Here is a 56,550-nt window from a genome sequence, read left to right as displayed (position 1 = left end):
GGCTGGACGACAGAACGGGTTTGCGAGGCCACAGGCATGTGATCGCGGCCGGACTGTTAAAATAACTGCCTGCCAGCGTGCCGTCCCGACGTGCTGGCGCTTCATCGTATCGGGGCCATGTAGAGGACTACCATGTATAAAAACCTCGCGGCCCCAAGCCTTTTGACGTTTGTGGCGGCCAGTTTTATCCCCCCATCTTTCCTGCGTTGCTACTCCCTGGGGAGTGCGGCATGAGCTACCAGGTCAAGGAAATTTTTTACACCCTGCAGGGCGAAGGCTCCAATGCGGGCCGGCCTGCCGTGTTCTGCCGTTTTGCCGGTTGCAACCTGTGGTCCGGCCGAGAGCAGGACCGGGCCACTGCCGTCTGCCAGTTTTGCGATACCGATTTTGTCGGTACTGACGGCACCCTGGGCGGCAAGTTCCGCGATGCAGGGGCGCTGGCCGATCGGATCGAGGCGCAATGGCCAGCCGGCGACAAGGCCCATCGATTTGTCGTGATGACGGGCGGCGAGCCCCTGCTGCAGGTCGATACCGCATTGATTGCGGCGCTGCATGCGCGCGGCTTCCAGATTGCGGTTGAAACCAACGGCAGCATTGCCGCGCCGGCAGGCATCGACTGGATATGTGTCAGCCCCAAAGCCGGCGCGCCCTGGGTGCAGCGCGAAGGCCAGGAGCTCAAGGTGGTCTGGCCGCAGCCTTCGCTGGACCTGGCTGAACTCGAAGCCGCCAACTTCACGCACCGTTATTTGCAGCCCATGGACAACGTGCTGCGCGCCGACAACACCGAGCGCTGCATTGCCCTGTGCATGCAGCGGCCGGCGTGGCGGTTAAGCCTGCAGACCCACAAAATCACCGGAATCCGATGAAATCCGATTCCCGGGCGCAGGGTGTTGTTGCTCGGTGCTCGGAATCCTCATGGACCTTCGTGTCCATTCCGGTTCCTGTGCTCCGTGCGCCTAACCCTGCATCCCGGTAAACGAATTTCAAGAGGCAACAACCTCTTAACGGCAGAAAATCATGAACTACGAAATCAGTCAGAAGTTTTTCTTCGACGCGGCGCACACCCTCAAACGCAAGATAGAGGCCGACAGCAGCCGCCGCATCCACGGCCACACCTACAACGCCGAAGTTACCTTGTCGGGCCAGCCTGATCCGCACACCGGCATGGTGGTGGACCTGGGCCTTGTGCGGCAGGCGGTAGAACAATTGCGTCCCCGGCTGGACCACCACTTGCTGGACGATATCAAGGGCCTGGGGCCTGCCACGCTGGAGAACCTGTGTGCCTTTATCTGGCGCGAACTGGCACCCGGCCTGCCCGGGCTTGCGGTGGTGCGTGTCTGGCGCGAGTCGATAGGGGACAGCTGCACGCTGCGTGCCGCACCCCGGTGAGAAAAAACCGTGCATAGTCCTCATTCAGCCCTGCATATGCCATTGGCGCCGCGCTGCGTTAACCTAGCGTCATGAAAGCGTATAGAGCGTCCCTGCTGTATTTTGCCGAGCCCGCCAACGGCGAGTCTGGGCAGGCGGTGTTTGAGGAAGATGGCCTGCTGGTGGTGGGGCCTGACGAGCAGGGCAGCCAACGGGTGCAGGCCCTTGGCAGCTACCAGAAGCTGTCTGCAGGCTATGCGGGTGTGGACACCGAACACCTGCCGGGCCGCATCATCGCCCCCGGTTTTGTGGACATGCACATCCATTACCCGCAGCTGGACGTGATCGGCTCGCCCGCCGAGGGTTTGCTGCCGTGGCTCGAGAATTACACCTTTCCGCATGAAAAACGCTTCTCGGCCCCCGAATACAGCGCGCAGGTAGCTACGTTTTTCATAGCGGAGCTGCTGCGCAACGGCGTCACCACGGCGCTGGCCTTTGCCACCTCGCACCCGGAGTCGGTCAACGCGCTGCTGGGCGAGGCGCAAAAAAACCAGCTGCGCCTGATTGGCGGCAAGGTGCTGATGGACCAGAACTCACCCGACGGCGTGCGCGACCAGACGGAGCAAAGCCTGGTCGATACCGAAGCACTGATCAACCAGTGGCACGGCGTGGACCGCCTGGGCTACGCCATCACGCCGCGTTTTGTCCCCAGCTGCAGCGCAGCCCAGTTGCAGGGTGCAGGTGAGCTGGCAGCCAAATACCCTGACGTGTGGATACAGTCCCACGTGGCGGAAAACAAGGACGAAATTGCCTGGGCGCGCCGGCTGTACCCCCAGGCCCGCAGTTACCTCAGTGTGTACGAGCAGTTCGGCCTGCTGCGGCCCAGGGCTGTCTACGCACACTGCATACACATCAACGACGAAGACCGTGCGTTGATGCTTGGCACCGGCGCGGCCGCGGCCGTCTGCCCCACCAGCAACCTGTTTTTGGGCAGCGGTTTTTTTGATTACGCTGGCGCCGACGAGGTTGGGTTTTTGTATGGGCAGGCCAGCGATGTGGGCGGCGGCACCAGTTTTAGCCCCTTTCACACCATGCTGGCCGCCTACTACGTCGGCAGGGAAGGGCAGACCAAACCCGGCCTGTCGCTCAAACCGCAGCAACTCTGGTGGCAACACACGGCGGGCGCTGCCAGGGCGCTGGGCCTGGCGGGTGTGGTCGGCAACCTGCAACCCGGCTGTGAGGCCGACTTTGTCGTGCTCAACCCCAAGGCCACGCCGCTGCTGGCGCGCAAGACCGCGCAGGCCGGCAGCCTGGACGAACTGCTGTTTGCCCTGATCGTGCTGGGGGACGACCGCGTGATCGAAAAAACCGTGATTTCACAGGCTTTGGCCACCTGAAAACCGGTTTTTAAAGGAAAAAGTGGCCCTGACCGCCGTCCTGCCTGCGCAGCCAGCTATGAAAATCGTAGCGATTTGAAATGCACAGAACGGGCCAGGCGATACCTGGCCGGGCCATCCGGCTTGCCTACAATCATGGCAAAGCGAGGAATTCCCCCAATGAGCATCAAAAGCGACAAATGGATACGCCGCATGGCGGAGACCACAGGCATGATCGAGCCCTTCGAGCCGGGGCAGATCCGCGAGGTTGACGGCAAAAAAATCATCAGCTATGGCACCAGCAGCTACGGTTACGACATCCGCTGCGCGCCCGAGTTCAAGGTCTTCACCAACATCCACAGCACAGTGGTGGACCCGAAGAATTTTGACGAGAAGAGTTTTGTCGACTTCCACGGCGACAGCTGCATCATCCCGCCCAACAGCTTTGCGCTGGCCCGCACCGTCGAGTACTTCCGCATCCCGCGCAACGTGCTGACCATCTGCCTGGGAAAAAGCACTTACGCCCGCTGTGGCATCATCGTCAACGTCACGCCTTTCGAGCCCGAATGGGAAGGTTATGTGACGCTGGAGTTCTCCAACACCACACCGCTGCCCGCCAGGATTTATGCGGGTGAGGGCTGTGCCCAGGTGTTGTTCTTTGAGAGCGACAAGGATGACGTCTGCGAAGTCAGCTACAAGGACCGCGGCGGGAAATACCAGGGCCAGGTTGGGGTGACCTTGCCGAAGGCTTGAGGCCGTCGGCCCTTCCTCGGTAACACATTTCAGCGGTGCAGCCCCTGATTTTTGTTGAAGGAATACCCTTGCCGGATCACATGTAAGCACATGCTACATTGGCCCCTCTTAAAAGAGGGAGACTCAATGTCCATTCGTATTTTTTCTTTGGCTTTTGCCTGCCTTGCCGTCACCGGATGTGCCTCGATTACCAATGACACAACGGCCCCGGTCCGCTTTGAAGCATTCGATGCTGCGGGTGTGGAAGTCAAGGATGCGGATTGCAAACTTGAGAACGACTACGGTGTGCAAACTGTCAAAACACCGGCCACCTTCAATGTGCGGCGCTCATCAAAAGATCTTCAAATTACCTGTGTCAAGGCCGGTGAGGCCGATGGCAGGGGCGTGGCAATTTCGCGGGCCAACGGCGGTATGGCGGGCAACATCCTTTTTGGCGGAGGCATTGGCGCCATCATCGACCACAACAAAGGCACTGCGTATACCTATCCCCAGTGGATACAGATCGTGATGGGAAAGCTGCTCACGTTTGATCGCAAGGTTGATGTTGAGGGTAAGCCCAATCGCGGCGAAGAGATCGTTGCACCTGTAGCCAGCAAGTAGTTTCCCAAATTTCGGCGAAGGCATGCGTCCATCCGTTGCGTCTTTTTCGTCGCGACGGGTATTCATTCATTTCGATACAAGCTATTCAACAGAGTTGACGCTTGCCTCAGTGACTAGATAGGTGTGCGGCAGGCATTGCCTTCGCGTCAATTCCGGTCTGTTCTGAATTGCTGTGTAGTTGCCACCCGCGCCGCAGCCAGATCCCAACCCGCCCAGCCGCAGCTTTTAAACAGCACCGGTCCGGCGGGTTTTTTAATGTCTTGCCGCACCACATCGGCCAGTGTTGCAAAGCGGCTGACATCCAGCCCGGCCTGCAACAGGTCACCGGCTTCGTGCAGGGCATCGACTGTATCCACAAACACCGTACCCTGCGCCGCAAAGTGCTGGCACAGCCCGGGGCTTAGCTCCACCATTTGCGGCGTGAAGGCTCCCACGGCGCTTATGAATGCATCCTTGCGCGGCAGGGCGTCCAGCACCACGCCGCTGGCGGGGGTGCAGGTCACGGTGAGCGAGCAGTCGGCGATTGCCGCATTGGCGTCCTGCACAACGCGGGCCTGCACGCCCAGCGATTGCGCGTGCAGTGCCAGTGCCTGCGCGCTTGCGGCGCCGCGTGAGGCGATCACCACTTCCCTGGTGTTCAGCACTTCAGCGAAGGCTTCCAGGTGTGCCTTGCCTTGCACACCGGCACCGACGACAAGGAGCGGCCCTTGCGTATCGGGTGCCAGCCGCTGTGCTGCAAATGCCGATACCGCCGCTGTGCGGCGCGCCGTGACCGTCGGCCCATCCAGCACCAGCCGGCGCTGGCCGGTGGCGACGTCAAACACCACCACATCGCCCTGGATGGCCGGTCTGCCTGTACCTGCATTGGCGGGCGTGAAGGTAATCAGCTTGGTGATGGCGACGCGGCTGTCCAGGGCGGGCATCACAAACAGGCTGCCGCCGCCGGGCAGGGCCTGCACCAGTCGCGGCGGAACTTCGACGGAGCCGTCCTTGAGAAGCCGGGCAATTTCATCGACCAGCGCGCGCCAGGGCAGGCGGGCAGCGGTTTGGTCGGCGTTGAGCAGTTGGGTCATGGCGATGTGAGGGTGATGGGCTTTTATCCTACATGCTGAAGCGGAATGCACCGAATGGCCTTCAAATGCGGCGCTCCTAATATCGGGTCACTAGCCAAAACGCATGAACGAGGAGCCGGATCATGTTGTCAGACCACCTGAAAAAAATCGACCGTACAAGTAGCCGGAACCTGTTCCTGATTGCCAGCGTCCTGGTGATTGTGTGCCAGCTGGTGGCGATGGCGCTGGTGGCCGGCAGCCAGGTGCAGAGGGCGGAGCTGCGTGAATCGCGGTTGACGGCCCAGAACATTGCCATGGCGAAATGTTTGGAGGCCAGTGTGCGTTTTGATCGCCAGGCCTGCATGCTTCAGCAGCCAGATACGGACAAGCCATCCGCAGTCGCCGCAAGCCTGGCGATGGACAAGCCCGCAGGCTTGAGCCACGCCGCCTTGCCTGCGGCCACGCAGGGTTTTATGGCCGTTGCTTTTGGTGCAAATTAAGGCCTGCCGCCCGCTCTTCAACTGATTTGCCCGGCACCGTGCGCGATGTCATGCGGCGTGGTCAAGGCACATTCAATCGCGATTTTAAGCCCGCGCACCATCTCATCCAGGGACATGCAAGGCGAGCCCTGCTCAGGCAGATAAGGGACATGGACAAACCCGCCGCGCGTGCGGCCTGCGCCGCGTTGTTTTGCCAGCGCGTGCATCAGGCCATAAAAGACATGGTTGCAGACAAAGGTGCCGGCAGTTTGTGAGACCTCGGCCGCAATGCCCGCTTGCTGCAAGGCCTGCAGCATGGCCTTGATCGGCAGGGTGCTGAAGTAGGCAGCCGGCCCGTTCAGGACAACCGGCGTATCCACAGGTTGTTCACCTGTGTTGTCGGCAATCCGGGCATCGTTGACATTGATGGCGATTCGCTCCAGCGACATGGCGCTGCGCCCGCCTGCCTGGCCGACACAAATCACCAGCGCTGGTTTGTGCTGTTGCAGCAAACCAGCCAGCGCTTGCAGCGAACCGGCAAACGCCGTGGGCAACTGTACGGCCACCAGCGTGTGGCCTGCAAGCACCTCGCCTGCCAGCGCCTGCACGGCCAGCCAGCTGGGGTTCAGGCTGGCACCTCCAAAGGCGTCAAAACCCGTGAGCAGTACGCAGGGGCGCGCAGGCGCTGCTGAGGCTGAGGCTGTGCGGCGAGTCATGCCGTTTTGTGCTGCGGCGTTTTACTGGCTGACCATGGCCCCGGTCTTGCTGTCGAATTTGACGGTGCGTACCCGGCCGTTCTGGCCCGGAAACCCGTCAAACACGGCGCGCACAAGATAAGGCACCAGGTCCGGCAAGTCTTCGTTGTCGCCTTCGTAAACCGCCCTGGACTCAAACACGGCGTGTGGTTTACCGGGCGTGCTGCCCTGCGAGTCCAGCAGTCGCAGCCTGAGGTTGCTGACCTGCAGGGTGCGTGTGACTTCACGGTCACCGACATAACGCGAGCCAAACGGGTCAGGCGCCCAGAAACCTGGGAATACATTGCCGGCGGCGTCACGGTACGGCGGCCGGTAGACGTAGTAGTCCTGGTAGACGGCTTCGCGGTACTTCCTGTCGCGGGTGGTGCTGCCGGTCACGATATCCACCTGGAAGCGGCCTACTTGTCCTTTTGCTGCGCGTTTGAGCCCGATTTTTTCGAGCTGAACCTGGACGTAGCCTTCGTAAGCCTGTTGCTCCAGGTCATTGAGATTGTCTGCCGGCCTGATAAAGCTGAAGGTCGCGCCGGCCGCGTCTGCAGGCCACTGGTTGAAGCTGGTGACCTTGGCGGTGATCGGGCTGGCGCAGGCGGCCAGCAGCGCCGTGGCTAACAGAATCATGCCGAGCCTGCCCCAGCTTTTCAGGGCATTGATACCGGGGAGGCCTTGCAGGCGAAACAGTTGTTTCATGTCGGATGGATACATATGGCCTAATTTTGTTCCGTAATTGTGTTTTCCGCCAATGCCGTCTCAAGTAAAGTCTGCATGTACACCGGCAGTTCAGGCGGTCGGGTCCATCCGGCCCCGGCGAGACGGGGCGGACGGTCTTTTTCAGACAGGGGCGATCATGAAATGGGAAGGCAATCGGGAATCCGACAATGTCGAAGACCGGCGAGATGACGGCGGCGGGGGTGGCGGTTTTGGCGGCGGCGGGTTGCTGGGTGGGCGCAGCATAGGCATTGGCACCATCGTCGTGGCCTTGCTGGGCGGCTGGGTGTTTGGCATCAACCCGCTGACCATATTGAGCTTGCTCAGCGGCGGTTCGCCCCCCGCTCAGGTGCAGCAACAACAGGGGCCGGCGCACCGTCCACCTGCGGATGACCGCATGGCGAAGTTTGTCTCCACCGTGCTGGCCGATACCGAAGATGTCTGGAAGGACATTTTTGCCAAAGCCGGCGGCACCTACAAGGATCCGCGCCTGGTGCTTTTCCGGGGCGCGACGCAAACAGCCTGCGGCCAGGGCCAGTCGGCGATGGGGCCGTTTTATTGCCCGGCCGACCAGAAGGTCTACATCGACCTCGGGTTTTATGAAACGCTGACCAAACAACTGGGCGCGCCCGGCGAATTTGCGCAGGCCTATGTGATTGCGCATGAGGTGGGTCACCACGTGCAAAACCTGCTGGGTATCAGCGGCAAGATGGACCAGATGCGCGGCCGCGTCAGCAAGGTCGAATACAACGCCCTGAGCGTCAAGCTGGAGCTGCAGGCCGACTGTTTTGCCGGTGTGTGGGCCTACCACGCCAACAATGCCCGTCACATCCTGGAGGGCGGCGATATTGCGTCTGCCATGAACGCCGCGGCCAAAATCGGCGACGACGCGCTGCAGCGCTCCAGCGGCGGCGCGGTGGTGCCCGAGAGCTTTACCCACGGCACCAGCGCCCAGCGCCAGCGCTGGTTCAACACCGGCATCACCACGGGCAGTGTCAAGGCCTGTGACACCTTCAGTGCCCGTAATTTGTAATGAAATCGGGCCATGGCCCTTTGTTTATGCGCGCAGCAAGCTATTAAATTGGTAGCGAACAGGTTTTTTCTGCTGGCTGCGGCTGGCGCCTGAAATAGCCCTTGGGCGGCAATGGACCGCCAAAACCGGCCAACCGGCCCAAAGTGCGACAATAGAGGGCTGAGGAAGCTCTGCAAAACCCCCGCGCCTGCGCTTGTGAGCGTGCGGACCCGGGCGGTCTGTGGTGTTACCTTTTTGCCAATAGCGGTGCTATTGGCTGCAAAACGCGCCTTGGCAACCCCATTCCCCGATCCGCGCGCTACAACCCGACAGAGTTATCCGCCAGAGTTACGCAGAGCTTCCTTATGACATCCTCTTTTTCCAATCTTTCGCTGGCAGAACCGCTGGCCCGCGCCGTGGCCGAAATGGGCTACGAAACCATGACACCCATCCAGGAACAGGCCATCCCGGTCGTCCTGCAGGGCAAGGACGTCATGGGCGCCGCACAGACCGGCACCGGCAAGACGGCTGCGTTCGCGCTGCCGCTGCTGCAACGCATGATGAAGCACGAAAACGCTTCGACCTCGCCCGCGCGCCACCCGGTGCGTGCGCTGGTGCTGTTGCCGACGCGCGAACTGGCTGTCCAGGTCGCCGAGCAGGTCAAGCTCTATGCCAAATACACCAACCTGAACAGCGCTGTCGTTTTCGGCGGCATGGACATGAAGCCGCAAACGGCAGAGCTGAAAAAAGGCGTTGAGGTGCTGGTCGCCACGCCGGGACGCCTGCTGGACCACATCGAGGCCAAAAACGCGGTGCTCAACCAGGTCGAGTACGTGGTGCTGGACGAAGCCGACCGCATGCTGGACATCGGCTTTTTGCCCGACCTGCAGCGCATCCTGAGCTATTTGCCCAAGCAGCGCATCACCTTGCTGTTTTCGGCGACTTTTTCGCCAGAAATCAAGAAACTGGCGTCCAGCTACCTGCAGGACCCGGTGACGATTGAAGTGGCGCGCTCCAATGCCACCGCCTCGACCGTCGAGCAGCATTTCTACAGTGTGGGCGCCGACGACAAACGCCGTGCGCTGCACCAGATCCTCAAGGCCCGCGGCATGAAGCAGGCCTTTGTCTTCGTCAATAGCAAGCTCGGCTGCGCGCGGCTGGCCCGTTCTCTGGAGCGTGAGGGCCTGAAAACCGCCGCCCTGCACGGCGACAAAAGCCAGGACGAGCGCCTGAAGGCCCTGGATGCCTTCAAAAAAGGCGAGGTTGACCTGCTGGTCTGTACCGACGTGGCGGCACGCGGCCTGGACATCAAGGATGTGCCGGCGGTGTTCAATTTTGACGTGCCTTTCAACGCCGAAGACTATGTGCACCGCATTGGCCGTACGGGCCGCGCCGGGGCTTCTGGCCTGGCCGTGAGTTTTGTCGCCAGCAGCGACCAGCGCCTGGTAGCCGACATTGAAAAGCTGATCAAGACCAAGATCGAGCTGGAACCCATGGAGTTTGACGAAGACCGTCCGCGCATCAGCGAGCAGGGCCGCATCAACGACGGCCGCCGCATGTACCGCGGCGGTGCCGATGGCGAAGAGGGCGGTGGCCGCTCAGCCGAATCGCGCGAACCCCGGGAGCGCCGTGAACCACGCGAACGCCGCGAATACACGCCGCACCGCCAGAGCGCCGCGCCGCGTGATCCGTTCTTTGACCAGCCTTATGAGGCTACCGCCGCAGCGCAAGCGCAACCCGCGTGGGATGCCGCAGCCAAGGCCACGCCCGCACGCAGCGGTGTGTCGGCCAACATCAAGCCGAAGAAAAAAGTCGCTGCGCTGTTCAAGACGGCCCCAGTCACCGACACCACCAGCGCCTGAAGTGGTGCCGATGCGGCGTCAAGAAGCCCGCGGTCGGAGCACGCCTACGGGTTTTAGCGGGATTGCGCTGATGGCTCGGGCAGCGCAGCGCCTTAACATGGGCACATGGTCAGCCATTTCGCCCGCATCCCTGTCCCTTCGGTCCTGAAAAAACTGTTTCGCCCGATGATCCGGGCAGTCCGCCTGTGGCTTGGTGCGGACGGCCTGCGCATGAGTGCGGCCATGTCGTTTTACGGCATCCTCAGTCTGGCGCCGCTGCTGATCCTGCTGGTGGCCGTGCTCGGCTGGTGGCTGGACCGCAACTACATAGAGACCAGCCTGATCCAGCAGATCCGTGACGTCATAGGCGTGCAGGGCGCCCAGGTGGTGCAACAGGCGCTGGCCAGCGCACAAAAACCTGCCGATGGCCTGGTGGCGTCAATCATTGCCGCCGGTTTTCTGCTGACCGGTGCCACGGGTGTGTTTGCCGAGCTGCAGGATGCCTTCGAGCGGCTCTGGCGCCGCGACTCGGGTGTGGCGCCCGAGCAGAAGTGGTGGTACAGCGCCTCCCTGCGGCTGCGCGGCATAGGCTACATCCTGGCGTTCGGGTTCCTGCTGCTGGTGTCGTTGGCGATCTCGACCTTCCTCGGCCTGGTTTCCGGGTGGGCCGGCAGTTATTTCCCGTTTGAGAAGATTGCCGTGCTCATCAACGAGCTGGTGTCTTTTTGTTTTTGTAGTGCACTTTTTGTCGCGCTGATGCGCATGAGCGCCGGACCCAAGCCGTCCTTGCGTTACCTGGTCATGGGTGCGTCGATGGGCGCCATGCTGTTTGCTGTCGGCAAACAAATCATGGCGGTGTACCTGTCGACGGCCGCGGTGGTTTCTGCTTATGGCGCAGCCGGTTCGCTGGTGGTGATTCTGATGTGGATTTATTTTTCATCTGCCGTGTTGCTGTTTTCAGCGAGCTGCGCGCGCGTGCTGTCCGAGGATGCTCAGGCCCGGGCAGTTGCTGCGGGCAACAGCAAGCTTCATACTGACGCACCTGTGGCCGATCAGTCCTGAAATATTGCTATTGATTTGATAGCTGGTTGCGCTCATTCTTTCTATGCTACAAGCCAAAAGCATGGGTGAAATTCGCTTCAAACAGGCCTGGAAGCGCATTTTTGCTGCTGGTCGTGCCTGTGCCTGCCAGACCATTCAAACGCAGGCGCCGCTAGCCAGGTTTTTTGGCTTGCTCGCATTTCACGGATATCAATTCAAAGCCGGGGCCTTTTTCTTGCGCACCTGCAAGCCGTGCCGCTGTCAGGCAGCCGCCCCAGACACAGCCGCTGTCCAGCGGCAAGGTATTGCCCAGCATGGGGTTTGGGGCTGCCACTGTTTCCACGCCCAGCGTGGACCAGTGGCCAAATGCCACACGCGTACCGGCTGTGGCCCGGCCCGGCACATCAAACCATGGAAGGTAACCTTGTGGGGCCGCCGCCACGTTGCCCGTGGTGGCGAACTCCATCACGCCTTCAGGTGTGCAAAAGCGCATGCGGGTCAGGGCGTTGACAATCACGCGCAGCCGGTCTGCGCCCTGCAGCGCATCGCTCCAGCGGTCGGGTGTGTTGCCGTACATGGCTTGCAGAAAGCCCTTGAGGTCCGGGCCGCGCAGGGCATTTTCAACCTCCGCCGCAAGGGCCATGGTTTGTGCAGCCGTCCAGCCGGGCAGCACGCCGGCATGCACCATCAGCCAGCCGTGTTCATGGATCGCCATTTGCCGGTGCCGCAGCCAGTCGAGCAGGGCGGCGCCATCAGCGGCTGCCATGACCTCCTGCGCGCTGTCGTGGCGGCCCGGCTTGCGCACCCCTTGCGACATGGCCAGCAGGTGCAGGTCGTGGTTGCCGAGCAGGCAGCGTGCCGAGTCACCCAGCGCCGCCAGGTGGCGCAGCACCGCCAGTGATTCCGGGCCGCGGTTGACCAGGTCACCCAGCAGGTAAAGGGTATCGCGGCTCGGTGAGAAATCTATTTTTTCAAGCAGGCGCAACAGGGGCCGGTGGCAGCCCTGCAGGTCGCCGATCATGTACATTGGCATGTGTTCATTCTGCCCGGTCGTTCATGGATTTCCTGCTCATTGCGTTTTTAACCCTGCTTAACGGCGTTTTCGCCCTGTCGGAAATGGCGCTCGCGTCCAGCCGAAAGGCGCGGCTCACAGCCATGGCCGAGTCGGGTGACAAAGGTGCGCAGTCGGCGCTGGGCCTGCTGGACAACCCCACGCAGTTTTTATCATCCGTGCAGGTGGGCATCACCTCCATTGGCATGCTGAACGGCATTATTGGCGAAGCCGCTTTCAGCAGCGGGCTGGCGGACTGGTTCCAGGGGTTTGGCGTCACGCCGCGCGCGGCCGAAATCTCCGCCACCGCACTGGTGGTGACGGTCATCACCTTCATCACCATCGTGTTTGGCGAACTGGTGCCCAAACGCATAGGGCAGCTTTACCCCGAAACGGTGGCGCGGCTGGTGTCGCGCCCCATGATGTGGGTGGCCAGCATTGCCAAGCCCTTTGTCAAGCTGCTTTCCCTCAGCACGCAGGGCGTGCTCAAACTGCTGCGCATAGACAACGCGGCCGGACGCGCAGTGACGGAAGAAGAAATTGCCGCCAGCCTGGAAGAAGGCGTTGACGCCGGCCTGATTGAAGAACACGAACACCAGATGGTGCAAAACGTGTTTTTGCTTGACGACCGTTTGTTGACATCGCTGATGCTGCCGCGCTCCGACATTGAATGGCTGGATGCGTCCGACACGCTGGCCGAGGCCATTGACAAGGCGGGTGCCACCGGCCACTCGTGGTACCCGGTGTGCCGGGGCAGCCTGGACGATGTGGTGGGTGTGGTCAATGTAGCCAAGATCCTGGCCTTGCGCAGGCAGATTCAGCCATCGGTGGGGGACATGCCTGCACCTAGCATCAGCGACCGGATCGGTGCGTATGCCGTGCCTGCTGTGTTTGTGCCCGAAACCCTCACCGGCATGGAGTTGCTGGAGCAGTTCCGGGCCAAATCCACGCGCATTGTTTTTGTGGTCGATGAGTACGGCGTGGTCCAGGGTATGATGACCCCCATGGACATGCTGGAGGCCATCACGGGCGAGCTGCAGCCAGGCGCGCAGGTCGATGCCTGGGCCACCCTGCGCGACGACGGCAGCTGGCTGATTGACGGCGTGATGCCGGTGTCCGAACTCAAGGCCAGGCTGGATATCCGGGATCTTCCGGATGAAGACAAGGGACGCTACAACACCGTGGCGGGCCTGCTTCAAAGCGTCTCGGGCCGCCTGCTCAAGACCGGCGAGCACGTCGAGTGCGCGGGCTGGAACTTCGAGGTGGTTGACCTGGACGGCAAACGCATCGACAAGATTCTGGTGAGCCGCCTGGCGGAATCCGAAGCAGCGTAAAACCCGGTGCATTATTTTCGGCGCCCTGCCGGAAAACACTTTCCAAATTTCGCCGCTTTATCCTGAACGAATCAACACGCTGGAAAGCTGTTGTGGACGCGGCCGGTACCAGGGCGTGAACTGCGGGCCTGTCGCAGGCATGCCATGCTGTGCGACTGGTTAATCGTCAAAATGCAACTAAATGTTTTTTTGACCCGCAAGTCAAGGCCGGCTGGTGACCGGTTTTGCGGCCGGAGCAACCGTGACCAGCACTTCATTGCCGCCAAAGTTTGTCGACTGCATCTGGACGTTGGCCACGCGTTCGCCCTTGGTGAAGGTCAGCAGGCTGAGTTTTGAAAACGAGCTGGAGGTCAGCGTCCATCCGGCGCCGGGCATGCCGTCGCGAAAGTAGGTGAACACGGCCTGCGGTTCACCTGAAATGGCCAGGTTCAGCCGGCCTGTCCAGGTGTTTCCCGTACCCATGACCAGCGTGTCCTGCTGCTTGATGACCGTACCGGGCGGGAGTGGTACATCTCCCGACAGTTGCTTGGCCGTGGCCTCGGTGACCGTGCTGTCGCTGCCCATGCTTGAGCCGCCCATGGAACTGCAGGCAAGCGTTGCCAGGGTGGTGGACAGGATAAGCAGGTATTTGATGAAGGTCATGGTTTGGACCGGTAAAGAGGGTGCAACTGTGAGCCCGGCGTACTGCCGGCCGCGCGCTGGGGCGTCTCGATTGTCGCCGTAAAGCGGCATAAAACGGCACAGACCGGGAACTGCGCGCCCCGCAGCATCAAGCCCTTGTCGCGAGTTTGCACTAGGTAATCGTAAATAGTTGTAACTTTGAACGGACCTGTTTAAACTCGGCAAAAAATTCAAGAGGGTCAATGATTAATTCACTCGTGCTGACGCCAGCCGTAACGGCGGTTGTTGGTGTTGCATTCGGTGTCCTCCTCTACCGCAGCCTGGAGGCTCGTGCTGCAAAAAAGAAGAGGCGCCTTCCCGTGCAATGGCAACTGCAGGCCAGGCCCCTGTTTACGGATGTGGAGCACACCGTCTGGCACTGGCTCAAGGGTGCTTTTTACGACCACTACGTGCTGGTCAAGATCCCCGTTATCCGGTTTTTGTCGCCGCGCAGTGCGGCTGAAGGCCCGCATTCGCACGAGCTGCTCAAGGGCGTTTATTGCAGCTTCACGGTTTGCGCCGCCGACGGCACGGTTATCGGCTGCATCGACGTGCCCGGTCCCAGCGGGTTACGGGCCAGCAATCGCGACCTGAAGCAAAAGCTTTTTGACGGTTGCGGCATTGCCTATGCGGTGGTTAGCGCGGCGGCGCTGCCCGCAAGGGAAGTGGTGCGCGATGTGTTCCTGGGGGAGTTCGAGCTGCCGGACGAGTCTGAAAGCGAGTCGGTCGCGCACCCCTACGCACTGGCGGGCAATGCCGGCGACCCGGATGCCGATAGCCCCGAGACCGTGCCCGATACCCTCAGGGAGATTGGTGAAACGGCTTCCCCGGCCTCCGGCGAGATCGACATGCTTGCGGTCGCTGCTGCGCGAAACAACCTCAAGGCCAAACTCGAGCAAAGCCGCAAGACACGCATCGCCAACATCGAGAGCCTGAGTGCCAGCCTTGGCATCGTGGATGACCTGGGAGAGCACAACATCGAGGTGCAGTGGGATGACTCCTTCATCATGGGGGAAGACGTGGACCATCCCAAAGACGGCAAGTCCTAGTTCCGGGTGCTGGACGTAAAAGCCCTGGTGCCTGCGAACCGGGGCTTTTTTTATTGGCGGCGACCAGCTCGCGCCCCTTGCGTGGGGCAGTGCAAAACGCAGCGCCAGAGCGCAATACCCGTACGGGATCAAGGCCAACACATTGCGGCGGCAAATATCTCCTTGTTATGATTCCGCCCGTGAAGCGTTTGTGTCTCATCCTTTTGATACTGTTGCTGCCCATACAAATGAGTTGGGCGGCAATACACATTTGTGATGATGATCTGGGCCAGACCGCCTTTGTGCAGGCGGTGCAACAGTCACCGCACGACCACGAGCAGGTCTCCGAAAAGGCCGGCAGCCCGGGTGAAAAAACGCATGCTGCCGATGCCTGCTGCTTCACGGGGCACGGCTGCCATGGCCTGCACAGCCTGATGGCCAGCGAGTCCTCGCAAGCCAAGCTGCCGGACAGTTCTCATGCCCTGAACGGTTTCAACCGATTGTCAAATTGCGGCGCCATCAGTGCGCGGCACGAACGGCCCCAGTGGCCTGCCGCCTGAACGGCGGCCGCTCAACACCTTCCACTTTTTTGCGTTTTGCGGTTCGCCGAATGGTCCTTTTTGACTTTCGGAGAACTAAATGCTTTCGTCTTTTTTACGCCCGAAATGGGCTGTCAGTCTGGGCCTGGCTGCGCTTGCGGTTTCCGCGCATGGCCAGACCTCATCTTCGCTTCGCAACGCCGTTGAAGCCGCCTGGGCGCTAAGCCCGCAGGCGCAGGCCCTGGGCAATCGCCAGGCGGAATTTGTTGCCCGCACGCAAGCGGCGTCCTCGCTGTTCGCCGGCCCGCCCAGTGTTTCCCTTGCATACCGTAGCGATCGTCCCGTACGCAATGACGGGCTGCGCGAGTCCGAAGCGGCGCTGGCCTTTCCTGTCTGGGCGCCCGGAGTCCGCAGCGCCACTTCCGCTTCGACCCAGGCAGACCGGGAGGCGTTCGAGCAGGACCTTGTGCTGGCAAAACTCAGGACCGCGGCCGATGTGAGGGAGCTTGCCGCCCAAGCTGCGCTGGCGCGCAACGAGGTGCTGGTCGCCAAACGCAAACAGCAGGAGGCGGCGTTGCTGGCCGCCGACGTGGAGCGCCGCGTCAAGGCCGGCGAGATGGCACGTGTTGACCTTTTACAGGCACAGGCGTTTCAACGGCAGGCCGCCGCCGCCGAGTCCCAGGCCACCAGTGCACTGGCCAGGGTGTCAGGGCTTTGGCGAGCATTGACGGGGCTGGACGACCTGGCTGAACTTGATGAGGTCATGGGGGCTGTTCGCGAGAGTCCCGCCATCATGGCGGCTGAGAGCAAGCTGCGTGCGGCGCAGGCCAAACTGGCCCTGACCGAGACCGACCGCCGCGATCCGCTGGAGGTCGGTGTCGGCGTGACACGGGAGCGTCCGGCGTTTGGCTCACCAAGCGATACCTCCTTGCGGGTGACCTTGCGCGTGCCCTTTGGCACCCATGGCCGCAACGCCCCAAAGCTGGCTGCAGCCCGGGCCGAACTTGACGCTGCGCAAGCCGAAGCTTTGGCCGTCGCGCGCAGCGTCAGGTCCGCTCAGGAAACTGCCGGCATCGAGCTTGAAGCTGCAAGGCGTTCAGAAGCGCTCGCCGCCGAAAGGGAGCGCCTGAGCACCGAAGCGCAAGGCCTGATTGGCAAATCGTACCGCCTGGGCGAAAGCGATCTGCCCGCAAGGTTGAGGGCCGACAGCGAACGCTTTGATGCGGAACTCGCGCATGCACGCGCCCGTGTGGAAACACGCCGCGCCATCTCACAACATAACCAGGCCTTTGGAATACTCCCATGAAGCGCTTCCCCATCCTATTTTTCCGTTTTTTAGCCGGCCTGGGCCTTGCCGTCGCAGCGGGCACCGGTATCGCATCCGAGGGCCATGACCACGGCGAAGGCGCTGCAGCCGCAGCAGAAACTGCCAGCCCCCGCATCTCGGCACATTCCGACCTGTTTGAGTTGCTGGGCATCGTCAGCAAGGGGCAGATGCTTGTTTACCTTGACCGATACGCCAGCAATGAGCCGGTGACTGGCGCAAGGATCGAGTTTGAGACGGGTGAGGCCAAAGGCATTGCAGCACCGCAAGCCGACGGAACCTATCTGCTCAAGCTGGGCACATTGGGCAAGCCCGGTGACACGGCTTTTTCATTCACGGTCACAGCCGGAACAGACACCGATCTTCTCGCGGGCGAGCTGAGCATCGCTGATGCGCATGACAGTCATGGCGAGGCCGGCAGCAGGCCCTGGCTTCGGCTGATGGCCTGGGCGATGGCCGCCGTCGCATTGATTCCGGGCGCAGCGGTTCTTGTCCGCAGGTTTCGCGCCAGACGTGCCCTTAACTGAGCAGCAGAAAAATCACTATGAAAAAAATACACATCCCAAGCCTGGCAACGGCTTTGCTTTTCAGTTGCTCGATGGTGTTGGCCGGCCCGGGTCATGACCACGATGAGGCCACTTCCGTGGCATCGGGCAACTCCCCCAAACGCCTGCCTGACGGCAATGTGTTTCTGCCCAAGACTTCACAGCGCCAGCTCGCCGTGCGAACCGTTCTTGCGGAAGAAAAGGACCTGCCGCAAACCGTGGAACTGTCGGGAAAAGTCATCATGGATGCGAATGCCGGAGGCCGCGTCCAGCCGACCCAGCCCGGCAGGCTTGACGCCGGCAGCCGCGGGTTTCCACAACTGGGCCAGGCCGTGCGAAAGGGCGAAGTGCTTGCGCTGGTGCGCTCTTCGGCGGGTGCGATTGAACGCGCCAACCAGCAGTCGCAGAGTGCGGAGCTGTCAGCGCAACTGGAGCAGGCACGGCGGCGCGCAGCCCGGTATGCGCAACTCGAAGGCACGGTACCGCAAAAAGACATTGAAGCCGCGCAGGCCGACGTTAAAAGCCTGCAGGAGCGGGTTGCCGCCGTAGCGCGTTCCGTGTCTGCGACAGAAGCCCTGCTGGCGCCTGTGAGCGGGGTGATCTCGCTTTCAAATGCCGTGGCCGGGCAGGTGGTCGATGCACGTGAAGTCCTCTTTGAAATTGTCGACCCTGCACGCCTGGTGGTGGAGGCGATGGCGTTTGACCTGGGGCTGTCAAACAACATTTCTGCAGCCAGCGCGACCAGCGGCACTGCCGTAGCCGTGCCGCTGCGCTTCATGGGGGCCGGGCGCTCGCAACGCGAAGGCGCCATTCCATTGCAGTTCCGAACCGAGGGCAACAAGGCTGTGCCTTTTGCTGTCAACCAGCCTGTCAAGGTGCTGGTGCAGACCCGAGCCATGGTCAAGGGTGTGTCTATACCGGCCGGTGCTGTGGTGCGGAATTCGTCCAACCAGGACATGGTCTGGGTCCATACCGGCGCAGAAAGTTTCGCGGCGCGCCCCGTCCGTTTCATTCCGCTTGATGGCGCCAGTGTGTCCGTCGTCGACGGGTTGAAGGCCGGCGAACGTGTGGTGACGCAAGGTGCGGCCCTTGTCAATCAAGTGCGCTGAGGGCGAGCATGTTTGAAAAACTGGTTCATTTCTCCCTGGGCAACCGCCTGATTGTCGGCATTGTTGCCGTGATCCTGATGGTCTACGGCGCGTTCACGCTGGCGCAGATGCCGGTGGACGTTTTCCCCGACCTGAACAAACCGACGGTGACCCTGCAGGCGGAAGCCGGCGGCATGGCGCCTGAAGAGGTGGAGCAGCTCATCACCGCACCGCTGGAGATTGCCATGGGCGGCATTCCCGGTGTTGAAAGCATCCGCTCCGTCTCAAGTGTGGGCCTGTCATTTGTCTACGTCACTTTCGACTGGAAGACGGATATCTACCGCGCCCGCCAGATGGTGGGGGAGCGTTTATCCACTGTCCGCGAACAGTTGCCCCAGGGCATTGAGCATGTGGGCATGGGGCCCGTGAGTTCCGTCATGGGCGAGATCATGTCGGTTGCCATCCCGATAGACGTGTCAAAGATCAGCCCGATGGCGGTGCGGGAGTACGCGGACTTTGTTATCCGGCCGCGCCTGCTGACGATCCCGGGCGTTGCGCAGGTCGTGCCTATTGGCGGCGAGGTGCGGCAATACCAGGTGCAGCCGGACACCAGCCGCATGGCGTCGCTGGGCGTGACGGTGGAAAACCTGGAGGCAGCGCTCAAAGGGTTTTCGGCGAACACCAGCGGCGGCTTTCTGGAGCTGAACTCGCGTGAATACCTGATCCGCAACATCGGGCGAACCACACGCATCGAAGACCTGCAGCGGCTGGCAGTCGCCTATCGCAACGGGCAATCCATCAGCCTGAGCCAGGTGGCTACAGTGGCCTTCGCACCGGCCATCCGGCGCGGCGATGCGGGCTACAACGGCAAGCCGGCGGTGATGATGGGCATACAGAAACAGCCCGATGCGGACACCGTCAAGCTGACCGGCAAGGTTGAACAGGCGCTCGATGGATTCAAAAAGAGCCTGCCTCCCGGCATGGGCGAGCCGATTGTGACCATGCGGCAGGCCAGCTTTATTGAGGCATCCGTCAGCACCTTGCAGAGCAAGTTCATTGCTGCGGGCATGGTGGTTGCGGTGGTGCTCTACCTGTTTCTGATGAACGTGCGCACGACCGTGATTGCACTCACTGCCATTCCCCTGTCCGTGATGATCACTGTGCTGGTGTTCAGGTATTTTGGTTTCTCGATCAACACCATGACCCTGGGCGGCCTGACGATAGCGATTGGCGGGTTGGTCGACGATGCGGTGGTGGGGGTGGAGAACGTGCTCAGGCGGCTGAAGCTGCGAGAAACGGACGGCTCCAGCAAGTCCATGGGCGCGCTTGAACTGATCGCCAAATCGACGCTAGAGGTGCGCTCTGCCATCGTCTACGCAACGGTGATCATCGTGCTGGTGCTGCTGCCGCTGTTTTTCCTGCCCGGCATTGAAGGCAAGCTGATGCAGCCGCTGGCCGTGGCTTACATCGTCTCCCTGCTGGCATCCATGCTGGTGTCCGTGACCGTAACACCTGTGATGTGCTACTACCTGCTGCCAAAGCTCAAGGGGCTGGCGCACGGCGACACCAGGGTGCAGGCGTTTGTCAAAAGCCGTTATGAAAATACCCTGCGGCGGGTGCTACAAGTGCCTAAACGCTGGTTGGGCGCTGGCGCTTTGGCGGTGGTAATGGCTGCGGTGGCCGTGCCGTTCTTTCCGACGACATTTCTTCCGCCGTTCAATGAAGGCGTGGCGCTTGTCGGCTTGCGGCTGAATCCAGGGACCACCCTGGCCGAGAGCACGCGCATAGGCGCCGCCGCTGAAATGGCCTTGCAGGGTATTCCTGAAGTCGAGCATGTGGGGCGGCGCTCGGGCCGGGCAGAACTGGACGAGCACGCCGAGGGCGTCCATGTGTCCGAGCTGGACGCAAAACTCAAAAGAAGCGATCGCAGCGTCGAGGAGATTTATGCGGACATCCGCAGCCGGCTTGCGGCATTGCCCGCAGCCATAGGCATAGGCCAGCCCATCAGCCACCGCATAGATCACATGCTGTCGGGTGTACGTACGCAGATCGCGATCAAGATTTACGGTGACGACCTCGACACGCTGCGCGGCCAGGCCGAGGCCTTGCGCCAGAGCCTTGCGGGTGTGAAGGGTGTTGTGGACCTTGAAGTTGAAAAGCAGGTGCTGACGCCGCAGATCAAGATACGTGTTGACTACGACAGGGTGCTTGGCTATGGCCTGTCGCCGGGGCAGCTGCTGCGTGAGCTGCAGATGATGATTGACGGCGAGAAGGTGACGCAGATCGTCGAAGGCAATCGCCGCTTCAACCTGGTCCTTCGCCTGCCCGAGTCTGCCCGCGGCATGGAAGGCCTGCGCAACCTGATGATCGATACGCCGGGTGGCAGGGTACCGCTGTCCCGGCTTGCCACGGTTGAAGAGTCGGATGGACCGAACCAGATCAGCCGCGATGATGGCCGGCGGCGCATCGTGATCTCCGCCAATGCACAGGGCCGTGGCCTGAGCGACGTGGTGGCAGACATCCGCCGGATAAGCGGCGAAGCCAAACTGCCTGAAGGTTATTTCATCACCATAGGCGGCCAGTTCCAGGCGCAGGAAGATGCCAGCCGTCTGATTGGCTTGCTGTCCCTTGCTTCTGTGGCGCTGATTTTCCTGATCCTGTATTCACGCTACAGGTCGGCCATTCTGGCGGCCGTGATCATGGCGAATATTCCGCTGGCACTGGTGGGCGCGGTGGTCGGGCTCTGGCTGTCGGGCCAGCCCCTGTCGGTGGCTGCGCTGGTCGGTTTTATCACCCTGGCCGGCATCGCGATCCGCAACGGGATCATGAAGGTGTCGCATTACGTGAACCTGTGCGCATTCGAGAACGAATCCTTCAACGACCAGATGCTGGTCCGCGGCTCGCTGGAGCGGCTGACCCCGGTACTGATGACCGCACTGGTGGCAGCCCTGGCGCTGGCGCCCCTGCTGTTTGAGGCGGACCGCCCGGGCACGGAAATCCTGCACCCGGTAGCCGTGGTGATTTTCTCCGGCCTCATCACCTCGACCTTGCTGGATTCGTTTCTCACGCCTGCCATGGTCAAGCTTTTTGGCCGCAGGCCGATTGAAAGGCTGGTCAATGAATCCGGCAACGAAGCCTACTGATTTTTAACGCCATTCAATGAAAGGAACCTTCATGATTTCCAAAACCCTTACCCTGCTGACCGCCCTGGCTTCCCTGTCGTTTGGCGGGCATGCCATCGCGCATGGTGATGACCATGCCGCCAAATATGGCGGCATCGTTGTGGCGACCAAGGCGATGGACTTTGAGGTTGTGGCCAAGCCTGAAAGCATCCAGCTTTATTTAAGCGAGCATGGAAAGGTCGTGAAGCTCGATGGCGCCAAGGCCAGGGTCACGCTCCTCAACGGCGCAGAAAAAACAGACGTTGAGCTGATGCCCGCAGGTGAAAAACTGGAGGCCAAAGGCACGTTCAAAGTTCAAAAGGGCACCAGGGGCATTGCCTCCGTGACATTGGCGGGCAAGCCCGCCGCAGTGGTCCGGTTTGAGATCAAATAGTCCGTCGCCTGCGGCCAAGGCGCCCGGCTCCCGGCAGAGCTTGCTTGTTCTCATGCGACTGGCGGATTAAAAATCCGCCAAAGGAATCAGGAGCGTGCGGACTTCGACGGATAGGCCACCACAGACTCCGGTCGAAAACGTTCCTCTTCCGGCGGAGGTGTCAGCATGGAGCGAGGCTGAAGTGCGCTGCTGATTTCCGCCTCAATCCTGGCGATTCTCGCCGCATACATCTTGGCCAAAGCCGCATGATGCTCGGCCGCCGCCTGATGCTCGACTCTCCCGAGATTCGCTTCCTCCAGGTACTCACGGGATTTTCGAACGTGGGCATCGGCGTGTTGTTCAAACAGATGAAATCTCATGACAACCTCCATGCAAGTGCGGTCTGACCAAGGGGTGAAAAGCAAGCATGCTTTCCCAAATCGCTTTGGCCAAGCACGCAAGACATAATCCCCCCAAACTCGGCAAATCAATGTGTCACACAACGACTGGTTACATCTGTTGCCCCGCATTGGTTACCCATTTTTGGGTATGAGTTCTCGCGTGCGAGCTATCAGGTTCAGCCGCTACATAGTGAGGTTGGATAGATTGCAGTTGCTATATATTTGATAGCTGACTGTGCGCATTGTGTAAGGGAAATCGCCCTGTTTTTTTTCTGAAAATGCGGTCAATCGTCTGGAAGGCGATAGCTTTTCAGCATGCTTGAATGTGGTGTGTAAGCAAAGTCAAGGAAACAGATGGGCTGGTTTTTACTCGGCCTTGATGCCGCCAGAGCGGATAAGGTCGCCCCATTTCTTTTCTTCCAGGCGCACGAATTCATTGACCTGAGCTGGTGACAATTTTCCATCGGGCTCATAGCCCAGTGTTCTCAGTTTTGCCAGGGTATCCGGGTCGCTCAGGACCTTGCGAAGCTCGGAATTAAGCCTGTCAACGACTGGGGCTGGCGTACCACGGGGCGCAAACCATGCGTTCCAGGCCGCGATGTCTATCTCTTTTATGCCGGCTTCCAGGAAGGTCGGTACATTTGGCAGGCTGCTGCTGCGTTTGGCCGAAGTGACCGCGATGCCACGCAGCTTGCCAGACGTAATCTGTGGCGCCGTTGCGATAACAGTGTCAATGCTCAATGGCACGTGACCTCCCAACACGTCCGTGATGGCCGTGCCGCTCGCCTTGTACAAGACCGGGTTAAATGTCGCCCCAGTGCGTTTTGACAGCAGCTCCAGCACCACCCGCGATGTTGAACTGGGCAATGCGACGTTCACGGTCCCGGGGCGTGCCTTGGCTGCCGAAATAACATCTTGCGCAGTTTTCGACTCGTATGTTGGCGTGCTCACCAGCACCATGGCCACCGAGCCGATATAGGAGATCGGTGCGAAATCTTCCAGGGCCTTGTAGGGAAGGCTGGGGTACAGCGACGGATTCGCAGCGTGCGTCCCGTTGGAGCCCACGAGCAAGGTGTATCCGTCGGCTGGTGCTTTGGCTACCGCTTCAGTACCGATGATGCCCCCCGCGCCAGGGCGGTTGTCGATCACCAGCGGTTGTTTTATGTTGTCGGACAGCTTGTTGGCGACGATGCGCGCAGCGGCATCGGCACCTTGACCTGCCGCAAATGGAACGATCAGGTGAATGGGCTTGCCGGGGTAGCCCTGCGCCATCGCATTCGAGCAAAGCACAATCGCGGCGATGGACAGTAGATGTAGTTTCTTCAACTTGTCTCTCCTTCTTTGATGAATTTTTGAATGGCTGTGGTGATGAAAAGCGTTTCTGGTGCGCCATCAATGGGTCTCCACCCGAGGTGGCCATGTTTGCTTGGTACTTCAACGTAATGCGATTGCGCGACACCTTCTGCGATCTGCCTGGCCGAAGCCAGGGGTAGAAGCCGGTCAGTGCTTGTCGGCAGGATGAGAACCCGGGTTGTCACTTTGGCAAGCGCAAGGCCGACCTTGCCCTCGAAAGGAACAGAGATGTCGTGGCTCGCGGAGGCTTCGTAGCGCCGGATGAAGTCCCATGCGTCCCATTGGGCGGCGCGCGTCACCGTCTTCTGGAGTTCCTGCTCCAACCCGGATTCGCTGAGGGACTCCAGGTAGTCGTCGGTAACCGTCCAGGGAAAGTAGAGCCTTCCTGCCGCGCGCAGGCCCGCAAGTGGTTGCAATGTGTAGTTGCCGGCATTCCAGCCAGGGTCGAGCTTGATGACCTCCGTCGCAGAGCGTACTGCGCCCCTGAACACATTGCCGCTCTGGGCTGCCGGTACCATGAGGATGACACCGCGCATCATGTCGGGATAGTGAATGGCCCACTCCAAGGCCTGGAAGGCGCCCATCGAGGCACCTGCGACATACGCCATGCGTTTGACGCCGAACGCTGTGGTGACCAGCCTGCATACCGCGTGAACCATATCCCGGATGTTGTACTGCGGGAAGTTTCCCCGTAGCCCATCAGATGGTTTGGACGATGTCCCTGCGCCGATGGCATCGACGGTGACGACAAAATGTTGACCGGGATCGAAAGCCTTGCCAGAACCAATATAACCGTCTGCGCTGTGCCTGGTGTTGGCTGTTCCCGGAAGCACCAGCAGCATGTTGTCACGCGCCGCATTCAGTTCGCCGTATGTGGTGTACCCGACCGAAAGCGATTCAACATGACCTCCACCTTCAAATGTGAAAGGGCCGATGTCGTGCACGCCATCGCGGCCTGTGTGTTCTACTTTTTGCAACGTGGTGCTCCAGTTTTTCGATGCCAGCTTCTGCCGGGTGATCGAGCAGGCAGCCGTTTTTTTTGGCAGAAGTATCCGGTGGACTGGCCTTTCCATCGCTATTCAAGTCCCTGTGTTCAAAAATGTAGTTCGCGTGAATTGATCTGTGAAATTGAAAATATGGATTAATTAATCTGAAAAACAAATGAGTATTTGGTGGCGTCTGGCCGATGAATGCCGGTCCGGCACCGTGACCGTTCGGGGGCGCTTGATTTGGTGCCGGAGGGATGAATCGAACACCCGACCTTCTCATGACGAAGGCTAAGTTGAGGGTCTGGTCACGAATCAAAACGAACAATGTCGTCTTCGCCCAGATAAGAGCCCGACTGGACTTCGATCATGTGCAGCGCAACATTGCCGGGGTTTTCCAGGCGATGCTTTTGGCCCTGAGGCACAAAAGCAGACTGGTTTTCCGTTAGTACGTTTTGCACCCCATTGATCGTGACGACTGCTTTGCCGCTTACCACAACCCAATGTTCAGCACGGTGATGATGCATCTGCAGCGACAGGCGTTTCCCTGGTTCGACCATCAAACGCTTGACCTGAAAGCGCTCACCCCTGTCGGTGACCTCGTACCAGCCCCACGGCCGGTGTACCCGCACCTGGCGTAGCAGTTCTGGCCTGCCGCTGCTCTGTAATTGCGCGACTACATCCTTAATATCCTGCGCCTTGTCCTTGTTGATGACCAGCACGGCATCAGCGGTTTCAATGACCGCCACGTTGTCAATACCGACAACCGAAACCAGGCGATGCCCGGCGTGAATCAGGCTGTTTTGGGTATCGGCCAGCACCACATCACCTGTCACGCTGTTGTTGTCGGTATCTTTGGGCAGGGTTCGCCACAGGGTGTGCCAACTGCCAATATCATTCCAGGCGAAGCGGGCCGGCACCATCGCAGCACGCCGGGTGGTCTGCATCACGGCATAGTCAATGGAAATGGACGGACATGCGGAAAATGCCGCCGCTTGGGGGTGCAGAAAGCCTGCGGTTTCGCTTCGCCCATCCCAGGCGCGTTTGACGGCATCCAGGACTTCCGGCCTGTGCGTCCCCAGCTCTTCCAGAAATGCCCTTGCGGTAAAAACAAACATGCCGCTGTTCCAGAAATAGCCCTCGGCCTGAAGCAAGCCGCGGGCTGTCTGCAAATCAGGCTTTTCAATGAAACGATTGACGTGTCTTGCATCTTGTTGTCCGGCAATCACGGACCCGGCCTCGATGTAGCCGTAGCCCGATTCGGGCTCGTCCGGCGGGACGCCAAAAGTACAGAGCCATCCATGGAGCGCAGCGCTTGATGCGGCGGCTATGGCTGCCTCAAAAGCAGCCTGGCCTTCAATGAGGTGGTCGGATGGCAGAACCAGCATCAGCGCGTCTGGGTCGGTGGCGTAGAGATGCAACGCAGCCAGCGCAATGGCGGGGGCGGTATTTCGTCCCTGTGGTTCAAGGCAGATGCAGGCGGGCGTGCAACCGGCTTGCGCCAACTGCTCCCGCACCAGGGCGCTGTGCTCCTCGCTTGTGACAACGATGGCGGTTTGCGCCCCAGGCAATGCAGCAGCCCTCAACGCGGTGGCTTGAAGCATCGACTCGCGCCCGGTCAACGTCAGCAATTGCTTGGGGTATTCGGCGCGCGATAGCGGCCAGAGGCGGGTGCCGCCACCACCGGACAAAATCACAGGGTGCACAAGAGGGAGGGCTGGCGACATGTGGGCAATGTTAGAGGCTACTCTGCTGGCTGGAGGCTTCCGGGCAGCTTTTGCGGCTTCGCGAGATCTTCGGGCTCTGTTTGTGCCGGTGTGCCTGTAAGCCACAGAGGGACGCGCCGGCACCCAAAAAGGGTGAAAAAGATACGTCCATATGATAAAGTTATTTGCATTTGTATCAGGCCGTTGTAGGGCAAGACTCGTTGCCGAAATAACGTAAAAGCAGAAAAAGAAAGTGGTTTGAACAATGCCATTGCCCATCTTTTACAGCTGCAGTCGCAGGTTTTCAGCAGTTTTTGCGTTGTTTGCTTGCGCTCATGCAAGCGCGCAAACCGACGCAACACAGACGCTGGAACGCCAAAGTGACGAGGCCTTCCGCCAGGTGTTGCAGCAACCGCAAAATCTGTCGCTATGGTCCAGCTACTCGCAACTGCTGGTCCGGCAGGGCAACTACGAAGGGGGTATAGCCGCGCTGGAACGGCTGCTCCTGGAGCCTGATGCCAGCCCCAGCCTGCGGGTGGAAATCGGCGTGCTTTATTACCGCCTGGCCTCCTATTCAATGTCCGAGGCCATGTTGCGCAAGGCACTGGAAGACGCGCGCCTGCCTGGCGACCAGAGGGCTCTTGCAAACGCACTGCTTGCCGATATCGCCAAACGCAGCCAGGTCTCCCAGCTCAGCGGGGCATTCACCTTTGGCTTGCGGAGCCAGAGCAATCCCATGTACCGAACCGACAGTTCGCAGGTGATTGTGGGCGGTGTGCCGGTGCCTTACACCCAGAGGCCGGAGTCCAATACCGATGTCAACCTCGGCCTGCGCCTGCGCCACCTCTACGACCTCGAGAAGCAGAACTCAGCCGCCATCGTCAGCACTCTTGGCGCAGCCATCACCAACTACAGCTCGTCCGCCGGCAGCCAGGTCGTGGCCAACCCTGGCAAACCTTACGACCTGCTGGTGCTGGATGTCTCGACCGGGCTGCAGTTCAAACCCCTGCCGGCTGACCTGTCCAGCCTGACCCTCCGGCCCCACGTCCTGTGGTCCACCGTCCTGGCGCAGGGCAAGCAATATTTCGACAGTTATGGCCTGGGGATGGACGCCAGCTGGCTCGTCAGCGAACGCACGCTTGTCGATGTGACGGTGGACAGCCAGCGGCGCAATTTTGCCAGCCGTGTTGACATTCCTGCCGCTGGCCTTCTCAGCGGCCACCTGGACAGCCTGCGTGCCCGCTGGACTCATGAAGTGGTGGCCGGCCAGATTGTTTCGGCTGACTACGTCATGCGGCGTAATCGTACTGGGCGGGACTTTTACGATTCCAACTCGCATGAAGTCCAGCTGACGTATTCCGTGTCGTATGCCAGCCCGATATCAGGTGGCGGCAACTGGACGACCTCGGTTTATGGCAGCGCCCTGCGTCGTACCTACGGTGGGGCCGACCCTGCCGTGAGCGCCACCATCAAGCGCCAGGACAGCGAGTCCAGGCTGGGCATCACCCACCGCATTCCGATGACACCTGTCTGGTCGTTATCGTTTGCGCTGGAGGAGGCGCGCAACAACGCCAGCCTTGCGAATTTCAACTACAAGAATACGACGCTTTCCGGCACGGTTATTCGCAGCTTCTGAGGATCAAACATGGCCCCGATTACAAACGACTTGTTGTTGGCTGCTGCACTGACCAGTGCAGTGCCCGTGGTAGCTGCGCAGCCCGTGACGGATGCCGGTCGCCCGCAGACAGGCGTAGCGACAACCGTGAAGACTGGTTCGGTCCGCGGTGCCAGCACCACGATGTACGTCGATGGCGCGACCAACCAGCGTCTGGCGACTGACGCCAACAGCACGATGCATGTGCTCTTTTCAGACCAGTCGGCGGTCACCCTTGGCCCCAACTCCGAGCTTGTGATTGCCAAATACGAGTTCAACGCCAAAGCCAAGGACGGCCAGATTCTGATAGACCTGACCAAAGGGCTGTTGCGTGTGGTGGGTGGCCTGATCAGCAAAAAGACCGAGACTGTTGTTCGCGCTGGCACGGCCACCATTGGCATTCGGGGGGGCATTACCATGGTAGAAACTAATGGTCCCAACACCAGCGGCACCTTTTTGTTCGGGCAGGGCATGCGTGTGACTGACAACATTGGCAATACAGAGACGATTACCCGGGCAGGTTTTGGAACCAGCCTTGGCACCAATCAGCCGCCATCGAGCCCCCGGCGTGTACCGGTGAGCGACCTTAACAACATGCTAAATCGGTTGGAGACCCGCCCTACGGGGGGCAATCAGGGCGATTTAAATCCCCTACCTGCACCTGCTGGTGCACCTGCTGGGCAGTTAATCAGCACCGGAAATATTCCAGGTACTGGCAATCCGGGCTCCACGCTGGCAAATGACCGTTTGAAGACGCTGGCGGATGCTGACAACAGCCGCAACCCCTCCCCGACTCTTCAGGTTCTTTTGGGTACTGGCAAACCGCAAGCCCAGTCCTGACAAGACGGTACATACAAAAAAAGGCTTTGGCGGATGGCGCGATCACGTTCGCCGGCCGCAAGTTGACCGTTCATGCGCGTTCTTTTCGTTTCTGACTATCCCCACCTGCCCGACATCAAGGGTGGGCTGCAGACCACCACCCACGATCTTTGCCAGGCCATGGGCGTTATCGGTGCGGAGGTCGCGGTACTTTGTGGCCTGAGCCTGACGGCCGCGCAGGACGAGATCGCGGGCGCTGGCCTGGCCCACCAGACATTCAGCGATGAAGCGCTGGGCTACCTTTGCATGCGGGCGGTTTCCCCCGCCGCTGCGTTGCCTCTGGCCGCTGCCGCCTGGAACGCGTCCATCATTGTTGTGCAAAGCGGTAACTCCCTGTCGCCGATGGTGCTGGCCAGCTTGCGTACCGGCCGGCCTACCGCTGTGTACCTGCACAATGTGGAAGTCCATCAACTGGGCGGCATGCTGATTCCTGACCCGTCATTGCTGTACCTGGCCAATTCGGCTTTCACCGCTGATCGTTGGCGGGCACTGTGCGGCCTGCATTGCCATGTGATTGAACCCGTGTTGCATGCGGAAAAGTACCTTGCTTCGGATGGCGGTTCCAGGGTGCTGTTTGTGAACCCCATGCCCATCAAGGGTGTGCAACTGATGTTTGCTTTGGCAGAACACTGCCCCGACCTGCCATTTCTGGTGCTGGAAAGCTGGAACCTGGACCCTCACTGGCGCGCCTATTGCCAGCAACGTGCGCGCAGCCTGGGCAATGTGCAGTGGCTGGGCCCCCAGGACGACATGCGCGGTGTGTATGCCCAGGCACGGGTGTTGCTGATGCCGTCGGTCTGGGAAGAGTCGTTCGGCCGTACCGTCATCGAGGCACAACTCAATGGAATCCCGGTACTGGCCAGCCATCGCGGAGCACTGCCCGAGACGGTGGGTGAGGGCGGGCTGACGATTGATCCGCACGAGCCGGTCGAAGTCTGGGCAGACGCATTGCGCCGACTGATGGGCGGGCATGAGTCATTCGGCGCGGCCGCACGTTATCGTGCCGAGAGCCATGCCGCGAATACTCCGCTGGTTGCTGCACAGTTGCTGGGCCTGCTGACCGAACACGCCTTGCGGTAGCCGTATGGCGATACACCCTGTCGCGCGGCGGCTGACACAAAGCGCATGGCAATGCTTTGCGGCAGGTGATCTGGCGGGGGCACTGGTGCATGCCCGCAATGCCGTGAGGCTGGACCCGCTGTCTTCCAAAGCCTGTGCCGCTTTGGGCTATTTCCTGATTCAATCCGGCAATACGGAAGACGCGGCCGCGATGCTGCTGCCCGCTCTCGGTCGCGCACCAGACAATGCGGTGCTGCATTGGTACAAGGGCTACCTCTTGTCGCGTAATGGGGACACCGCGGGTGCTGCCGCGGCGTTTGAACGAGCCTGCATGCTGGACGCCTCGCTGGACGAGGCTGCGCATGCGCTGGCCTGGGCGCTGATTGATCTGGGGCGCATCGAAGACGCCGCGCATTGGGCGGCCCAGGCGCTGCACCGTGCGCGCACGCCGCAACGCTTCATGCAGGCAGGCTGGATACAGCAGTTGCGCGGTGAGATTGGGCAGGCGGCGCATGCCTACCGCGAGGCCATCAGCGGCTTCGACGCGCGGGCGCCTGAGCAGCTTCGCCTTCACGTGTGTCTGATCCAGTGCCTGAGACGCCTGCGACGGCATGACGAGGTGGAAGCGCTGCTGCGAAAGGCCTTGCTGCAGTGGCCGGGCAATGCCGACCTGCTGGCCGAAACCACATGGCTTGCGCATGCGCAGGGCCGCACGGGGCTGGCGTTGCGGCAGGCTCGCGACATGGTGAAGGCGCAGCCGGGCAATGCCGAAGCCTGGCACAGGCTGGGTGCATTTTTGCAGGATGGCGGTGATTTAAAAGCTGCAGACGAAGCCTTGTCCAAAGCTCATGAATGCGACCCCGGGCTGGTGGATGTGATCTTTCGGCGTGCACAGATCAAACGTGGATTCAAGCAGTTCGAGGACGCGAAATTGCTGCTCGAGCTGGTGCTGGCGCAGGCGCCTGAAAACGCGGCCACATATGCGCTGATGGCGCAGGTGCTGCTCGACTTGCAGGAAACAGCAGCGGCCTGCCGTCTGTTGCATAAGCGCGTAAGGGTGCAGCCGCATGTGTCGGACCTGTGGCGCTTGCTGGCCGCTGCCCAGCTGCGTCGGGGCCGACCCTCAGGTGCTGAACGTACTTTAAGAAGGGCGCTGCGGCTGGATCCACACAATCTGGAGGCGCTGCGCATGCAGTGCTGGCTGGCGCTGGACGGCGGCAACACGACCCGTGCGGTCGATATCGTCAGGCAACTCACAACCCGCGCGGCAGGCGATCGAGGTGTGCAGGCCCAGGCGGCTATTGTTTTTGCAAAAGCCGGCCTTCTGTCTGAGGCACAGACCTGGGCAGAGCGGGCCGTGGCCCAGTCACCGGTTTTTTCCGAAGCCTGGCTGGCGCTCTCGCATGTGCGCCTGGGCCAGCGTCGCATGGCGGAAGCAGAACTTGCCGCGCGCCAGGCCCTGCATCTCGAACCTGGACAAGTGGACAGCCTGCGGCACCTGGGTTGGGTGCTGATGACGACGGCCCGGTATGGCGAGGCACAACTGGCATTCCTGCGCGCGATTGAATGCAAGCCTGGCGATCTTCTGCCCAGACTGGAGCTGGCTGAATCGCGGCGCCGCGCAGGCCATTTCGCGGCGGGTTTGCAGGAAGCCAACGCCGTGCTTGCAGAACGCCCCTTATGGCCACCCGCCCTGCTTTTAAAGGCCAGGCTGATGATCGAGGGTGGGATGGAAGGCGCGTTTGATGCCTGTACAGAATTGCTGCGCCGCGATGGCCGGCACGCCGATGCTGTCAAAGCGACCCTGCGCCTCGCCGGCCTGGGCAATGTGCGGGCGCGCCGGTCTTTGCTGCTGGTGCCCATTGAGGTTTTACGCAGCGCCTGGCGTGATGCTGTAGCCGATGCGGTGCATACCCAAAGCCAGGCCTGCTTCAGGCTGCTGGCAACTGCGGCATGCGAAGACCTTGAGGCCGACAGCTGGATGGGGACGGCAGCGCTTTATGCTGCGTCAGTGTCTGCACAATCGGATGTTGGCATCCTGAAACTCAAGGCACGTGACTGGTACCGCGGGCTCAAACTGCGCAGTGGCCTGGCGCCGTTTCCGGACCATGTCATTCCTGCGCACGAACGCGTCGTTGATCATCGCCCGCGAATTGCCTATGTGGCGAGCCAATTGCACCAAAGCCTGCTGCGCCGCGTACTGGCCGCGCATTCGGCTGACGGGGCGCAAGTATTTGTTTATACAAACCAATCCTTTGCCGACCTGCCGCCTCATGTGTATCTTCAGCCGCTTGTTGTGAAAAAACTGGCAGAGTCGTGCGCAGTCAATCGCATTGATGTGGTGATAGACACGGGTGGCCTGCATCCGTTTGAAGGCCAGATGGAGTTACTGGAGGCCTATGCACGCCGGCTTGCGCCTGTGCAGCTGGGCTGGCTGGGCTGCTGGGGCAGCGCGGGCGGGCTGTTTGATGGACTGCTGGCCGACGAGGTGTCCATCCCCCAGGACAAAACGGGTTTGTACGACGAGGCTGTCTTTCGTCTTGATGGCGGGCAGTGGTGCTGGGATCCGCCGCTGGCAGCCCCTGAGCCTCATCGGCCGCCTGCGCTCAGCCATGGTTATGTGACATATGGTGTTTGTGTCCGCAGCCTGCGATTGAGTGAGGCTTGCCTTGATGCGTTCGCCCGTATCGTGGCGGCCACACCAGGATCCGCCATTCGCTTTATTGGTGCAGTGGCAGAAGACTGGCCTTTGCGCCGGGACATCCTGTCGCGCATGCACTCTCAAGGGGTTGACGCCGGCAGGGTGTTTTTTGATCCCTTTCAGCCGCACGCGGCTTACCTTGAGTGGTTCGCACGCATCGACGTGGTGCTTGACGCCTTGAATGGTGGCGGCGGCCTGAGCCTGCTCGATCCCTTGTGGATGGGCGTGCCCGTCGTGACGCTGGCAGGTGAATGGGCTGGCACCCGGCAAGGTGCATCCATTCTGGCAGCACTCAATTTGCAGCAATGGGTCTGTGATGACGAAACCGGTTTTTGCGCGCTTGCCGTGTCACTTGCCGGAGACCAGTCCGCATTGGCAGAACACCGTCAGACCTTGCGGGGGCGCATCCACCAGTCACCGCTCGTGGACGGTCGGCGCGTTGCCGCGCAGATAGAGCAGCTCTGTGCACGCCTCAAGGCCGGCAGCGTGCCCATTGCAGCGGCGCCTGATGGCAAGGCCCGTACCAGGGCGCATGCGCAATGGGCGCTGGCCAACTGGCTGGCATGGCCGCGCAGCATTGAATTGCCGGTGCCTGCCGAAGGCACCACGCCAGACCTGTCTGTGGTGATAGTGCTTTTTAACCAGGCAGGGCTGTCACTGCGCACCTTGCAGGCTTTGGCAGACCAGCGCGGCGCGCAGTTTGAAACCATCATCGTTGACAACGCCTCGGGTGACAGTACATCTGAACTGCTTGAAAGAGTATGTGGCGCGAAGGTCATTCGCAATACAGAAAATGTCGGTTTTATACGTGCAGCGCGACAGGGCGCGGCGCTGGCCACTGGCCGTCATCTGGCATTTCTCAACAGTGATGCGATTCTGCAGGAAGGTACCCTTGCGGCTGCCCTGCACGCGATGCAGGCTGACCCCGGCATTGGCGTGCTTGGTGGTCGTGTGGTGTTGACGGACGGAGGCCTTCAGGAGGCCGGCAATGTCATTTTCAGCAACGGCCTTGCTGTCGGTATTGGGCGCGATGAAGACCCCTTTTGCCACGCCGCACGTGCAGGGCGGGCAACAGACTATGTCTCGGGTGTTTTTCTCGTCACGCCTCTTGCCGTGTGGCGCATGCTGGGCGGCTTTGATGAAGCTTTTGTACCGGCCTACTATGAAGACACCGACTATTGTTTGCGTGTCTGGCGGGCGGGGCTGCGCGTGATTTACGAGCCCACAGTGCTGCTGGAGCATCTGGAGTGGGGAAGCGCCACAGGTAACAGTGCCAAAATGTTGATAGAGCGCAACCGTGACCTGTTCTGCAGCCGCTACGGCGACTGGCTGAAACACCAGCCCGCGCTTGCGCCGCAACGGCTTGACGGTGACCGCTGGCTCTCACCGGAAGACCGCCCGCGCCGTCCGCGCATTCTTGTCATCGACAACGAAGTTCCGCACATGTTCAAGGGCGGTGGCCTGCCCCGGGCCCGGCTCATGTTGCAGGCGCTGCAGGATTGGCCGGTCACGCTGTTTCCGCTATGGACACTGCATGACGACTGGCGCGCGGTCTATGCGTCTTTGCCGCAAAGCGTCGAGGTTGCCATGGGGTACGGACTGGCGGGACTGGAGGATTTTCTGGAGCGCAGGCAGGGCGTGTACGACGTGCTGGTGGTCAGCCGCCCACCCAACCTGCAAGCCCTGCAACCCTTGCGCTCGCGCAGGCCTGAACTGTTTGCAGGCATGCGACTGGTCTACGATGCCGAGGCGCTGTTTGCGCTGCGCGAGATTGCCATGGCTGGCGTGCAGGGCCGTCCATTGACACGTGCGGCAGCCCATGACCGGGTCAGCGCCGAGATCGCATTGGCGGCGGACGCCACTGATGTGCTGGTGGTGTCCAGCCGCGATGCGAAGTACTTTGAGGCAACTGGCCACCGCACCCATATCCTGAGCCACGGCATAGCGGTGCGCCGCGACGCGCCGGGCCTGGGCAAGCGGCGCGGCCTGCTGTTTGTGGGCGCGCTGCACCCGGGTACTCCCAATGAGGATGGCCTGCTGTGGTTTATTGATGAGGTGATGCCACTGTTGCGCCTGCGCATGCCCACGCCGCCCATACTCTCGGTGGTGGGGGTATGCACCTCCCACAAGATAGCCGCTGCTGCAGGCCCCGACATCAGTATCCTGGGACCTCAGGATGCGCTGGAGCCCCACTACGATGCCGCCCGCATATTTGTGGCGCCTGTGCGGTTTGCAGGCGGCGTGCCCGCGAAGGTGATTGAAGCCGTGTCGGGCGGTGTGCCTGTCGTTGCCTCTGCCTTGCTGGTGCGCCAACTGGACTGGCGCGATGGCATTGATATCCTGGGCGCCGGGGATGCACAAACCTTTGCTTCGGCCATCGTCAGGCTGCTCGGCGATGACCAGGCCTGGCAGCGCCAGCAAGTGGCAGGATGGGCGCAATGCGCGCAGCGTTATGACCCGGCGCTGTTTGCCCAAACCCTGCGTGGCGCACTCATGGCGCCACCGGGGCCAGGGCTTCAAACATGACGGTCAGTCGCAGGAGTACACCATGCTCCTGCGTTTTGGCAGGCTAATGGCCCGTAGTGACTGTGGTCAAGCCGAGGCCGTGGTGCGTCAGACACTGGCTGGCGTGAGGATATCCTCGCGACCTGTGTGGAACTGGCAGCAGACAAGGGTCAGGTGCTGGTTGAATGGTTCCGGTGAGGGCGCTGGCGTGCAATCACGCAGCTGAAGTGATGTTCCAGCTGGCCCCGGCGGTCCAGGTCGTCCTCTGCATCCATGAGCGCCTGAAGCCACGGCCTGGCTTCGGGTGCCTGAAAATTCTGGGCGACGTCAGCCAGCAGCACATGCAGCAGTGAGCCGCCATAAGGGCGTTGGGCCACCACCTTGAAGTAGTCTGGCAGCAGGGGAAGGATGCGCGAAGAGCACGCGGCTTCGCTCGGGTCCACCGCCACCACCTCTGCCACCGTGGGCGCACGAAAGCTTTTTTTTATCACACCGTTCTGGTTGGCCAGCATGCGCTCGGGGAGCAGGTCGGCCAATGCGGTGAGTTGTGCCAGATGCCGCGGTGAATACTGAAAGCGGTCCGGCCCCACATACTCGTCCAGGTAAAACCAGCCATCCGGCGTGAGAAGCTGCGCCACTGCCGAGTACAGCTTGTCCAGTTGCGAGCAATGGTGAACGCTGGATACACCCAGCACGGCATCAAAACTGCCGGGCAGGAAGGGTGCCTGCCCGACGGGCAGCTCATCCATGCTGGCCAGAACATGGCTGATGCCATCCAGTCCGGCTACATTTTCCCGGGCGATAGCCAACACCTTGGGCGACAGGTCAAACGCCACGATCTCACGGGCCCAGGCCAGGCCGTGCAGTTCGCGCTCCAGATGGCCGGCACCACAGCCCAGCACCAGGATGCGGCGCAGCGGCAAACAGCCAGCATCGGCCAGGTGCCTGCCAAACCAGGCCAGCGGCTTGACCGTCGGGTCACCGCTCACACGGCGGTTGATCAGGCGATGAATTTCATCCAGGTGGGTCCAGTGCTGGCCGTTGGTCACCCAGGCGCCGGGATCACCCCACGCCGCATCAAGCCTGGTGGACAAGCCGGTGTCAGGCATGGCCGGGCTTTTCGCAAACCACGGTGTAGAGCTCAACCGATCTGCCTCCCTCCGCCGGTTGCGGCTGGGTATGAAAAACAACCCTCGCCTCGGTAAAACCCAAAAGTCCCAGCGCCGAGACAAAAAACTGTGGCGTGAAATGCCACCAGGTGTGCACCTGGTCCACACCACGGTGCGGCAAAAATGCGCAGGCAGCCTGTTCGCCCAGCGACGCGTTGTAAACCTCGGTCACGATGACCGTCTTGCGTGTTCGCGCGGCCACGCTCTCCAGCAGGTCAAACGGCCGCCTGCAGTGCAGCAGCACGGCTGCCAGCAGGCCGACATCAAAGGTGCCTATGGTGTCCGGAATCCTGTACGGCTCGGCTTCAATCATGCGGACTGTCGACTTCATCATCGCGTGCGCATACCAGAACGAATTGCGAACACGTTCGATACTTTTGGAGAACCCGGCGCGCCAGGCAGGGATGTCAACGCCTTGCGACGGCACCACATCCCATAGGTGCGACATCGGTGGTTCCAGCGCCGTGACCTGAGCGCCTGCACGTTCCATGCAAAAAGACAAAAATCCGCTGGCGGGGCCAATCTCGAGCACCGATTGCCCGGCAAAATCAACATGGCCAAGATAGGGCTGCCAGTTGTCGCGCAGGTCCCATTGCCCAACGACCTCTCCCTCAGCCAGCGTGAACGAATGGTAAAAATCGCAGTCTTCGCGCTTCACGATGCGGGGTTGGATGTACATGGGTTTCGGGTCAGGGACCATGGGTCTGGGCAGTGCGGAATCTTACAATGCAATCTCAACAGGAGCATGCATGGGCTTTCCTCCCGGACACTACTACTCGCCGATTCCAGATCCCGATGACCTGCTGCGGCGAGAAAAGCAGATATGGGCCCCGCGACTAGGCCTGGCGGGTGTGGACATGCAGATACCCCAGCAACTGGAGTTGCTGCAAAGTCTCAGGCCGCACCTGGCTGCAATTGACTACCCGGTCGATGCGCCGCCGGAGCCTGATCGCTATTACTACATGAACGGCATGTTTCCCGTTCTGGACGCCGAGTTTTTGTTTGGCGCCTTGTGCCTGTTCAAACCAAAGCGGGTGATCGAGGTTGGCTCGGGCTTCTCATCACTGGTCATGGCCGATGCAAACCGCCGCGCGTTTGGCGGCGGTATCGACATCACCTGCATTGAACCTTATCCACGCGATTTCCTTGTCGCAGGGGTTGAGGGCATCACCCGCCTGGTGCCTTCCCGTTTGCAGGATGTGGACCTGGCGCTTTTCGACCAGCTGGACAGCGGAGATATTCTGTTCATTGACTCATCGCATGTCTGCAAGACGGGCAGCGATGTCAACTTGTTGTTCTTCGAGGTCCTGCCCCGGTTGAAGCCAGGCGTATATGTGCACCTGCACGATATCTTTCTACCCGACGAGTACCCCAAGCCCTGGGTGCTGACAGAAGAGCGAAGCTGGAGCGAGCAATACCTGCTGCACGGCTTTTTGATGTTCAACAGCCAGTGGCGCGTGGTGTGGATGGCGCATTACATGTGTACTCGCTATCCGCAGGCGGTCAGTTCCGTGTTTCCGAGGTACCCTGCGCTGGGTGAGGGCGGGAGCTTCTGGATGCAGCGGCTCAATCCGCCCTTGGCCTGAGGGCCACGAGGTCCCGCCCGATACCGAGGACCGGGTGTCATCACCCACGCCGGCCTCAGGCGTCTGGGTGACGTGCATCTCTTCCAACAAATCCAGGGCGTGAAGCATTTGCATTGAAGTCGTCTTCGGCTGATTCCAAGCGTGCCTTGACCTGAGGAATGACCTCGCACAGGAGCCTTCAGGCGGTTGCCACTCGACTGCATGCCAACCAGGGGCTTTTTGTGAATGATGCCGGAGAGATGCCTTTGCACGTCAAACAAGTCACGCTAAGTTGTTGATTCTTAAAAGGGCCGCGTAGTGGCGGGGTTAACGAATACCACAAAACCTGCCACGATGAACTCAGAACAGGTCGCCGCTTTGGACCACGTCGCCGCCCTTGGGACGCATGACAAGGTCACAGCGCCGCAAAGAATTGGCTTGGCGTCTGCCCGAATTGTTTGCGGAACATCGTGGCGAATGCACTGGGGCTGTCGTATCCCAACGTAAGTGCGACATCTATGACCTTCTCCCCTGTCGCCAATAGTTCAAGCGCACGCAGCAGTCGGGCCTGTGTTCGCCACTGGCCGAACGTCATGCCGGTTTGCTTCACAAACAGGCGCTGCACGGTCTTCACGTCAACAGCCAGACGCTGCGCCCAGTCCGCCAGGGTTGACGGGTCATTCAGGCGCTTCTGAAGTAGCGTGCAGATGCGAAGCAGCCTGGGGTCGGCAGGCATCTGAAGGTGTAGCGGCAACACAGGCAATGCCCACAACTCGTCCAGGATTAGCCGCATGAGCCTGCCATCGCGGCTGCCGGGAACATAAGGCTGCGGGACGTCCATGGCGGCGCGAATCAGTTCACGCAGCAACGGCGGGATGGCCACGGCTTGGGTGCTGTCCAGCAACTTCGGTGCGGCCTCCGGCGCAACCAGCAAGCTACGCATGTGGACTTCACCGATGCACTTGATTTCGTGTCTCATGCCCGCGGTCATCCAGATGGCACGGGTCGGCGGTACAACCCAGCGGCCCGCCTCGGCCTGAACCACCATGACGCCCTGAACGGCGTAGATGAGCTGATGCTTCGAGTGTGCGTGCGAGGCGATGTGCCAGCCGGGCGGGTAGTCGGTCGGGTGCCCGCTGACAGGCGAGGCCGCAGCTTCAATTTGCCGGAGCGCCGTCGCAAGCGGTTGAGGAGTGGAGACTGAGGCCATGTCCTTTTTGCAAGGGTTTTTGGTTAAAAGGCGCGAGACAGGCGATGTGAATCTGACGACAATTCTTGCACGACACGCACGCCGGCGTGTGCCGGAAGCCATCTGCGGATTGCTTCCGAATCCCTTGATTGAAAGCCGCTACATGACATCCATCACAACGCTCGAAGCCACAGGCACTCCAGCGATAACCGACAGCCCCGTGGTTTCGACCACGAAAGCCAAGCCAGCCTTTGGCATCCTCGGCTTTCTTAGCACTTCGCACATGGTCAACGACATGATGCAGTCGCTGATTCTGGCGATGTACCCGATTTTGAAGGGTGACTTCTCTCTCTCCTTCACGCAAATCGGCCTGATTTCCTTGACGTACCAGTTCACTGCGTCATTGCTGCAACCGTTGATTGGACTTCTGACAGACCGCAAGCCGCAGCCGTACTGGCTGCCGCTCGGCATGCTGTCCACGCTGGTCGGGTTGATCCTGCTGGCCTTCGCGCCAAGTTACGCCGTACTGTTGCTGGCGTCGGCCTTCATTGGCATCGGGTCCGCCATCTTCCATCCTGAATCGTCGCGTATTGCCCGTCTCGCGTCCGGGGGAAGGCACGGCTTCGCGCAGTCGGTATTCCAGGTCGGCGGCAACATGGGGAGCGCACTGGGGCCACTTCTCGCTGCAATTGTCATCGTGCCCTTTGGCCAGCACAGCGTTGCGTGGTTCGGGCTTGCGGCGTTACTCGGCGTGGTCATGCTTCTGCGGGTGAGCCGCTGGTACGCCTCTCAGCACGCCGCGGTGACCAGGGCCAGGGCACCTGCAGTAGCGGCACCCTATCCACTTCGCGTTGTCGTGGGAGCCATCGCCGTCCTGCTTGTGCTGATTTTTTCGAAGTACTTCTATGTGGCAGGGCTGAGCAGTTTCTACACGTTCTACCTGATTGAACGGTTCGGTGTGTCAGTGCAGAACTCGCAACTCCTGCTGTTCGTATTCTTGTTCGCATCGGCAGTAGGCACGATTCTGGGCGGCAGTGTAGGTGATCGCATCGGGCGCAAGCCGGTCATATGGGTGTCCATCCTCGGCGTCGCACCGTTCGCGCTGCTCTTGCCCCACGCAAACCTCTTCTGGACTGTGATGCTGACTATCATCATCGGCCTGGTTCTGTCGTCAGCCTTCTCGGCCATCCTCGTCTACGCGCAAGAGCTGATGCCTGGCAAGGTGGGCATGGTGTCCGGTTTGTTCTTCGGCTTCGCGTTCGGCATGGGGGGACTGGGGGCGGCCGTGCTGGGCGTTTTCGCGGACCACACCAGCATCGACTACGTGTACCACGCCATCGCGTACCTGCCGCTGCTCGGCCTGGTGGCTGCGCTGCTGCCCAAGGGCAAGCACAAAGCAGAACGCTAACCTGAAGCAGGGCACTCTACCGGTTCATGCGGGTCGTGAAAGCGCCGGGCGTTGTGCGTTAGATCGAACCCCCACTGGGTCAGATTTCGACGGAATTCAACACTGAAGCGACCAGAAAAACAAAAAGCCCTCAATTGAGGGCTTTTGCTTGAATGGAAAACCAACTGTCATCAGTTTTGACATCAGTTGTTTTCAGTAAGTAACCACTATCGCGTTTCACCGCGGTAAATGGTGCCGGAGAGATGAATCGAACACCCGACCTTCTCATTACGAATGAGCTGCTCTACCGACTGAGCTACACCGGCTTATTCTGAAATACAGCCTGCGATTATAGCCCGGCCTTGGGCTCAAGGTGGTAGGCGGTGATTCGCTCCACCTCATTTTTCGATCCGAGCACCACACTCACACGCTCGTGGAGCTTGCCGGGCTGCAGGTCCAGGATGCGCTGCCTGCCGTTGGTGGCTGCGCCGCCGGCCTGCTCTATGAGCCAGCTCATGGGGTTGGCTTCGTACATCAGGCGCAGTTTGCCGGCCTTTTGGGGCTCGCGTTTGTCCCAGGGGTACATGAAGACGCCGCCGCGGGTCAGGATGCGGTGCACGTCGGCCACCATGGAGGCGATCCAGCGCATGTTGAAGTCCTTGCCGCGCGGGCCTTCCTTGCCCTGCAGGCATTCGTCGATGTAGCGTTTGACCGGCTCGTCCCAATGCCGCATGTTGCTCATGTTGATGGCGAACTCCTTGGTGTCCGCCGGGATCTGCACGTTTTCTTCGGTCAGCACAAACGAGCCCTGCTCGCGGTCCAGCGTGAACATGGCGACGCCGTCGCCCACGGTCAGCACCAGGGTGGTCTGCGGGCCATAGACGCAGTAGCCGGCGGCAACCTGTTTGTTGCCGGCCTGCAGGAAGTCCTTTTCTTCCACGGCGGCACTGCCTTCGGGCTTTTTGAGCACGCTGAAGATAGTGCCAATGCTGACGTTGACGTCGATATTGCTGGAGCCGTCGAGGGGATCAAACAGCAGCAGGTATTCGCCTTGCGGGTAGCGATTGGGCACCAGGTAGATGCTGTCCATTTCTTCCGAAGCCATGGCAGCCAGGTGGCCGCCCCATTCGTTGGCCTCGATCAGCACCTCGTTGGCGATGATGTCGAGTTTTTTCTGGACTTCGCCCTGCACGTTTTCGCTGCCGGCGGTGCCCAGCACGCCACCCAGCGCGCCTTTGTTGACGGCCTGGCTGATGCTCTTGCAGGCACGCGCAACGATTTCAAGCAGCAGGCGCAGCTCGGGCGGTATGTGACCGTCCTGGCGCTGTTGCTCAACCAGGTAGCGGGTCAATGATATTTTTTGGGACATATGGAGTTCCAGTCTTGGGTAAGGATGCAATCAACCGGCCAAGGCACGCGTGACGACTTCAAGTGTGTCTTTGCTCAAATCGGCTTTGGCGGCGACGCGGCTGATGGCTTCGCGCGCTGCGCTGCGATACGGTTCGGCGAGCTTGCTCCAGCGGTCCAGTGCCCGTGCCAGCCGCGCCGCGACCTGCGGGTTGATGGCGTCAAGCTCAATCACGCGCTCGCTCCAGAACACATAACCTGCGGCGTCGGCACGGTGGAAACCGGCCGGGTTGCCCTGGCAATACGTGCTGATCACGCTGCGCGCGCGATTCGGGTTGCGCAGGCTGAAGTCGCTGTGTTTCATGAGCTGCTTGACGGCCGGCAGGATGTTGCCGCCGCGGTCCGGTGCGCTCACCTGCAGGCTGAACCACTTGTCTATGACCAGTGCTTCGTCCTTGAACATGGCGTGGAATGACTGCAGCGCCTGTGCCGCAAGGCTGTGGCCGCTGGAGACCAGCGCGGCCAGCGCATTGAAGCGGTCGGTCATGTTGCCGGCATCCTTGAAGCGCTGCAAGGTCTTGCCGGGCCAGACCGGGTCGCCGCTGGCAACGGCTGCCAGGCACAGGTGCGTGAGCGCCATGCCGGCGAGTGCACGGCGGCCTGAGGATACGGCATCGGGTGTGTAGGCGCCGGTGTCGTGGTTGGCCGCGTAAACAGTCTCCCAGTCCGCATGCAGTCTGGTTGCCAGTTGCTGGCGCATGGCTTCGCGCACGGCGTGGATGCGCTGTGGATCCACCGTGTCCAGCTGCTCGGCCAGGTAGGTTTCTGAGGGCAGCGTGAGTACCAGCTCCTTGAAGGCTGCATCCAGCGCCGGATGGCGCAGAACCTGGCGCATGGCTTCAATATAGGCATCATCCAGTGCTGCGGCGCCCGTATCGCTTGCGCTGCCAGCTATTGATTTAATAGCGGACAGGGCGCGGTTGACAGCCAGGCGCTGCCCGGCTTCCCAGCGGTTGAAGGGGTCGCTGTCGTGCGCCAGCAGGTGCAGCAGTTGCGCGTCGGTGTAGTCAAACTCCAGCACCACGGGGGCGGTGAATCCGCGCAGTATGGACGGAACCGGCTCGGCAACGATACCGGTGAAGGTGAAGGTTTCGCTGGCCTGTGTCAGCACCACGGTGCGTGTACCGTTGGTTGATCTGGCTTCGGGCTCGCCCGACAGCTGCAGTGGCAAGTCCTTGCCGTCGGCGCCCAGCAGGCCAAGCCCGACCGGGATCACAAACGGCTCCTTGACGCCCTGGCCTGTCGTTGGTGCGCAGTTCTGGCCCAGCGTCAGGGTGTACGTGCCGGCAGCGGCGTCGTACACGCCTTGCGCACTGACGCGCGGCGTGCCGGCCTGGCTGTACCAGCGCTTGAACTGGGGCAGCAGGCGCGCCAGTTCGGACTGGGGGTTGGCGTCGGCAATGGCCTGGGCAAAGTCGTCGCAGGTCACGGCGTGGCCGTCGTGGCGCTCGAAGTAGAGCGTCATGCCTTTTGCAAAGCCGTCGCGGCCTACCAACGTCTGCATCATGCGTACGACTTCGGCACCTTTTTCGTAAATGGTGACGGTGTAGAAGTTGCTGATTTCAACGTAGCTGTCGGGCCGCACCGGGTGCGACATAGGGCCGGCGTCTTCGGGGAACTGGGCGGTGCGCAGCACGCGCACGTCTTCAATGCGTTTGACGGCGCGGGCCGAGGCCTCACCGCACAGGTCCTGTGAGAACTCCTGGTCGCGGAAAACCGTCAGGCCTTCTTTCAGGCTGAGCTGGAACCAGTCGCGGCAGGTGACGCGGTTGCCCGTCCAGTTGTGGAAATACTCGTGGCCGACCACGCTTTCGATGTTGGAGAAATCAACGTCGGTCGCCGTGGCCTGGTTCGCCAGCACGTACTTGGTGTTGAAGATGTTCAGGCCCTTGTTTTCCATGGCGCCCATGTTGAAGTCGCTGGTGGCGACGATCATGAAACGTTCCAGGTCCAGCGGCAGGCCAAAACGCGCCTCATCCCAGGCGACGGAGTGCATCAGCGAGGTCATGGCGTGTTCGGTCTTGTCGAGGTCGCCGGGACGTACATAGACCTGCAGGGTGTGTTCCTTGCCGGCGCGTGAGGTGATGCGCTGTTCGCGGCTGACCAGCTGGCCGGCTACCAGTGCAAACAGGTAGCTGGGTTTTTTGTGCGGGTCCACCCATTTGGCAAAGTGGCGGCCGTCTTCAAGTTTGCCGCTGTCGACCAGGTTGCCGTTGGACAGCAGCACCGGGTACTTGGTGCTGTCGGCGCGCAGGGTCACGGTGTACATGGCCATCACGTCAGGCCTGTCCAGGAAATAGGTGATGCGCCTGAAACCTTCAGCTTCGCACTGCGTAAAGAACGAGTCGTTGCTGACGTAGAGACCCATCAGCTTGGTGTTTTTGGCCGGGCAGGTGGTGGTGAAAATCTCCAGCTCGAATTCATCGGGCAGGTTGTCCAGCACCAGCTGCTTGCCTTCCATCTTGAAGGATGTGCCCTGGCCGTTGACCAGCACGCGTGCCAGGTTGAGCTCTTCACCGTCCAGCTTGAGCGCTTGCACCGGCAGGTCCGTGTTGCGGCGCAGCTTCATCTTGTTGAGCACGCGCGTTTTGGCCGGGTCCAGGTCAAAACACAGGTCGACGGTGTCGATCCAGTAGGCGGGCGCGGTGTAGTCGGCGCGGTTAATCGTCACGGCGGGGCCTTGCCCGGTTCCACTGGCGTCAAGCTTTTGCAGCATGGGTATTTCCTGAAAAAGTTGTCTTTGGCATGAAGCGGATGGCAGAGGGCATTACACGCCCTGTTTGAGGGAGGCCTCAATAAACTGGTCGAGGTCGCCGTCCAGCACTTTTTGCGTGGCGGAGGTTTCGTAGTTGGTACGCAAATCCTTGATGCGGCTGTTGTCCAGTACGTAACTGCGAATCTGGTGGCCCCAACCCACGTCGGTCTTGGTGTCTTCCAGCTTTTGCTGGGCTTCCTGCTGTTTGCGCAGCTCGAAGTCGTACAGGCGCGAACGCAGGCGCTTCCAGGCGACGTCGCGGTTGCTGTGCTGCGAACGGCCGTCCTGGCACTGCACCACGATGCCGGTCGGGATGTGCGTCAGGCGCACGGCCGAGTCGGTCTTGTTGATGTGCTGGCCGCCTGCGCCGCTGGCGCGGAAGGTGTCGGTGCGCACGTCGGACGGGTTGATGTCGATCTCGATCGAGTCATCAATCTCGGGGTAGACAAACACCGAGGCAAACGAGGTGTGGCGCCCGCCGGACGAGTCAAACGGTGACTTGCGCACGAGTCGGTGCACGCCGGTTTCGGTGCGCAGCAGGCCAAAGGCGTATTCACCCTCGATCTTGATGGTCGCGCCCTTGATGCCAGCGGTGTCGCCGGGCGATTCGTCTTCAACCGTGGTCTTGAAACCCTTGCGCTCGGCGTACTTGAGGTACTGGCGCAGCAACATGCTGGCCCAGTCGCAGGCTTCGGTGCCGCCGGCGCCGGCCTGGATGTCCAGGAAGCAGTTCAGCGGGTCGGCCGGGTTGTTGAACATCCGGCGGAATTCCATCTTCTCGACTTCGGCCGCGACCTTGGCGGCTTCGGCTTCGATGGCCTGCATGCCGGCTTCGTCGCTGTCGCCCCTGGACATCTCGAACAGCTCGGTGTTGTCGGCCAGTTCGGCGCTCAGGCGATCAATGACGAGAACCACGTCTTCCAGCGATTTCTTTTCCTTGCCGAGTTCCTGCGCGCGTTTGGGGTTGTCCCAGACTTTCGGGTCTTCGAGTGCGGCGTTGACTTCGTTTAATTTACGTTCTTTGGCAGGGTAGTCAAAGATACCCCCGAAGTTCATTCACCCGATTGCTCAGGTCGGTGAGCTGGTTGGCGATGATATTGATGTGTTCTGCGTCCATGAGTGTTCAATCCTGAATGTGGGGGCCGATTTTGGCCAAGGCGTGATTTTCTCATGCCGGGGGCCACAATTTCCCGCCGGGTTAACCCAAGGGGAATTAGCGCCCTCGGGAGCATCCTTTGACAAGCTCAGGACAAACGGAGCGTGCCGTGGGCGAACCAGATTAGCCCAGAAAACCCTCAATCAGGCTCGCCAGCTGTTCCGGCTGGTCATGGTGCAGCATATGGCCGGCGTCCTGGATGACCGCAACTTCCGCTTTGGGCACCTGCTTCAGCCTGTCGTGGTATTCGGCCAGGGTATAGCCCTGTCCCCATTTGGCCAGGGAGTCGTCCGAGGCCTCGACGGCCAGTGTGGGTGCGCTGATGTGCCGGTAAATTTCCAGGGCTTCATCGGCCCGGTACAGCATGGCGCTGGTGATTTTGTGGGCGGGATCGCCCAGGATGTGCCACTTGCCGGCTGCATCAGGGCGCGCCCAGTGGCTGGCCAGCCAGCTGGCCTTGTCCTCCGAGAGCCGGGGGTTGGTCTTCATGAGTCGCCTGGCCACGCCGCCCACGTCGTCATAGGCCTTGAGGTCCATCTCGCCGCGCTGCAGGCTTTTGAGCTCGTCTATCCATTTGCCGTAACGCCTGGGCGCCTGGCTGGGTTTGCTGGCGGGCAAGCCAAAACCTTCCAGGTTGACCAGCTTGCGGATGCGCTCCGGCCGGACCCCTGAGTAAATCATGGCGACATTGCCGCCCATGCTGTGACCGACCAGGTCTACCGCCTGGCCGGGCGCATAGTGGTCCAGCAGCAAATCCAGGTCCGCCAGGTAGTCCGGGAACCAGTAGTTGTCTACTTTTGCGCCATTTTCGGGAGCGGTAGTCAGCCCAAAACCGCGCCAGTCGGGGGCAATGATGGTCCGGCCGGCGGCAAAGGCGTCTGACAGGGCGTCAACCATGAATTGATAGGACGCTGCGACGTCCATCCAGCCGTGGACCAGCACCAGTGGCGCTACGGACGTGGCTGCCTGGCCCGGGCTCTCCCAGATCTGGACGTGGTAATGGAGTCCGCGTATAGGGACAAACTCGCTGCGGGAAGGGCGTTTTTCTTTGTACATTGTTTTGATGATAAAGAGAGACGCCACGAAACGCAGTCAACACAGTGACAAAGCCCGCAGCGCGCAGCCGGACCATTACGCGGCCCTGCACCAAGGCTTTGGCTGGCAGGTTGACGAGTATTTCAATATCGCCGAAGCCTGCTGCAGCCGCTGGGCCAGGCCTGGGCGTGGCTCGCAGGATGCTATAAAAAGAATAGCTATCTGCGCGCACAGGACGGCGGCCAAGAGCACTTTTCATACTTATCTTGAGCTAAAAAAAGCCGCTGACGCCCTCAGCCACGTGCTGGCCGGCCTGGGCGTGCAGCGCGGCGACCGCGTGGCCATCGTCATGCCGCAGCGCTTTGAAACTGCCGTTGCCTACATGGCGGTGTTCCAGATGGGCGCCGTTGCCATGCCGCTGTCCATGCTGTTCGGGCCCGAGGCACTGGCGTTTCGCCTGCATGACAGCGAGGCGGTGGTGGCGATTTGTGACGAGAGCAGCATCAGCAGCGTCAACTCGGTACGTGCCGAATGCCCGGCGCTGCGTACGGTGGTGGCAGCGGGCGACGCCAGTGGTGACGTGGACTATGCCAGCGCCCTGGCCGGACAGCAGCGTGCTTTTACAGCGGCCAAGACCAAGGCCGACGAGGCGGCCGTGCTGATCTATACCAGCGGCACGACCGGCCCGCCCAAGGGCGCGCTGATTCCACACCGCGCGCTGATAGGCAACCTGTCGGGTTTTGTCTGCAGCCAGAACTGGTTTGGGTTTGACGGCAAAACCAATGCGAGGTCGGATGCGGTGTTCTGGAGCCCGGCGGACTGGGCCTGGACCGGTGGCCTGATGGATGCACTGCTGCCGACTTTGTATTTCGGCCGTCCCATAGTTGCGTTCAACGGCCGCTTCAGCCCGGAGCTGGCCTTCAGCCTGATGCAGCAGCAGGGCGTGACGCACACCTTTTTGTTCCCCACGGCGCTCAAGGCCATGATGAAGGCTTACCCCGAGCCGGGCCGGCATTTCAAACTCAAGCTGCAAGGCATCATGAGTGCGGGCGAGGCGGTGGGCGATGCCGTGTTTGACTACTGCCGTGCGCAACTGGGCGTGGTCGTGAACGAGATGTTCGGGCAGACCGAGATCAATTACGTGGTCGGGAATTGCGCGGTGCTATGGCCGGCGCGTGCCGGCAGCATGGGCAAGGGCTATCCCGGCCATCGTGTTGCGGTGATTGACGATGAAGGCAAGGAATGCGCTGTTGGCGTGCCCGGCGATGTGGCCGTCAACCGCTTTGACGTGCATGGCCATCCGGACCCGATATTCTTTCTCGGCTACTGGAAAAACGAGGCCGCAACCCGGGCCAAATTTACCGGCGACTGGTGCCGCACAGGCGACCTGGCCAAACGCGATGCGGACGGCTACCTCTGGTACGAGGGTCGGGCCGACGATGTGTTCAAGGCTGCGGGTTACCGCATAGGGCCGGGGGAAATAGAGAACTGCCTGGTCAAGCATCCGGCCGTCACCAACGCTGCCGTGGTGCCCAAGCCCGACCGAGAGCGCGGCGCGGTGGTCAAGGCCTATGTTGTGCTTGCTCCTGATTTGATAGCTGATCGCGCGCGTCAATCGGTGGCTGGAAGCCAGTTTGATGCCGAAATCATTGCCATGTTGCAGGCCCATGTCAAAACCATGCTGGCGCCTTACGAGTACCCGAAAGAGATTGAATTCATAGAGGCACTGCCCATGACCACTACCGGCAAGGTGCAGCGGCGGGTGTTGCGGCTGCAGGAAGAAGAGCGCTTCAGGGCACTCCCATAAATCCAATTCTCGGGCGCATGGGGGCGTTGCGCGGTGCTCGGAATCCTCATGCACTGAAGTGCACTCCGGTTCCTGCGCTCCGGGCGCCTTGCCCTGCATTCCGTCATTTGGATCAGCGATAAGAAAAGCACTCCGAGGAGTGCTTTTCTTGTTCCAGCAGGAGCCGCGGAACTGGCTTTGCCAGGCCGCAGGCACCGTCCCCTGCAAGGGGAAAGGAGGCTACACGCAGTGAGCCTCGATAGGGGTGAACGAATGTGTCCGCAGAACTGGCTTCGCCAGGCTGCTGGTGCCGTCCCCTGCAAGGGGAGAAGGCGCTACACGCAGTGAGCGCCGACAGGGGTGTGCCAGTTGTTACCGTGCAGCAGTCTGCTCTGCCACATAGATCTCGACGCGGCGGTTTTTGTCGCGGCCGGCCTGGGTGCTGTTGTCCGCGACCGGCTCGCGCGAGCCGCGGCCGTCGGTGGCAATCCGTTGTGTCGCCACACCCTGGCTGACCAGGTAGTCGCGGGTTGCATTGGCGCGCTGGACAGACAGCGGGTTGTTGATGGCATCAGAGCCGGTGTTGTCCGTGTGGCCGATGATGGTCACGGTGGTGACCGGGTTCTGGTTCAGGCTGGCGGCAAAGTGGTTCAGGATAGGCACAAAGTTGGGTTTGATGGCCGAGCGGCCGGTATCAAACGAGACGTCGCTGGGAATGTCCAGTTTCAGGCGGTTGTCCTGGGTCTGGCTGACCGCCACACCGGTGCCGGCAGTTGCTTTTTCCATCGCGGCTTTCTGGTCCTGCATCCTCTGCGACCAGACATTGCCGCCCACCGCGCCTGCCACGCCGCCCAGCGCCGCACCGGTTACTGCACCCTTGGAGCCACCGACGAGCGCGCCGACCACCGCGCCAACGCCGGCACCAATGCCGGCGCCCTTGGCTGTGCCTTTCTCGGTTTCACTCATATTGGCGCAGCCCGAGAGGACACCCAGGGCCAGTGCCACGCAGGTCAGTGAAGAGAGGATGGGTTTCATGAAAATGCTCCTGGATGTATTAAAAAATTGCTGATGACCGAATTGGTGTTTTTACGCCGTTTGCAGGTTAACGTAAATCCAAAGTATCCATATGTAAGGCAATCGCTCATTTCATTGTCTGTTTTTGTGCCTGTTGCCGGCGTCAGCGGCATATGTGCCCAGCCCTTAAACTTGGCAGGTATGGCGCTGGACAGCGATCACGCGCCCCTGTTGCAAGACTCCCCCATTCTTAAATTTGACAGACATGAATAAAGTTCAACTTGGCTCCAGCGACCTGCAGGTCACGCCCATTTGCCTGGGCACCATGACATTTGGTGAGCAGGTCAGCGAAGCGGTGGCACACAGCATTCTTGACCGATCGCTGGAACGCGGCGTCAACTTTCTTGATACCGCAGAGATGTACTCGGTGCCGGCACGGGCGCCCACCTTCGGCGCGACCGAGACCATCATCGGCAACTGGTTTGCGAAGAACCCGGGCGTGCGCAGCAAGCTGGTGCTGGCGACCAAGGTAGCCGGCCCCTCACGCGGCATGCCCTGGGTGCGTGAAGGCAGCGGCATGACGGCCGCGGACATCGTCGCCTCATGCAATGCCAGCCTCAAGCGCCTGCAGACCGAGGCGATTGACCTCTACCAGATCCACTGGCCCGAGCGCCATGTGCCGGCCTTTGGCATGGTCTATTACGACCCGTCCAGGGAGCGGTCGGCAACGTCTATCCATGAGCAGCTTGAAGCGATGGGCAGCCTGGTGAAAGCCGGCAAGGTCCGCGCTATCGGCCTGTCAAACGAGACGCCTTATGGCGTGCACGAGTTTGTGCGCCTGGCCGAGCAGCACGGCCTGCCGCGCATTGCGACGGTGCAAAACCCCTATTGCCTGGTGAATCGCACGCTGGAAAACGGCCTGGACGAAACCATGCACCGGCTCGGTGTTTCACTGCTGGCCTATTCGCCCCTGGGTTTTGGCCTGCTGACGGGCAAATACGACCAGTCCGGCACCGAAGGCCCGAACGCCCCAAAGGAAGGGCGTATCGCCAAATTCGAGTCGGTGCGCAAGCAGCGCTGGGGCCGGCCTGAAGCGCTGGCCGCAGCGCGCCGCTACAACGCGCTGGCACGTGACAACAAGCTGACTCCCACACAACTGGCGCTGGCGTTTTGCTATACCAAATGGCAGGTGGCCAGCACCATCATCGGCGTGACATCGGTGGCCCAGCTGGACGAAGACCTGGATGCTTATGGCACGAAGCTGACACCGGAAGTGCTGGCCGAGATTGACAAGATCCGATGGGACGCGCGGGACCCCGCACTTTAAATGATTCTCCCCCGAAGCGCCTTCGGCGCCTCCCCCCAGGGGGCGGCACCAGCGGCCCGGCGAAGCCGGTTCCGCGGTGGCCCGCGAACGGAGGTGGCTCAATGAGCAGGAAAGACCACGTTTCTGAGACCCCCGCCACGCAAATGCTCAAGGCCCACAAGGTGGCCTTCACGGAGCACCCGTATGAATACCTGGAGCACGGCGGGGCGCAGCACAGCGCCGAGGTGCTGGGCTTTGATCCTTTCACAGTCGTCAAGACGCTGGTGATGCAAGACCAGGATGCCAGGCCCTTGCTGGTATTGATGCACGGCAACCGCAAGGTGTCGACCAAAAACCTGGCGCGGCAGATAGGCGCGAAATCGGTCGAACCCTGCAAACCCGAGGTGGCGAACCGCCACAGCGGTTACCTGGTTGGCGGCACCTCGCCCTTTGGCACACGCAAGGCCATGCCGGTGTATATCGAGGAAAGCATCCTGGCTTTGCCTAAAATCGCCATCAACGGCGGCAGGCGCGGTTACCTGGTGGGCTTGGACCCGCAGGTGTGTGTCACATTGCTGGATGCAAAATCGGTGCAGTGTGCGTTGGTTGAATAAAACATAAAACGTGCATGAATGAAAAATTCAGGCACGACATAAAACAGGAGATTGGTTTTGGAATATCTGTATGCAGGCGCGGCGGTGCTGTTGTCCTATTTGCTGGGGTCCTTGTCGTTTGCCGTGATCGTCAGCCGCCTGCTGGGCCTGCAAGACCCACGCAGCTACGGCAGCAAAAACCCCGGTGCGACCAATGTGCTGCGCTCCGGCAGCAAGGTGGCCGCAGTGGCGACGCTGCTGCTGGACGGCCTCAAGGGCTGGCTGCCGGTGATGCTGGTCAAATGGTTCGGCAAGGACTACGGCCTGGAAGACGCCACAATCGCAGCCGTGGCTTTTGCGGCCTTTATCGGTCATCTGTTCCCGGTGTTTTTCAAATTCAGGGGTGGCAAGGGCGTGGCCACGGCGGCAGGTGCCTTGCTGGGCATTGACTGGCTGCTCGGGCTGGCAACGCTGGCGACCTGGCTGATCGTGGCCTTTTTTACGCGTTATTCGTCCCTGGCCTCCATGGCCAGCGCAGCCTTTGCCCCCCTGTTTTACCTGATGGGCGACCGAGGTCCCTGGTATGTCGAGCGCAGTATTTTGCTGGCCATCTTCATGATCAGTGTCTTGCTGGTCGTGCGGCACCGCGACAACATCGTCAAGCTGATGAATGGCACCGAGTCAAAACTGGGCGCTGGCAAAAAAGAGCTCAAAAAGGAAGTGAAAAAGCGCTAGACAGCTGGAGAGGCAGGTGGCTCCGGGCGGTTGGCCGCCGCTCCGCTGCGCTTATTTAGTAACGCTTGACCAGCGTCATCTGGTCGTTTTCACGTGTCATCTGGAATCGCGTCAAAAAGCTGTTGCCCAGCAGCATGAAGGGCATGGCCTGTGGCGTGACCACGGCGTCCACGTCAAACACCTCCACATCACCGATGCGCACAGAGTTGAGCTTCACGCGAAAACCCTGTGTGATGCCGTTGGCCGTGGACATATTGACGGGCTGGCCGTTCTTGAAGTTGATGCCGACGCGTGTGGCATCGGCACCGCTCATGGCAATCGACGTGGCGCCGGTATCGACCATGAACTGAGCGGCCTTGCCATTGATCTGGCCCGGCGTCATGAAATGGCCGCCTGTCCCGGCTGTCAGCACGATGCGGGTTCCGCGACCGCCGCCGCCACCGCTGGCACCCATGCTGACGGGGGCTTCACCCACGCGCAAGGTCACGCGCTTGCCGGCTTGTTCGATGACGGCCTGGTCTCCGCTGGTTGAAATGACTTTCACGCCCTGATGGGTTTCACCTGCCGCAACGGACTTGGGCGCGCTGCCGTCCACCACCAGAAGTGCCTTGCTGCCCAGCATGCCGGCCAGTGCGACGGATTCTGCGTGGGCTGCAATGCTGGAAAAGGCAAGCATGGACAACAAGGCCAGCTTCCGCAATCGCGCGACCGTGCGCAGCGCAGGGCCGCCCCAAGCAAGCACAGCCCCCTCGGGGGGCAGCGCATTACGCGAAGCGAAAAGCGTGGGGGCCATTCAGTCGCGGAAGTTGTCGAAACTCAGCGGCAAATCCTTGATTTCGGCCCGGATCAAGGCCATGGCGGCTTGCAGGTCGTCGCGTTTGGCGCCGGTGACGCGGACTTTGCCTTCCTGGATGGCGGCCTGCACCTTCATCTTGTTGCCCTTGATGAGTTGCTGGATCTTCTTGGCCTGCTCGGTTTCTATGCCGTCGCGCACCTTGGTGACCTGCTTGACCTTGTCGCCGCCGATTTTCTCGATCTTGCCGATGTCCAGGAAGCGCACGTCAACGCCCGATTTGGCCAGCTTGTTGCGCAGGATGTCGTGGATCTGGTCGATCTGGAAGTCACCGTCGCCAATCAGGGTGATGTCCTTGTCTTTCAGCTCGATTGAGGCAGCGGTGCCCTTGAAGTCAAAACGTGTACCGATTTCCTTGGCGGAATTTTCGACGGCGTTTTTGACCTTGACCATGTCGGTCTCGAGGACGGTATCAAAAGAAGGCATGAGCGGGAGTCTTTGCTAGAAAAGAGGGATGAGACAATCCTCCGGATGTTAGTCGAGAAAAACGTTCCACTCCAGCTTTCCAACACCTTTGGCATCGTGGCCAAGGCGCTTTCCCTGGTCCGGGTGGCCGGTGAGGCAGATATCCGCGAGGTCTTGGCCGATCCGGCATTGCGGGCCATGCCCAAGTTTGTGCTCGGCGGCGGCAGCAACATCGTGCTGACAGGCGACGTGAAGCCGCTGGTGCTCAAGGTCGAAATCATGGGCAAACGCCTTGCCAGCGAGACCGCCAAAGCCTGGATTGTGGAGGCTGGCGCCGGTGAAAGCTGGCACGACCTGGTCACCTGGACGCTGCAAAGCGGCTACCCTGGCCTGGAAAACCTGGCGCTGATCCCCGGCACCGTGGGCGCATCGCCGGTGCAAAACATAGGGGCTTATGGCGTTGAGCTTCAGGACAGGTTTGAATCCCTGGACGCGGTTGACCTGACGACCGGGCAGGGCTTCACGCTGAATGCCGCGCAGTGCGCTTTTGGCTACCGCGACTCGGTGTTCAAGCACAAAAGCTCGGCTGGCGACACCGCCGCCGGTGCGGGCAACCCGGGTTTTGGGCTGGCCGACAAGGCCTTGATCACGCGGGTGCGCTTTGCGTTGCCGAAAAACTGGAAACCAGTGCTGGGTTATGCCGATATTGAGAAAAAAATGGCTCAATCATCCCCGCAGCCGGCGTCTGGCGCGCCAAGCGCGCTACAGATTTATGAGTGGATTTGCGAGATCCGGCGTGCCAAGCTGCCCGATCCGCAGGTGATAGGCAATGCCGGCAGTTTTTTCAAGAACCCGACAGTGACGCCCGAGCAGTGCGCCGACATCATCCAGCGCGAGCCGAAAATCGTTCATTACCCCATGGATGACGGCTCAATCAAACTGGCCGCCGGCTGGCTGATAGACGCCTGCGGCTGGAAGGGTAAGTCCATAGGCAATGCCGGCGTTTACGAGCGGCAGGCACTGGTGCTGGTCAACCGCGGTGGCAAGGCTGACCCGGTGACCGGAGGTGAGGTGATGACGCTGGCCAAGGCGATACAGACCAGTGTTTATGAGCGTTTTGGCATCATGCTGGAGCATGAGCCTGTGGTGGTTTGATGGCGACCGCTGGGTTTGGCGGCAGGCGACTGAGTTTGCCGACCGGCTTTGTTGGACCTGTTTAGCAAAGCATTTCGGCGAACTATGAAACGGCCCAAACCCTGGCCATCCTCCCCGACACCCTGCTCCCGCTTGGTCTCCGCCAGTTGCGGCTGCCAGCGGCTCAAGCCGAGGCAGAAGAGGCCCCCGCCCTGAGCCTATTGCCCTGCAATTGCTATGTTTTTAATAGCTTCTTGCGCACATTCCACAAGGGCTAGAGGCCAATTTGACGTAGAAAATCCCGCCATGACCGGGGGTTTTGGCCATCTAAACCTTCTGTTCAAGCCGGCTTTCATACTTGCGCTTCATATTAAAGATTGGTTTAATGTGACTTCATCAAATTAAAGAACTCTTTTGCACCCATGCGCAGTACTGGTACCTACGCCACCTCCACCACCTCGGGCGAGTCCGTGCAGGCGTTTGTGCCGCACGCACTGCCGCCCGCCAAGCCAGCGCTGGCGCCCGAGTCCTTTGTGGAGGCCAACCGTGCGGCCGAGCTGGCGTTGGCCCGGTTGTCGGGGGTGGCTGGGTTGGTGCCGTCGGTGGATTGGTTGCTCTACAGCGCCATCCGCAAAGAGGCGTTGCTGACCTCGCAGATTGAAGGCACCCAGGCCACGCTGGCAGATTTGTTTGACGAAGAAGCGGGTTTTTCGGTCAGCAACACCGACGACGTGGAAGAAGTCACCAACTACCTGCGAGCCTTCCGGCTGGTGCAATCGCAACTGCGTGACCCGGCAGGCCTGCCTTTGAGCATGCGTTTGCTGTGCGATGCCCACCGGCTGCTGCTGGATGGCGCGCGCGGCAACGGCAAGCAACCGGGCGAGTTGCGCCGCTCGCAAAACTGGATTGGCGGCACACGCCTCGGCAATGCCGTGTTTGTGCCGCCACCGCCTGAGCGGGTGCCTGCCTTGCTGGCAGACCTGGAGCGTTTCATTCACGACCGGGACAATGGCTCGCAGCCCTTGCCGCCGCTGGTGAAAACGGCGCTGGTCCATCTGCAGTTTGAGACGATCCACCCGTTCCTGGACGGCAACGGCCGTATCGGGCGCCTGCTGATTGCCGCGCTCCTGGAGCATTGGCGCTTGCTGCCCGAGCCCTTGATGTACCTCAGCGGCTACTTGAAGCAACACCAAGCGGAGTATTACCGGCGACTTTCCAACGTGCGCACCGAAGGCGACTGGGAAGGCTGGGTGGCGTTTTTCCTGGAGGGCGTGGCCGTGGCCGCGCAAGATGCCGAGCGCAACATCGTGGCCATCGCCACGCTACTGGCTACCGACCGCCGCAGTTTGCTGGCTGCGTCCAAAGCCGGGCCCAGCAGCTACCGCTTGTTTGAAATGCTGCCCATGATGCCGCGCTTCACCATCGACCAGGTGCGCCAGAAGCTGACCACCAGCTTCCCCACAGCCACCGCTGCGGTCAAGGTGCTGGAAGATCTGGGTATCGTCACCGAGCTGACCGGGCAAAAGAAGAACCGCAGTTACAGTTACACGGCGTACATTGCGCTGCTGGCTGAATAAAAAATTCGAGGGGAGGGGAGCATGTTGATCAAATCAGCGGACGACAAGTCCAAACGCCTGGCATTGCTGCAGGATTTACAGCAGTCACACCTGTTGGACGCACGCCAAAAAGAATGGCTGCGCGTTGAACTGCGCAACCTGACTGCCGGCATCAG

Annotated in this window: 51 protein-coding genes and 1 tRNA gene (2 of these 52 only partly in view); 32 read left to right on the top strand and 20 right to left on the bottom strand. The window is 60.8% G+C overall.

Annotated elements, in window-relative coordinates:
- The 6 genes from ACFQND_RS20505 to ACFQND_RS20480 all read left to right on the top strand — a co-directional run.
- Window positions 1-42, top strand: partial view of a hypothetical protein gene (locus ACFQND_RS20505; RefSeq protein WP_371436494.1) — the 3' end only. It extends 171 nt beyond the left edge of the window; the window shows 42 of its 213 coding nt (coding positions 172-213); its start codon lies beyond the left edge, outside the window; it ends in the stop codon at window positions 40-42.
- A gap of 188 nt (window positions 43-230) precedes the next feature.
- Window positions 231-866, top strand: a complete 636-nt coding sequence (gene queE / locus ACFQND_RS20500; protein WP_371436493.1) for a 7-carboxy-7-deazaguanine synthase — start codon at window positions 231-233, stop codon at window positions 864-866.
- Window positions 867-1,017: 151 nt separating this feature from the next.
- Window positions 1,018-1,389, top strand: coding sequence for a 6-carboxytetrahydropterin synthase (locus ACFQND_RS20495; protein ID WP_371436492.1), 372 nt, complete (start codon window positions 1,018-1,020; stop codon window positions 1,387-1,389).
- A gap of 71 nt (window positions 1,390-1,460) precedes the next feature.
- The gene (guaD, locus tag ACFQND_RS20490) at window positions 1,461-2,765 is read left to right on the top strand and encodes a guanine deaminase (protein ID WP_371436491.1); all 1,305 of its coding nucleotides are present in this window, start codon (window positions 1,461-1,463) and stop codon (window positions 2,763-2,765) included.
- A gap of 159 nt (window positions 2,766-2,924) precedes the next feature.
- Window positions 2,925-3,497: a dCTP deaminase gene (gene dcd / locus ACFQND_RS20485; protein ID WP_371436490.1), complete on the top strand. Its 573-nt coding sequence runs from the start codon at window positions 2,925-2,927 to the stop codon at window positions 3,495-3,497.
- Window positions 3,498-3,623: 126 nt separating this feature from the next.
- Window positions 3,624-4,097 carry a hypothetical protein gene (locus ACFQND_RS20480; RefSeq protein WP_371436489.1) on the top strand — a complete coding sequence of 158 codons (474 nt, stop codon included), beginning with the start codon at window positions 3,624-3,626 and terminating at the stop codon, window positions 4,095-4,097.
- A 146-nt stretch (window positions 4,098-4,243) separates the two neighbouring features.
- Here the strand turns inward: ACFQND_RS20480 and ACFQND_RS20475 are convergent, their stop codons facing one another.
- On the bottom strand, window positions 4,244-5,170 hold the full coding sequence (locus ACFQND_RS20475; RefSeq protein WP_371436488.1) for a delta(1)-pyrroline-2-carboxylate reductase family protein: 927 nt from the start codon (window positions 5,168-5,170) through the stop codon (window positions 4,244-4,246).
- Between the two features lie 122 nt (window positions 5,171-5,292).
- Here ACFQND_RS20475 and ACFQND_RS20470 point away from each other — a divergent pair, with 122 nt between their 5' ends.
- The gene (locus tag ACFQND_RS20470) at window positions 5,293-5,649 is read left to right on the top strand and encodes a hypothetical protein (protein WP_371436487.1); all 357 of its coding nucleotides are present in this window, start codon (window positions 5,293-5,295) and stop codon (window positions 5,647-5,649) included.
- A gap of 17 nt (window positions 5,650-5,666) precedes the next feature.
- Here the strand turns inward: ACFQND_RS20470 and pcp are convergent, their stop codons facing one another.
- Together pcp and ACFQND_RS20460 are read right to left on the bottom strand one after the other, a co-directional pair.
- On the bottom strand, window positions 5,667-6,344 hold the full coding sequence (gene pcp / locus ACFQND_RS20465) for a pyroglutamyl-peptidase I (RefSeq protein ID WP_371436486.1): 678 nt from the start codon (window positions 6,342-6,344) through the stop codon (window positions 5,667-5,669).
- Between the two features lie 21 nt (window positions 6,345-6,365).
- Window positions 6,366-7,070, bottom strand: a complete 705-nt coding sequence (locus tag ACFQND_RS20460) for a DUF4136 domain-containing protein (RefSeq protein WP_371436485.1) — start codon at window positions 7,068-7,070, stop codon at window positions 6,366-6,368.
- Window positions 7,071-7,227: 157 nt separating this feature from the next.
- Here ACFQND_RS20460 and ypfJ point away from each other — a divergent pair, with 157 nt between their 5' ends.
- The 3 genes from ypfJ (at window position 7,228) to ACFQND_RS20445 (ending at window position 11,003) form a co-directional block, all read left to right on the top strand.
- On the top strand, window positions 7,228-8,121 hold the full coding sequence (gene ypfJ / locus ACFQND_RS20455; protein WP_371436484.1) for a KPN_02809 family neutral zinc metallopeptidase: 894 nt from the start codon (window positions 7,228-7,230) through the stop codon (window positions 8,119-8,121).
- Window positions 8,122-8,465: 344 nt separating this feature from the next.
- Window positions 8,466-9,962, top strand: a complete 1,497-nt coding sequence (locus ACFQND_RS20450) for a DEAD/DEAH box helicase (protein WP_377414459.1) — start codon at window positions 8,466-8,468, stop codon at window positions 9,960-9,962.
- Window positions 9,963-10,067: 105 nt separating this feature from the next.
- On the top strand, window positions 10,068-11,003 hold the full coding sequence (locus ACFQND_RS20445) for a YihY/virulence factor BrkB family protein (RefSeq protein WP_371438227.1): 936 nt from the start codon (window positions 10,068-10,070) through the stop codon (window positions 11,001-11,003).
- 151 nt (window positions 11,004-11,154) lie between these two features.
- Here the strand turns inward: ACFQND_RS20445 and ACFQND_RS20440 are convergent, their stop codons facing one another.
- Complete coding sequence (locus ACFQND_RS20440; RefSeq protein ID WP_371438226.1) at window positions 11,155-12,015, bottom strand: symmetrical bis(5'-nucleosyl)-tetraphosphatase; 861 nt, start codon at window positions 12,013-12,015, stop codon at window positions 11,155-11,157.
- 23 nt (window positions 12,016-12,038) lie between these two features.
- On the opposite strand from ACFQND_RS20440, the gene ACFQND_RS20435 reads away from it, so the two are divergent.
- Window positions 12,039-13,367, top strand: a complete 1,329-nt coding sequence (locus tag ACFQND_RS20435) for a hemolysin family protein (protein WP_371438225.1) — start codon at window positions 12,039-12,041, stop codon at window positions 13,365-13,367.
- A gap of 201 nt (window positions 13,368-13,568) precedes the next feature.
- Here the strand turns inward: ACFQND_RS20435 and ACFQND_RS20430 are convergent, their stop codons facing one another.
- Complete coding sequence (locus ACFQND_RS20430) at window positions 13,569-14,009, bottom strand: hypothetical protein (protein ID WP_371438224.1); 441 nt, start codon at window positions 14,007-14,009, stop codon at window positions 13,569-13,571.
- Between the two features lie 221 nt (window positions 14,010-14,230).
- Here ACFQND_RS20430 and ACFQND_RS20425 point away from each other — a divergent pair, with 221 nt between their 5' ends.
- The 7 genes from ACFQND_RS20425 (at window position 14,231) to ACFQND_RS20395 (ending at window position 22,106) form a co-directional block, all read left to right on the top strand.
- Window positions 14,231-15,076 (top strand): DUF2726 domain-containing protein, encoded by an 846-nt coding sequence (locus ACFQND_RS20425; RefSeq protein ID WP_371438223.1) that lies wholly within the window; start codon window positions 14,231-14,233, stop codon window positions 15,074-15,076.
- Window positions 15,077-15,303: 227 nt separating this feature from the next.
- Window positions 15,304-15,615 carry a hypothetical protein gene (locus ACFQND_RS20420; RefSeq protein ID WP_377414456.1) on the top strand — a complete coding sequence of 104 codons (312 nt, stop codon included), beginning with the start codon at window positions 15,304-15,306 and terminating at the stop codon, window positions 15,613-15,615.
- Window positions 15,616-15,694: 79 nt separating this feature from the next.
- Complete coding sequence (locus ACFQND_RS20415; protein WP_371438221.1) at window positions 15,695-16,900, top strand: TolC family protein; 1,206 nt, start codon at window positions 15,695-15,697, stop codon at window positions 16,898-16,900.
- Window positions 16,897-17,445 (top strand): hypothetical protein, encoded by a 549-nt coding sequence (locus tag ACFQND_RS20410; protein ID WP_371438220.1) that lies wholly within the window; start codon window positions 16,897-16,899, stop codon window positions 17,443-17,445. Before ACFQND_RS20415 ends, ACFQND_RS20410 begins: the two co-directional genes overlap by 4 nt.
- Window positions 17,446-17,462: 17 nt before the next feature.
- Window positions 17,463-18,572, top strand: coding sequence for an efflux RND transporter periplasmic adaptor subunit (locus ACFQND_RS20405; RefSeq protein ID WP_371438219.1), 1,110 nt, complete (start codon window positions 17,463-17,465; stop codon window positions 18,570-18,572).
- An 8-nt stretch (window positions 18,573-18,580) separates the two neighbouring features.
- Window positions 18,581-21,694, top strand: coding sequence for an efflux RND transporter permease subunit (locus tag ACFQND_RS20400; RefSeq protein ID WP_371438218.1), 3,114 nt, complete (start codon window positions 18,581-18,583; stop codon window positions 21,692-21,694).
- A 31-nt stretch (window positions 21,695-21,725) separates the two neighbouring features.
- Window positions 21,726-22,106: a hypothetical protein gene (locus ACFQND_RS20395; RefSeq protein WP_371438217.1), complete on the top strand. Its 381-nt coding sequence runs from the start codon at window positions 21,726-21,728 to the stop codon at window positions 22,104-22,106.
- Window positions 22,107-22,192: 86 nt separating this feature from the next.
- Here ACFQND_RS20395 and ACFQND_RS20390 read toward each other — a convergent pair whose 3' ends face one another.
- From ACFQND_RS20390 to ACFQND_RS20375, 4 genes are all read right to left on the bottom strand, one after another.
- Entirely contained in the window at window positions 22,193-22,465 is a 273-nt protein-coding gene (locus tag ACFQND_RS20390; protein WP_371438216.1) for a hypothetical protein, read from the bottom strand.
- Between the two features lie 387 nt (window positions 22,466-22,852).
- Window positions 22,853-23,812 carry a Bug family tripartite tricarboxylate transporter substrate binding protein gene (locus ACFQND_RS20385; RefSeq protein WP_371438215.1) on the bottom strand — a complete coding sequence of 320 codons (960 nt, stop codon included), beginning with the start codon at window positions 23,810-23,812 and terminating at the stop codon, window positions 22,853-22,855.
- A complete protein-coding gene (locus ACFQND_RS20380) occupies window positions 23,809-24,816 on the bottom strand; it encodes an alpha/beta fold hydrolase (RefSeq protein WP_371438214.1) in 1,008 nt (335 codons plus the stop codon). Before ACFQND_RS20380 ends, ACFQND_RS20385 begins: the two co-directional genes overlap by 4 nt.
- 317 nt (window positions 24,817-25,133) lie before the next feature.
- Window positions 25,134-26,552 carry a mannose-1-phosphate guanylyltransferase/mannose-6-phosphate isomerase gene (locus ACFQND_RS20375; protein WP_371438213.1) on the bottom strand — a complete coding sequence of 473 codons (1,419 nt, stop codon included), beginning with the start codon at window positions 26,550-26,552 and terminating at the stop codon, window positions 25,134-25,136.
- A gap of 298 nt (window positions 26,553-26,850) precedes the next feature.
- On the opposite strand from ACFQND_RS20375, the gene ACFQND_RS20370 reads away from it, so the two are divergent.
- The 4 genes from ACFQND_RS20370 (at window position 26,851) to ACFQND_RS20355 (ending at window position 35,350) form a co-directional block, all read left to right on the top strand.
- Window positions 26,851-28,167, top strand: coding sequence for a tetratricopeptide repeat protein (locus ACFQND_RS20370; RefSeq protein ID WP_371438212.1), 1,317 nt, complete (start codon window positions 26,851-26,853; stop codon window positions 28,165-28,167).
- A 9-nt stretch (window positions 28,168-28,176) separates the two neighbouring features.
- Window positions 28,177-29,025, top strand: a complete 849-nt coding sequence (locus ACFQND_RS20365; RefSeq protein WP_377414451.1) for a FecR family protein — start codon at window positions 28,177-28,179, stop codon at window positions 29,023-29,025.
- Between the two features lie 72 nt (window positions 29,026-29,097).
- Window positions 29,098-30,144: a glycosyltransferase gene (locus tag ACFQND_RS20360; protein WP_371438210.1), complete on the top strand. Its 1,047-nt coding sequence runs from the start codon at window positions 29,098-29,100 to the stop codon at window positions 30,142-30,144.
- A gap of 4 nt (window positions 30,145-30,148) precedes the next feature.
- Complete coding sequence (locus ACFQND_RS20355; RefSeq protein WP_371438209.1) at window positions 30,149-35,350, top strand: tetratricopeptide repeat protein; 5,202 nt, start codon at window positions 30,149-30,151, stop codon at window positions 35,348-35,350.
- A 149-nt stretch (window positions 35,351-35,499) separates the two neighbouring features.
- Here ACFQND_RS20355 and ACFQND_RS20350 read toward each other — a convergent pair whose 3' ends face one another.
- Both ACFQND_RS20350 and ACFQND_RS20345 read right to left on the bottom strand, forming a co-directional pair.
- Window positions 35,500-36,438 carry a class I SAM-dependent methyltransferase gene (locus tag ACFQND_RS20350; RefSeq protein ID WP_371438208.1) on the bottom strand — a complete coding sequence of 313 codons (939 nt, stop codon included), beginning with the start codon at window positions 36,436-36,438 and terminating at the stop codon, window positions 35,500-35,502.
- Window positions 36,431-37,177 (bottom strand): hypothetical protein, encoded by a 747-nt coding sequence (locus tag ACFQND_RS20345; protein ID WP_371438207.1) that lies wholly within the window; start codon window positions 37,175-37,177, stop codon window positions 36,431-36,433. The genes ACFQND_RS20350 and ACFQND_RS20345 overlap by 8 nt, the downstream gene beginning before the upstream one ends.
- Before the next feature lie 70 nt (window positions 37,178-37,247).
- On the opposite strand from ACFQND_RS20345, the gene ACFQND_RS20340 reads away from it, so the two are divergent.
- Window positions 37,248-38,084 carry a class I SAM-dependent methyltransferase gene (locus ACFQND_RS20340; RefSeq protein WP_371438206.1) on the top strand — a complete coding sequence of 279 codons (837 nt, stop codon included), beginning with the start codon at window positions 37,248-37,250 and terminating at the stop codon, window positions 38,082-38,084.
- A 394-nt stretch (window positions 38,085-38,478) separates the two neighbouring features.
- On the opposite strand, the gene ACFQND_RS20335 is transcribed toward ACFQND_RS20340, so the two are convergent.
- Entirely contained in the window at window positions 38,479-39,273 is a 795-nt protein-coding gene (locus tag ACFQND_RS20335) for an AraC family transcriptional regulator (protein WP_371438205.1), read from the bottom strand.
- A 142-nt stretch (window positions 39,274-39,415) separates the two neighbouring features.
- Between ACFQND_RS20335 and ACFQND_RS20330 the strand changes: the two genes are divergently transcribed.
- On the top strand, window positions 39,416-40,660 hold the full coding sequence (locus tag ACFQND_RS20330; RefSeq protein WP_371438231.1) for an MFS transporter: 1,245 nt from the start codon (window positions 39,416-39,418) through the stop codon (window positions 40,658-40,660).
- A gap of 229 nt (window positions 40,661-40,889) precedes the next feature.
- Here the strand turns inward: ACFQND_RS20330 and ACFQND_RS20325 are convergent.
- The 5 genes from ACFQND_RS20325 to ACFQND_RS20305 form a co-directional block, all read right to left on the bottom strand.
- A tRNA-Thr gene (locus tag ACFQND_RS20325) sits at window positions 40,890-40,965 on the bottom strand.
- A gap of 23 nt (window positions 40,966-40,988) precedes the next feature.
- Window positions 40,989-42,008 carry a class 1 fructose-bisphosphatase gene (locus ACFQND_RS20320; protein WP_377414445.1) on the bottom strand — a complete coding sequence of 340 codons (1,020 nt, stop codon included), beginning with the start codon at window positions 42,006-42,008 and terminating at the stop codon, window positions 40,989-40,991.
- A 30-nt stretch (window positions 42,009-42,038) separates the two neighbouring features.
- Window positions 42,039-44,762, bottom strand: coding sequence for an aminopeptidase N (gene pepN, locus ACFQND_RS20315; RefSeq protein WP_371438203.1), 2,724 nt, complete (start codon window positions 44,760-44,762; stop codon window positions 42,039-42,041).
- A gap of 51 nt (window positions 44,763-44,813) precedes the next feature.
- Window positions 44,814-45,918 (bottom strand): peptide chain release factor 2 gene (gene prfB, locus ACFQND_RS20310; protein ID WP_371438202.1). Its coding sequence is split into 2 segments (ribosomal slippage): window positions 44,814-45,836 and window positions 45,838-45,918, totalling 1,104 coding nucleotides; the frame shifts between segments, so codons are not numbered across the junction.
- 162 nt (window positions 45,919-46,080) lie between these two features.
- The gene (locus ACFQND_RS20305; RefSeq protein ID WP_371438201.1) at window positions 46,081-47,013 is read right to left on the bottom strand and encodes an alpha/beta fold hydrolase; all 933 of its coding nucleotides are present in this window, start codon (window positions 47,011-47,013) and stop codon (window positions 46,081-46,083) included.
- Between the two features lie 7 nt (window positions 47,014-47,020).
- Between ACFQND_RS20305 and ACFQND_RS20300 the strand changes: the two genes are divergently transcribed.
- On the top strand, window positions 47,021-48,799 hold the full coding sequence (locus ACFQND_RS20300; RefSeq protein ID WP_371438200.1) for an acyl-CoA synthetase: 1,779 nt from the start codon (window positions 47,021-47,023) through the stop codon (window positions 48,797-48,799).
- 351 nt (window positions 48,800-49,150) lie between these two features.
- Here the strand turns inward: ACFQND_RS20300 and ACFQND_RS20295 are convergent, their stop codons facing one another.
- On the bottom strand, window positions 49,151-49,813 hold the full coding sequence (locus ACFQND_RS20295; protein ID WP_371438199.1) for an OmpA family protein: 663 nt from the start codon (window positions 49,811-49,813) through the stop codon (window positions 49,151-49,153).
- Window positions 49,814-49,846: 33 nt separating this feature from the next.
- Between ACFQND_RS20295 and ACFQND_RS20290 the strand changes: the two genes are divergently transcribed.
- The 4 genes from ACFQND_RS20290 (at window position 49,847) to plsY (ending at window position 52,426) form a co-directional block, all read left to right on the top strand.
- Complete coding sequence (locus ACFQND_RS20290) at window positions 49,847-50,065, top strand: hypothetical protein (RefSeq protein WP_371438198.1); 219 nt, start codon at window positions 49,847-49,849, stop codon at window positions 50,063-50,065.
- Complete coding sequence (locus ACFQND_RS20285; RefSeq protein WP_371438197.1) at window positions 50,058-51,119, top strand: aldo/keto reductase; 1,062 nt, start codon at window positions 50,058-50,060, stop codon at window positions 51,117-51,119. Before ACFQND_RS20290 ends, ACFQND_RS20285 begins: the two co-directional genes overlap by 8 nt.
- A 101-nt stretch (window positions 51,120-51,220) precedes the next feature.
- The gene (gene ybaK, locus ACFQND_RS20280; protein WP_371438196.1) at window positions 51,221-51,712 is read left to right on the top strand and encodes a Cys-tRNA(Pro) deacylase; all 492 of its coding nucleotides are present in this window, start codon (window positions 51,221-51,223) and stop codon (window positions 51,710-51,712) included.
- A gap of 57 nt (window positions 51,713-51,769) precedes the next feature.
- Window positions 51,770-52,426 carry a glycerol-3-phosphate 1-O-acyltransferase PlsY gene (plsY, locus tag ACFQND_RS20275; protein ID WP_371438195.1) on the top strand — a complete coding sequence of 219 codons (657 nt, stop codon included), beginning with the start codon at window positions 51,770-51,772 and terminating at the stop codon, window positions 52,424-52,426.
- A 55-nt stretch (window positions 52,427-52,481) separates the two neighbouring features.
- On the opposite strand, the gene ACFQND_RS20270 is transcribed toward plsY, so the two are convergent.
- Window positions 52,482-53,102: a retropepsin-like aspartic protease family protein gene (locus ACFQND_RS20270; protein WP_371438230.1), complete on the bottom strand. Its 621-nt coding sequence runs from the start codon at window positions 53,100-53,102 to the stop codon at window positions 52,482-52,484.
- A 117-nt stretch (window positions 53,103-53,219) separates the two neighbouring features.
- Complete coding sequence (locus ACFQND_RS20265; RefSeq protein ID WP_371438194.1) at window positions 53,220-53,705, bottom strand: YajQ family cyclic di-GMP-binding protein; 486 nt, start codon at window positions 53,703-53,705, stop codon at window positions 53,220-53,222.
- A gap of 45 nt (window positions 53,706-53,750) precedes the next feature.
- Here ACFQND_RS20265 and murB point away from each other — a divergent pair, with 45 nt between their 5' ends.
- The 3 genes from murB to ACFQND_RS20250 all read left to right on the top strand — a co-directional run.
- On the top strand, window positions 53,751-54,839 hold the full coding sequence (gene murB / locus ACFQND_RS20260; RefSeq protein ID WP_371438193.1) for a UDP-N-acetylmuramate dehydrogenase: 1,089 nt from the start codon (window positions 53,751-53,753) through the stop codon (window positions 54,837-54,839).
- 401 nt (window positions 54,840-55,240) lie between these two features.
- A complete protein-coding gene (locus tag ACFQND_RS20255; RefSeq protein WP_371438192.1) occupies window positions 55,241-56,395 on the top strand; it encodes a Fic family protein in 1,155 nt (384 codons plus the stop codon).
- A gap of 21 nt (window positions 56,396-56,416) precedes the next feature.
- Window positions 56,417-56,550, top strand: the start of a protein-coding gene (locus ACFQND_RS20250; protein ID WP_371438191.1) for a nuclease-related domain-containing protein. 820 nt of this gene lie beyond the right edge of the window; 134 of the gene's 954 nt are visible here — the first part of the coding sequence; the start codon lies at window positions 56,417-56,419; its stop codon lies off the right edge, out of view.

The sequence above is a fragment of the Polaromonas aquatica genome (assembly GCF_042659145.1).
Lineage (GTDB): Bacteria > Pseudomonadota > Gammaproteobacteria > Burkholderiales > Burkholderiaceae_C > Polaromonas > Polaromonas aquatica.
This window is presented reverse-complemented; position numbering and strand designations above follow the sequence as displayed.

Coding starts and splice junctions, on each gene's coding strand:
- pcp (WP_371436486.1), bottom strand. CDS start 6,344: ATGACTCGCCGCACAGCCTCAGCCTCAGCAGCGCCTGCGCGCCCCTGC.
- ACFQND_RS20320 (WP_377414445.1), bottom strand. CDS start 42,008: ATGTCCCAAAAAATATCATTGACCCGCTACCTGGTTGAGCAACAGCGC.
- ACFQND_RS20425 (WP_371438223.1), top strand. CDS start 14,231: ATGATTAATTCACTCGTGCTGACGCCAGCCGTAACGGCGGTTGTTGGT.
- ACFQND_RS20495 (WP_371436492.1), top strand. CDS start 1,018: ATGAACTACGAAATCAGTCAGAAGTTTTTCTTCGACGCGGCGCACACC.
- murB (WP_371438193.1), top strand. CDS start 53,751: ATGTTAGTCGAGAAAAACGTTCCACTCCAGCTTTCCAACACCTTTGGC.
- ACFQND_RS20305 (WP_371438201.1), bottom strand. CDS start 47,013: ATGTACAAAGAAAAACGCCCTTCCCGCAGCGAGTTTGTCCCTATACGC.
- ACFQND_RS20430 (WP_371438224.1), bottom strand. CDS start 14,009: ATGACCTTCATCAAATACCTGCTTATCCTGTCCACCACCCTGGCAACG.
- ACFQND_RS20330 (WP_371438231.1), top strand. CDS start 39,416: ATGACATCCATCACAACGCTCGAAGCCACAGGCACTCCAGCGATAACC.
- ACFQND_RS20270 (WP_371438230.1), bottom strand. CDS start 53,102: ATGCTTGCCTTTTCCAGCATTGCAGCCCACGCAGAATCCGTCGCACTG.
- ACFQND_RS20285 (WP_371438197.1), top strand. CDS start 50,058: ATGAATAAAGTTCAACTTGGCTCCAGCGACCTGCAGGTCACGCCCATT.
- ACFQND_RS20290 (WP_371438198.1), top strand. CDS start 49,847: ATGACCGAATTGGTGTTTTTACGCCGTTTGCAGGTTAACGTAAATCCA.
- pepN (WP_371438203.1), bottom strand. CDS start 44,762: ATGCTGCAAAAGCTTGACGCCAGTGGAACCGGGCAAGGCCCCGCCGTG.
- dcd (WP_371436490.1), top strand. CDS start 2,925: ATGAGCATCAAAAGCGACAAATGGATACGCCGCATGGCGGAGACCACA.
- ACFQND_RS20470 (WP_371436487.1), top strand. CDS start 5,293: ATGTTGTCAGACCACCTGAAAAAAATCGACCGTACAAGTAGCCGGAAC.
- ACFQND_RS20460 (WP_371436485.1), bottom strand. CDS start 7,070: ATGAAACAACTGTTTCGCCTGCAAGGCCTCCCCGGTATCAATGCCCTG.
- ACFQND_RS20420 (WP_377414456.1), top strand. CDS start 15,304: ATGAGTTGGGCGGCAATACACATTTGTGATGATGATCTGGGCCAGACC.
- ACFQND_RS20360 (WP_371438210.1), top strand. CDS start 29,098: ATGCGCGTTCTTTTCGTTTCTGACTATCCCCACCTGCCCGACATCAAG.
- ACFQND_RS20265 (WP_371438194.1), bottom strand. CDS start 53,705: ATGCCTTCTTTTGATACCGTCCTCGAGACCGACATGGTCAAGGTCAAA.
- ACFQND_RS20395 (WP_371438217.1), top strand. CDS start 21,726: ATGATTTCCAAAACCCTTACCCTGCTGACCGCCCTGGCTTCCCTGTCG.
- ACFQND_RS20295 (WP_371438199.1), bottom strand. CDS start 49,813: ATGAAACCCATCCTCTCTTCACTGACCTGCGTGGCACTGGCCCTGGGT.
- ACFQND_RS20390 (WP_371438216.1), bottom strand. CDS start 22,465: ATGAGATTTCATCTGTTTGAACAACACGCCGATGCCCACGTTCGAAAA.
- ACFQND_RS20375 (WP_371438213.1), bottom strand. CDS start 26,552: ATGTCGCCAGCCCTCCCTCTTGTGCACCCTGTGATTTTGTCCGGTGGT.
- ACFQND_RS20415 (WP_371438221.1), top strand. CDS start 15,695: ATGCTTTCGTCTTTTTTACGCCCGAAATGGGCTGTCAGTCTGGGCCTG.
- ACFQND_RS20450 (WP_377414459.1), top strand. CDS start 8,466: ATGACATCCTCTTTTTCCAATCTTTCGCTGGCAGAACCGCTGGCCCGC.
- ACFQND_RS20435 (WP_371438225.1), top strand. CDS start 12,039: ATGGATTTCCTGCTCATTGCGTTTTTAACCCTGCTTAACGGCGTTTTC.
- queE (WP_371436493.1), top strand. CDS start 231: ATGAGCTACCAGGTCAAGGAAATTTTTTACACCCTGCAGGGCGAAGGC.
- ACFQND_RS20255 (WP_371438192.1), top strand. CDS start 55,241: ATGCGCAGTACTGGTACCTACGCCACCTCCACCACCTCGGGCGAGTCC.
- ACFQND_RS20300 (WP_371438200.1), top strand. CDS start 47,021: ATGATAAAGAGAGACGCCACGAAACGCAGTCAACACAGTGACAAAGCC.
- ACFQND_RS20445 (WP_371438227.1), top strand. CDS start 10,068: ATGGTCAGCCATTTCGCCCGCATCCCTGTCCCTTCGGTCCTGAAAAAA.
- ACFQND_RS20340 (WP_371438206.1), top strand. CDS start 37,248: ATGGGCTTTCCTCCCGGACACTACTACTCGCCGATTCCAGATCCCGAT.
- ypfJ (WP_371436484.1), top strand. CDS start 7,228: ATGAAATGGGAAGGCAATCGGGAATCCGACAATGTCGAAGACCGGCGA.
- ACFQND_RS20365 (WP_377414451.1), top strand. CDS start 28,177: ATGGCCCCGATTACAAACGACTTGTTGTTGGCTGCTGCACTGACCAGT.
- ACFQND_RS20440 (WP_371438226.1), bottom strand. CDS start 12,015: ATGCCAATGTACATGATCGGCGACCTGCAGGGCTGCCACCGGCCCCTG.
- ACFQND_RS20480 (WP_371436489.1), top strand. CDS start 3,624: ATGTCCATTCGTATTTTTTCTTTGGCTTTTGCCTGCCTTGCCGTCACC.
- ACFQND_RS20475 (WP_371436488.1), bottom strand. CDS start 5,170: ATGACCCAACTGCTCAACGCCGACCAAACCGCTGCCCGCCTGCCCTGG.
- ACFQND_RS20335 (WP_371438205.1), bottom strand. CDS start 39,273: ATGGCCTCAGTCTCCACTCCTCAACCGCTTGCGACGGCGCTCCGGCAA.
- ACFQND_RS20405 (WP_371438219.1), top strand. CDS start 17,463: ATGAAAAAAATACACATCCCAAGCCTGGCAACGGCTTTGCTTTTCAGT.
- ACFQND_RS20410 (WP_371438220.1), top strand. CDS start 16,897: ATGAAGCGCTTCCCCATCCTATTTTTCCGTTTTTTAGCCGGCCTGGGC.
- ACFQND_RS20400 (WP_371438218.1), top strand. CDS start 18,581: ATGTTTGAAAAACTGGTTCATTTCTCCCTGGGCAACCGCCTGATTGTC.
- ACFQND_RS20355 (WP_371438209.1), top strand. CDS start 30,149: ATGGCGATACACCCTGTCGCGCGGCGGCTGACACAAAGCGCATGGCAA.
- ACFQND_RS20345 (WP_371438207.1), bottom strand. CDS start 37,177: ATGTACATCCAACCCCGCATCGTGAAGCGCGAAGACTGCGATTTTTAC.
- ACFQND_RS20350 (WP_371438208.1), bottom strand. CDS start 36,438: ATGCCTGACACCGGCTTGTCCACCAGGCTTGATGCGGCGTGGGGTGAT.
- ybaK (WP_371438196.1), top strand. CDS start 51,221: ATGAGCAGGAAAGACCACGTTTCTGAGACCCCCGCCACGCAAATGCTC.
- guaD (WP_371436491.1), top strand. CDS start 1,461: ATGAAAGCGTATAGAGCGTCCCTGCTGTATTTTGCCGAGCCCGCCAAC.